Origin of the sequence: Duganella sp. S19_KUP01_CR8, from assembly GCF_036688705.1 — a bacterium.
GTDB lineage: Bacteria > Pseudomonadota > Gammaproteobacteria > Burkholderiales > Burkholderiaceae_D > Rugamonas.
On the sequence record NZ_JAQQPR010000017.1, the window covers coordinates 1 to 55,983 of the forward strand.

General features: G+C 63.6%; 54 protein-coding genes and 1 rRNA gene (1 of these 55 only partly in view). 37 read left to right on the forward strand and 18 right to left on the reverse strand.

The features are described from left to right. The first annotated feature begins 151 nt into the window (after window positions 1-151). Both rrf and V6M89_RS17695 read left to right on the forward strand, forming a co-directional pair. Window positions 152-264: ribosomal RNA gene (gene rrf / locus V6M89_RS17690) — 5S ribosomal RNA — on the forward strand. A 214-nt stretch (window positions 265-478) separates the two neighbouring features. Beyond that, a complete protein-coding gene (locus V6M89_RS17695) occupies window positions 479-4,387 on the forward strand; it encodes a sensor histidine kinase (protein WP_332854396.1) in 3,909 nt (1,302 codons plus the stop codon). A 10-nt stretch (window positions 4,388-4,397) separates the two neighbouring features. Here the strand turns inward: V6M89_RS17695 and V6M89_RS17700 are convergent, their stop codons facing one another. The 6 genes from V6M89_RS17700 to V6M89_RS17725 all read right to left on the reverse strand — a co-directional run bounded on the left by V6M89_RS17700 (window position 4,398) and on the right by V6M89_RS17725 (window position 9,685). Beyond that, a complete protein-coding gene (locus tag V6M89_RS17700) occupies window positions 4,398-4,739 on the reverse strand; it encodes a DUF1840 domain-containing protein (RefSeq protein ID WP_332854397.1) in 342 nt (113 codons plus the stop codon). Window positions 4,740-4,912: 173 nt separating this feature from the next. After that, window positions 4,913-5,419: a hypothetical protein gene (locus V6M89_RS17705; protein WP_332854398.1), complete on the reverse strand. Its 507-nt coding sequence runs from the start codon at window positions 5,417-5,419 to the stop codon at window positions 4,913-4,915. Further along, window positions 5,419-7,125: a M1 family metallopeptidase gene (locus tag V6M89_RS17710; protein WP_332854399.1), complete on the reverse strand. Its 1,707-nt coding sequence runs from the start codon at window positions 7,123-7,125 to the stop codon at window positions 5,419-5,421. The genes V6M89_RS17705 and V6M89_RS17710 overlap by 1 nt, the downstream gene beginning before the upstream one ends. A gap of 93 nt (window positions 7,126-7,218) precedes the next feature. Beyond that, window positions 7,219-7,674, reverse strand: a complete 456-nt coding sequence (locus V6M89_RS17715) for an Ohr family peroxiredoxin (protein ID WP_332854400.1) — start codon at window positions 7,672-7,674, stop codon at window positions 7,219-7,221. Window positions 7,675-7,836: 162 nt separating this feature from the next. Continuing rightward, window positions 7,837-9,348, reverse strand: a complete 1,512-nt coding sequence (locus V6M89_RS17720; RefSeq protein ID WP_332854401.1) for a YifB family Mg chelatase-like AAA ATPase — start codon at window positions 9,346-9,348, stop codon at window positions 7,837-7,839. A gap of 97 nt (window positions 9,349-9,445) precedes the next feature. Beyond that, window positions 9,446-9,685 (reverse strand): accessory factor UbiK family protein, encoded by a 240-nt coding sequence (locus V6M89_RS17725; protein WP_332854402.1) that lies wholly within the window; start codon window positions 9,683-9,685, stop codon window positions 9,446-9,448. Window positions 9,686-9,963: 278 nt separating this feature from the next. Between V6M89_RS17725 and V6M89_RS17730 the strand changes: the two genes are divergently transcribed. The 13 genes from V6M89_RS17730 (at window position 9,964) to V6M89_RS17790 (ending at window position 22,672) form a co-directional block, all read left to right on the forward strand. Beyond that, on the forward strand, window positions 9,964-10,728 hold the full coding sequence (locus V6M89_RS17730) for a TorF family putative porin (RefSeq protein ID WP_332854403.1): 765 nt from the start codon (window positions 9,964-9,966) through the stop codon (window positions 10,726-10,728). A gap of 11 nt (window positions 10,729-10,739) precedes the next feature. After that, window positions 10,740-11,078, forward strand: a complete 339-nt coding sequence (locus tag V6M89_RS17735) for a P-II family nitrogen regulator (RefSeq protein ID WP_008444920.1) — start codon at window positions 10,740-10,742, stop codon at window positions 11,076-11,078. Window positions 11,079-11,089: 11 nt separating this feature from the next. Beyond that, on the forward strand, window positions 11,090-12,646 hold the full coding sequence (locus V6M89_RS17740) for an ammonium transporter (RefSeq protein ID WP_332854404.1): 1,557 nt from the start codon (window positions 11,090-11,092) through the stop codon (window positions 12,644-12,646). A gap of 182 nt (window positions 12,647-12,828) precedes the next feature. After that, entirely contained in the window at window positions 12,829-14,130 is a 1,302-nt protein-coding gene (gene gshA / locus V6M89_RS17745) for a glutamate--cysteine ligase (RefSeq protein ID WP_332854405.1), read from the forward strand. A 150-nt stretch (window positions 14,131-14,280) separates the two neighbouring features. Next, complete coding sequence (gene gshB / locus V6M89_RS17750; protein ID WP_332854406.1) at window positions 14,281-15,228, forward strand: glutathione synthase; 948 nt, start codon at window positions 14,281-14,283, stop codon at window positions 15,226-15,228. 60 nt (window positions 15,229-15,288) lie between these two features. Beyond that, window positions 15,289-15,696 carry a PTS sugar transporter subunit IIA gene (locus V6M89_RS17755; RefSeq protein ID WP_332854407.1) on the forward strand — a complete coding sequence of 136 codons (408 nt, stop codon included), beginning with the start codon at window positions 15,289-15,291 and terminating at the stop codon, window positions 15,694-15,696. Between the two features lie 49 nt (window positions 15,697-15,745). Continuing rightward, on the forward strand, window positions 15,746-16,015 hold the full coding sequence (locus V6M89_RS17760; RefSeq protein ID WP_008444930.1) for an HPr family phosphocarrier protein: 270 nt from the start codon (window positions 15,746-15,748) through the stop codon (window positions 16,013-16,015). A 44-nt stretch (window positions 16,016-16,059) separates the two neighbouring features. After that, a complete protein-coding gene (gene ptsP, locus V6M89_RS17765) occupies window positions 16,060-17,802 on the forward strand; it encodes a phosphoenolpyruvate--protein phosphotransferase (protein WP_332854530.1) in 1,743 nt (580 codons plus the stop codon). A gap of 78 nt (window positions 17,803-17,880) precedes the next feature. Beyond that, window positions 17,881-19,035 (forward strand): homoserine O-succinyltransferase MetX, encoded by a 1,155-nt coding sequence (metX, locus tag V6M89_RS17770; RefSeq protein WP_332854408.1) that lies wholly within the window; start codon window positions 17,881-17,883, stop codon window positions 19,033-19,035. Continuing rightward, on the forward strand, window positions 19,032-19,643 hold the full coding sequence (gene metW, locus V6M89_RS17775; RefSeq protein WP_332854409.1) for a methionine biosynthesis protein MetW: 612 nt from the start codon (window positions 19,032-19,034) through the stop codon (window positions 19,641-19,643). Before metX ends, metW begins: the two co-directional genes overlap by 4 nt. Then, window positions 19,643-20,908, forward strand: coding sequence for an AmpG family muropeptide MFS transporter (locus tag V6M89_RS17780; RefSeq protein ID WP_332854410.1), 1,266 nt, complete (start codon window positions 19,643-19,645; stop codon window positions 20,906-20,908). The genes metW and V6M89_RS17780 overlap by 1 nt, the downstream gene beginning before the upstream one ends. Further along, window positions 20,895-21,785 carry a M48 family metallopeptidase gene (locus V6M89_RS17785; RefSeq protein WP_332854411.1) on the forward strand — a complete coding sequence of 297 codons (891 nt, stop codon included), beginning with the start codon at window positions 20,895-20,897 and terminating at the stop codon, window positions 21,783-21,785. The genes V6M89_RS17780 and V6M89_RS17785 overlap by 14 nt, the downstream gene beginning before the upstream one ends. Beyond that, window positions 21,785-22,672 carry a pseudouridine synthase gene (locus V6M89_RS17790; RefSeq protein WP_332854412.1) on the forward strand — a complete coding sequence of 296 codons (888 nt, stop codon included), beginning with the start codon at window positions 21,785-21,787 and terminating at the stop codon, window positions 22,670-22,672. Before V6M89_RS17785 ends, V6M89_RS17790 begins: the two co-directional genes overlap by 1 nt. Window positions 22,673-22,681: 9 nt before the next feature. On the opposite strand, the gene V6M89_RS17795 is transcribed toward V6M89_RS17790, so the two are convergent. Then, a complete protein-coding gene (locus V6M89_RS17795) occupies window positions 22,682-23,449 on the reverse strand; it encodes an exodeoxyribonuclease III (protein ID WP_116992229.1) in 768 nt (255 codons plus the stop codon). A 76-nt stretch (window positions 23,450-23,525) separates the two neighbouring features. Here V6M89_RS17795 and pyrE point away from each other — a divergent pair, with 76 nt between their 5' ends. The 3 genes from pyrE (at window position 23,526) to V6M89_RS17810 (ending at window position 25,508) form a co-directional block, all read left to right on the forward strand. Continuing rightward, a complete protein-coding gene (gene pyrE / locus V6M89_RS17800; RefSeq protein ID WP_020704822.1) occupies window positions 23,526-24,203 on the forward strand; it encodes an orotate phosphoribosyltransferase in 678 nt (225 codons plus the stop codon). A gap of 76 nt (window positions 24,204-24,279) precedes the next feature. Next, on the forward strand, window positions 24,280-24,651 hold the full coding sequence (locus V6M89_RS17805) for a hypothetical protein (RefSeq protein ID WP_332854413.1): 372 nt from the start codon (window positions 24,280-24,282) through the stop codon (window positions 24,649-24,651). After that, window positions 24,651-25,508, forward strand: coding sequence for an alpha/beta fold hydrolase (locus V6M89_RS17810; RefSeq protein ID WP_332854414.1), 858 nt, complete (start codon window positions 24,651-24,653; stop codon window positions 25,506-25,508). The genes V6M89_RS17805 and V6M89_RS17810 overlap by 1 nt, the downstream gene beginning before the upstream one ends. Window positions 25,509-25,510: 2 nt before the next feature. On the opposite strand, the gene V6M89_RS17815 is transcribed toward V6M89_RS17810, so the two are convergent. The 4 genes from V6M89_RS17815 to V6M89_RS17830 form a co-directional block, all read right to left on the reverse strand. After that, window positions 25,511-26,773 carry a M56 family metallopeptidase gene (locus V6M89_RS17815; RefSeq protein WP_332854415.1) on the reverse strand — a complete coding sequence of 421 codons (1,263 nt, stop codon included), beginning with the start codon at window positions 26,771-26,773 and terminating at the stop codon, window positions 25,511-25,513. Continuing rightward, on the reverse strand, window positions 26,770-27,141 hold the full coding sequence (locus V6M89_RS17820; RefSeq protein ID WP_332854416.1) for a BlaI/MecI/CopY family transcriptional regulator: 372 nt from the start codon (window positions 27,139-27,141) through the stop codon (window positions 26,770-26,772). The genes V6M89_RS17815 and V6M89_RS17820 overlap by 4 nt, the downstream gene beginning before the upstream one ends. Before the next feature lie 114 nt (window positions 27,142-27,255). Continuing rightward, window positions 27,256-28,554, reverse strand: coding sequence for an ATP-binding protein (locus V6M89_RS17825; RefSeq protein WP_332854417.1), 1,299 nt, complete (start codon window positions 28,552-28,554; stop codon window positions 27,256-27,258). Continuing rightward, entirely contained in the window at window positions 28,551-29,228 is a 678-nt protein-coding gene (locus V6M89_RS17830; RefSeq protein WP_332854418.1) for a response regulator transcription factor, read from the reverse strand. Before V6M89_RS17830 ends, V6M89_RS17825 begins: the two co-directional genes overlap by 4 nt. Window positions 29,229-29,422: 194 nt before the next feature. On the opposite strand from V6M89_RS17830, the gene V6M89_RS17835 reads away from it, so the two are divergent. The 10 genes from V6M89_RS17835 to V6M89_RS17880 all read left to right on the forward strand — a co-directional run bounded on the left by V6M89_RS17835 (window position 29,423) and on the right by V6M89_RS17880 (window position 39,113). Then, window positions 29,423-30,001: a porin family protein gene (locus tag V6M89_RS17835; protein WP_332854419.1), complete on the forward strand. Its 579-nt coding sequence runs from the start codon at window positions 29,423-29,425 to the stop codon at window positions 29,999-30,001. A gap of 18 nt (window positions 30,002-30,019) precedes the next feature. Continuing rightward, window positions 30,020-30,784 carry a MipA/OmpV family protein gene (locus tag V6M89_RS17840; protein WP_332854420.1) on the forward strand — a complete coding sequence of 255 codons (765 nt, stop codon included), beginning with the start codon at window positions 30,020-30,022 and terminating at the stop codon, window positions 30,782-30,784. A 5-nt stretch (window positions 30,785-30,789) separates the two neighbouring features. Next, window positions 30,790-31,470, forward strand: a complete 681-nt coding sequence (locus V6M89_RS17845; RefSeq protein WP_332854421.1) for a hypothetical protein — start codon at window positions 30,790-30,792, stop codon at window positions 31,468-31,470. Window positions 31,471-31,630: 160 nt separating this feature from the next. Continuing rightward, on the forward strand, window positions 31,631-32,182 hold the full coding sequence (locus V6M89_RS17850; RefSeq protein ID WP_332854422.1) for a PEPxxWA-CTERM sorting domain-containing protein: 552 nt from the start codon (window positions 31,631-31,633) through the stop codon (window positions 32,180-32,182). Between the two features lie 30 nt (window positions 32,183-32,212). Further along, window positions 32,213-34,366 (forward strand): alkaline phosphatase family protein, encoded by a 2,154-nt coding sequence (locus V6M89_RS17855; protein ID WP_332854423.1) that lies wholly within the window; start codon window positions 32,213-32,215, stop codon window positions 34,364-34,366. Further along, window positions 34,367-35,554 (forward strand): cytochrome-c peroxidase, encoded by a 1,188-nt coding sequence (locus V6M89_RS17860; protein ID WP_332854424.1) that lies wholly within the window; start codon window positions 34,367-34,369, stop codon window positions 35,552-35,554. Continuing rightward, window positions 35,551-36,162, forward strand: a complete 612-nt coding sequence (locus V6M89_RS17865; RefSeq protein ID WP_332854425.1) for a hypothetical protein — start codon at window positions 35,551-35,553, stop codon at window positions 36,160-36,162. The genes V6M89_RS17860 and V6M89_RS17865 overlap by 4 nt, the downstream gene beginning before the upstream one ends. A 153-nt stretch (window positions 36,163-36,315) precedes the next feature. Further along, window positions 36,316-37,227: an alpha/beta hydrolase family protein gene (locus V6M89_RS17870; RefSeq protein ID WP_332854426.1), complete on the forward strand. Its 912-nt coding sequence runs from the start codon at window positions 36,316-36,318 to the stop codon at window positions 37,225-37,227. Window positions 37,228-37,440: 213 nt separating this feature from the next. Further along, a complete protein-coding gene (locus V6M89_RS17875) occupies window positions 37,441-38,478 on the forward strand; it encodes a 5'/3'-nucleotidase SurE (protein ID WP_332854427.1) in 1,038 nt (345 codons plus the stop codon). Continuing rightward, window positions 38,475-39,113 (forward strand): hypothetical protein, encoded by a 639-nt coding sequence (locus V6M89_RS17880; protein ID WP_332854428.1) that lies wholly within the window; start codon window positions 38,475-38,477, stop codon window positions 39,111-39,113. Before V6M89_RS17875 ends, V6M89_RS17880 begins: the two co-directional genes overlap by 4 nt. A gap of 59 nt (window positions 39,114-39,172) precedes the next feature. Here V6M89_RS17880 and V6M89_RS17885 read toward each other — a convergent pair whose 3' ends face one another. The 6 genes from V6M89_RS17885 to gatC all read right to left on the reverse strand — a co-directional run bounded on the left by V6M89_RS17885 (window position 39,173) and on the right by gatC (window position 44,770). After that, on the reverse strand, window positions 39,173-39,883 hold the full coding sequence (locus tag V6M89_RS17885) for a hypothetical protein (protein WP_332854429.1): 711 nt from the start codon (window positions 39,881-39,883) through the stop codon (window positions 39,173-39,175). Between the two features lie 3 nt (window positions 39,884-39,886). Further along, window positions 39,887-40,687: a lysozyme inhibitor LprI family protein gene (locus tag V6M89_RS17890; protein WP_332854430.1), complete on the reverse strand. Its 801-nt coding sequence runs from the start codon at window positions 40,685-40,687 to the stop codon at window positions 39,887-39,889. Continuing rightward, a complete protein-coding gene (locus V6M89_RS17895) occupies window positions 40,684-41,148 on the reverse strand; it encodes a GNAT family N-acetyltransferase (RefSeq protein WP_332854431.1) in 465 nt (154 codons plus the stop codon). The genes V6M89_RS17890 and V6M89_RS17895 overlap by 4 nt, the downstream gene beginning before the upstream one ends. Before the next feature lie 181 nt (window positions 41,149-41,329). Next, complete coding sequence (gene gatB / locus V6M89_RS17900; RefSeq protein WP_332854531.1) at window positions 41,330-42,805, reverse strand: Asp-tRNA(Asn)/Glu-tRNA(Gln) amidotransferase subunit GatB; 1,476 nt, start codon at window positions 42,803-42,805, stop codon at window positions 41,330-41,332. A gap of 76 nt (window positions 42,806-42,881) precedes the next feature. After that, window positions 42,882-44,354, reverse strand: a complete 1,473-nt coding sequence (gene gatA, locus V6M89_RS17905; protein WP_332854432.1) for an Asp-tRNA(Asn)/Glu-tRNA(Gln) amidotransferase subunit GatA — start codon at window positions 44,352-44,354, stop codon at window positions 42,882-42,884. A 113-nt stretch (window positions 44,355-44,467) separates the two neighbouring features. Continuing rightward, the gene (gene gatC / locus V6M89_RS17910; protein ID WP_332854433.1) at window positions 44,468-44,770 is read right to left on the reverse strand and encodes an Asp-tRNA(Asn)/Glu-tRNA(Gln) amidotransferase subunit GatC; all 303 of its coding nucleotides are present in this window, start codon (window positions 44,768-44,770) and stop codon (window positions 44,468-44,470) included. 274 nt (window positions 44,771-45,044) lie between these two features. Between gatC and V6M89_RS17915 the strand changes: the two genes are divergently transcribed. From V6M89_RS17915 to V6M89_RS17955, 9 genes are all read left to right on the forward strand, one after another. Continuing rightward, a complete protein-coding gene (locus V6M89_RS17915) occupies window positions 45,045-46,088 on the forward strand; it encodes a rod shape-determining protein (RefSeq protein WP_008445008.1) in 1,044 nt (347 codons plus the stop codon). Window positions 46,089-46,180: 92 nt separating this feature from the next. After that, window positions 46,181-47,326, forward strand: coding sequence for a rod shape-determining protein MreC (gene mreC, locus V6M89_RS17920; protein WP_332854434.1), 1,146 nt, complete (start codon window positions 46,181-46,183; stop codon window positions 47,324-47,326). Continuing rightward, entirely contained in the window at window positions 47,323-47,835 is a 513-nt protein-coding gene (mreD, locus tag V6M89_RS17925; RefSeq protein ID WP_332854435.1) for a rod shape-determining protein MreD, read from the forward strand. The genes mreC and mreD overlap by 4 nt, the downstream gene beginning before the upstream one ends. 41 nt (window positions 47,836-47,876) lie before the next feature. Next, window positions 47,877-49,859, forward strand: coding sequence for a penicillin-binding protein 2 (gene mrdA, locus V6M89_RS17930; RefSeq protein WP_332854436.1), 1,983 nt, complete (start codon window positions 47,877-47,879; stop codon window positions 49,857-49,859). A 9-nt stretch (window positions 49,860-49,868) separates the two neighbouring features. Continuing rightward, window positions 49,869-50,981 carry a rod shape-determining protein RodA gene (rodA, locus tag V6M89_RS17935; protein WP_332854437.1) on the forward strand — a complete coding sequence of 371 codons (1,113 nt, stop codon included), beginning with the start codon at window positions 49,869-49,871 and terminating at the stop codon, window positions 50,979-50,981. Further along, a complete protein-coding gene (rodA, locus tag V6M89_RS17940) occupies window positions 50,981-52,126 on the forward strand; it encodes a rod shape-determining protein RodA (protein WP_332854438.1) in 1,146 nt (381 codons plus the stop codon). The genes rodA (V6M89_RS17935) and rodA (V6M89_RS17940) overlap by 1 nt, the downstream gene beginning before the upstream one ends. After that, on the forward strand, window positions 52,123-54,126 hold the full coding sequence (gene mrdA / locus V6M89_RS17945; protein ID WP_332854439.1) for a penicillin-binding protein 2: 2,004 nt from the start codon (window positions 52,123-52,125) through the stop codon (window positions 54,124-54,126). The genes rodA (V6M89_RS17940) and mrdA (V6M89_RS17945) overlap by 4 nt, the downstream gene beginning before the upstream one ends. 10 nt (window positions 54,127-54,136) lie before the next feature. After that, window positions 54,137-55,288: a septal ring lytic transglycosylase RlpA family protein gene (locus V6M89_RS17950; protein ID WP_332854440.1), complete on the forward strand. Its 1,152-nt coding sequence runs from the start codon at window positions 54,137-54,139 to the stop codon at window positions 55,286-55,288. A gap of 2 nt (window positions 55,289-55,290) precedes the next feature. Then, a complete protein-coding gene (locus V6M89_RS17955) occupies window positions 55,291-55,839 on the forward strand; it encodes an NUDIX hydrolase (protein ID WP_332854441.1) in 549 nt (182 codons plus the stop codon). Here the strand turns inward: V6M89_RS17955 and V6M89_RS17960 are convergent. Next, a protein-coding gene (locus V6M89_RS17960) for a LysR family transcriptional regulator (protein WP_332854442.1) crosses the window boundary here: on the reverse strand, window positions 55,836-55,983 show its end. The gene runs 776 nt beyond the window's last position; the window shows 148 of its 924 coding nt (coding positions 777-924); its start codon lies beyond the right edge, outside the window; its stop codon occupies window positions 55,836-55,838. The two genes, V6M89_RS17955 and V6M89_RS17960, sit on opposite strands and share 4 nt — an antisense overlap.

Below are 55,983 nucleotides of genomic sequence, written 5' to 3' on the forward strand. Positions count from 1 at the left end.
ATTGCCCGTACGGCTTGTCCCTATAACCTTAGCAGGTTATGGTGAATAAGAAGTACGTTGTAACGTTCGTTGATACACAACTTCATTACCCCATTTACTTACTTCTCCAGATTCGGAGCGCCGCTGAAAGCGTCGCTCGTACAAGTCAATGCCTGATGACCATAGCAAGTTGGTCCCACCCCTTCCCATCCCGAACAGGACCGTGAAACAACTCTGCGCCGATGATAGTGCTGCAACCAGTGTGAAAGTAGGTTATCGTCAGGCTAGTTATATAGAAGAACCCCACCAAGTGATCTTGGTGGGGTTTTTCGCATTTTTCGTCTCAACGACCGCATCGCTCGCTGCACGTTGACGCTACGCGACGGTCAGCATGAAGCTACCTTTACGGAGCGTGAGCATGTGCTAATCCCGCCAGTGAATTGGTGGGGTTTTTTACCTTTGTGCATTAGAATGGCTTGCATCCAGGAGACGCAGCCCTATGCCAGGTTCCGCAACACGTTCCATACTTCTATGTGGCCTGCTCTTGCTGGCGCTGACGCCTATTGCGCGCGCCGCGCCGCTCAGCCTGCGGTTCGAACACCTCGGCATTGAACAGGGACTGACCCAGGAATCCGTCACTGCGGTATTGCAGGACCGTCACGGCTACATGTGGCTGGGCACGCAGGCCGGACTGAACCGCCACGACGGCTACCGCACCACCGCCTTCAAGAACGACCCGGCCAATACCCACAGCCTGCTCGACAACTACATCCATGCGCTGTACGAAGACGGCAACGGCACCATCTGGATCGGCAGCAAAGGCGGGCTGGACCGCTACGATCCAGCCACCCAATCGTTTGTCCACCAACTCAGCAAGAGCGGCCTGACCGTCCTGAGCATCGTCGGCGATGGCGCGCAGGGACTGTGGCTGTCCACCAGCGAAGGCCTGCAGCATCTGGACATCGCCAGCGGCCAGGTGCAGACGCTGCGCCACGCGGCCGCCGATGCAGATAGCCTGGGCGATGACCGCATCGGCCCACTGGCGCGCGACTCGTTCGGCAACCTGTGGGTGGGCACGGCCAGCGGCCTGGAAATGTTGAAGGCCGGCGGCCGCAAGTTCAAGCACTGGTCTGCGCGCGATGGCGCCGCGCCGTCCAGCAATATTCTGTCGTTGTCGATCGGCGCCGATGGGGTGCTGTGGGCCGGCACCATGCAGGGCTTGCAGGCATGGCGCCTGGCCAGCGACGGCGCCGAGCGCATGCCGCTGGCGGCGGCCGATGATTTGCACGAGCTGCGCATCACCGCGCTGTTGCACGACAGCGAAGGCGTGCTGTGGGCCGGCAGTTATAGCGACGGCTTGAAACGGCGCGATCCGGTCACGCGCCATTTCTACACCTACCGCCACAACAGCCAGGACCGCCACGGCGTCGGCGACAACCAGATCAGCGCGCTGTACCAGGACCGCACCGGCACGCTGTGGGTGGGCAACTGGTACACCGGCCTGGACTGGGTGGACCTGACCAGCGGCGGCTTCGAACGCTACACCGAATACCCCGGCGTGATGCCCAGCATCAGCAACAACAAGGTGCGCGTGATCAGCGGCGCCGGACCCAACAAGATCTGGCTGGGCACCGGCAACGGCCTGACCCTGCTCGATACCGCCAAGGGCGAAACCGAGGTCTGGCACCATAGCGACCGCGATCCGGCCAGCTTGCCGGGCGATCAGATCCAGGCGCTGCAGACCGACCGCCGCGGCCGCCTGTGGGTGGGCAGCATCACCGGACTGGCCTGGCGCGATGCGGCCGGCGGCCCGTTCACGCGGGTCGCGCTGGATGCCGATCCTGCGGCGGCGACGATACAGCGCATCGTGGTCGACCGTGGCGGCGTCATCTGGGTGGCTTCGCGCGCCGGCTTGCACCGCGTTGATCCGCAAACCAGCGCGGTCACCACCTGGCGCCACGACGCCGCCGACCCGAACAGCCTGGACGGCCGCATCTATTCGCTGATGGAGGACAGCCACGGCGTGCTGTGGGTGGGCACGGAAAACGGCCTCGACCGTTTCGACCGCGCCAGCGGCACCTTCCGCCACTATCGCCACGAGCCCGGCAAGGCGGACAGTCTCAGCCACAAGCGCGTGCACTACACCTACGAAGACGACAAGGGCCGCCTGTGGATAGGCACGGCGGCCGGCTTGTGCCGCGCCGAGCAGGGCGCCGACGGCGAGCTGCATTTCCGCTTCTACCCGACCAGCAGCGGCCGCGCGCCGGACCCGGTCGGCGCCATCCTCGGCGACGACCACGGCCGCTTGTGGATCAGCAGCACGTCCGGCCTGGCGATGCTCAATCCCGACACCGGCGTGTTCAAGGAATACACCTCGCGCGACGGCCTGATCGACGGCTCCTACTTCATCGGCTCGGGCTACAAGGCGGCCGACGGCACGCTGTTCTTTGGCGGCCTGTCCGGCGTGACGGCGTTCCAGCCGTCGCGCATCCATGACAACCCGCATGCGCCGCCGGTGTCGATTACCGATTTCTCCATTTTCAACCAGTCCATCCTGACCGGCCAGGCGCGCAGCGACGTGCTGGAGAAGGGGCCGATCTACGAAGCCAAGACGCTCAGGCTGGGCTACCGCGACGCGGTATTTTCGTTCGAGTTCGCCGGCCTGCATTACGCCGATCCGCAGCGCAACCGCTTCGCCTACCAGCTGGAAGGCTTCGATCCGCAATGGGTGACGGCCGACGCCGGCAAGCGCTTCGCCACCTACACCAATCTGGACGCCGGCCGCTACGTGTTCCGCGTCAAGGCCGCCAACAAAGACGGGGTCTGGAGCAGCGAGCCGGTGGCGATGGAAGTGATCATCGCGCCGCCGCTGTGGAAGACCTGGTGGTTCCGCCTGCTGCTGCTGAGCCTGGTGTTGGGCGGCGTCTACCTGTTGTTCCGCATCCGCATCCGCATGCTGGTGAACCAGAAGCATGAGCTGGAGGCGGAAGTGGGCAACCGCACGCGCGAGCTGGTGCAGCAGAAGGAATCGATCGAGCGGCAAAAGCGCGAGGTGGAGCACCAGAAGGAAAGCGTGGAGCTGGCGCACCGGAACATCTCGTTGCTGTCCGATATCGGCCGCCGCATCACGGCCAACCTGGACAGCGAAGCCATCATGTCGATGCTGTACCAGCAGGTGCATGCGCTGATGGACGCCAGCGTGTTCGGCATCGGCATCTACCGGCCCAAGGAGGAAGTGATCGAGTATCCTTTCGCGATGGAGAAGGGCAAGCGCTACACGCCCTACACCCGCAGCATGCGCGAGCCCAACCAGCTGGCGGTGTGGTGCATCACGCACGCGCAGGAAGTGTTCATCAACGACCTGGAGCATGAGTACCAGCGCTACATCGATCACCTGCAGCTGGTCTCCGGCGCCGACGACATGGGCACGCTGGAGGACGGCTCGCTGCCGACCGAGCCGCGTTCGCTGATCTATGTGCCGATCTCGGTGGCCGGCCAGGTGCGCGGCGTGATCACGGTGCACAGCTACCACGCCGACGCCTACCAGCGCATCGATCTCGACATGCTGACCACGCTGGCCTCCTACGTGGCGGTGGCGTTCGCCAACGCCGATTCCTACCGCAAGCTGCAGGACACGCAGCAGCAATTGGTGGAGCGCGAGAAATTGGCGGCACTGGGGGCGCTGGTGGCGGGTGTCGCGCACGAGCTGAACACGCCGATCGGCAACAGCCTGGTGATCGCCAGCACGCTGGAGGACAAGACGGCGGAGATCGACCTGCGCCAGACCCAGAACATCTTGCGCCGTTCGGACCTGAGCAGCTTCATCGAGTCAGCGCGCGAAGCGTCGCTGCTGCTGATGCGCAGCCTGCGCAACGCGGCGGAATTGGTGAACAGTTTCAAGCAGGTGGCGGTGGACCAGGCCAGCGCCAAGCGGCGCCACTTCAATCTGCACCAGGCCAGCCAGGAAATCGTGACGACGATGAAGAACCAGATCCGCAAGGCCGGCCATCAGGTGGAGTTGGAAATGCCGGACGATATACAGATGGACAGCTTCCCCGGCCCTTACGGCCAGGTCATCATCAACCTGATCAACAACGCGCTGCTGCATGCGTTTGAGGGACGCAGCGGTGGCGTCATCAAGCTGTGGGCGGTGCGGCTGGGGCCGGACCAGGTGCGCATCGTGTTCCAGGATGACGGCAAGGGCATCCAGCTGGAACACCAGGCGCGCATCTTCGATCCCTTCTTCACCACCAAGCTGGGACAGGGCGGCAACGGCCTGGGGCTGAGCATCACCTACAACATCGTCACCTCGCTGCTTGACGGCACCATCCGGGTCGACAGCGCGCTCGATGTGGGCACGCGTTTTACGCTGGATCTGCCGCTCAAGGCGACGCTGTTGGGCGACTAGCCGGCGGGGCTCAGATGCCCCAGATGATGCTCTCGTTTTCCTGCTTGGCCGAGCGCAGCATTTCCAGCAGCGGGAAGGCGCGGGCGGCAAAACCGACCCGTTGCATCACCGCGTGTTCCGTCGATTCGCCGTCTTCCTGCTCATGGGTGTGGATGTCGTGTTCGACGTCCGTTTCCGGATGCAATTTGCTCGCAGCAACTTCACCTTCGAGCAGGGACAGGGCGTGGGCCGCTTCCTCCGCCGTGATCACGCCGCGCGTAGGATTCTTGTGCAGCAAGTCCAAGATGCGCTGGGCATGTTCCTGGTACATCAGAACTTCTGGACTGGACTTCGATTTGAAGGAAATTAACATAGCGTGCTTTCTTAATCTTGTAGTTGGAACGATAGCACGGTGCACCGTTTCTTGCTGTAGCAGTCACCGTATTCCAGACATCAGGCCTGACGGTCACTATACAAGAGGCAAGCCCATCTGTATGAGCGCTAGCGCACATCAGATTAAGCATTTCCTAAGCCAGCGCCTATGTTTCAGTTCAGTTTGAAGGAGCTGAGGTAGGTTTCGACCTGGTCCTGCACGATATGCTTGTCGCGGCCCATGACGATGACCTGGTAGATCCGCTTGTCCCTGGCGATGAAGTGGCCGATCAGGCGCATCGTTTCGCCATTCCGGCTGCCCTTGGCCTCGACATCGAGCGTGGCCTGTTTGCCGTCGCCCGATGATTTGGCGCTGGTGACGGTGGCGCCGATATTGTTGACCAGCGCGGTCTTCATGGCCTCGATCGCGGCCGGGCCCTGGGCCGCATCCGGCAGCTGGGCGCTGCCGACGGCGAAGATGACGCCGTCCACTTCGGCCGCCGTCATGGTCATGTTCACCGACAGGGTATCGAGCTGGATGCTGCGGGTCTGGCTGGCAGGCTTGCCGGGGAAGAGCACGGCGTAGGGCGCGTCATTGCTGCGGTAGTCGCGCCAATCGTATTGCGGGCTGCAGGCCGACAGGGCGGCCGCCAGCAGCAGCGCCAGGGAGATTTTTTTCATCAGGATTTGGCTTTCTTTTTACGTTGCTCTTCCTGCTGCTTCCAGTCGTCGATATGGACTTGCTGGCGTAGCACGCGGGAGTTCGGATCGATGGTGTACAGCGCTTGCGGCGGCAGCGTCAGCTCGCCTTTGCCGTCGGTCATGACCAGTGTTTCGATGCGGCCGTTGACGCGCACTTCGAGCGGCATCGGGAAGGCGCCGCCATCCTTCAGCTTCCAGCTCAGCTTGAGCTGATTGCCGCTGCGCTCCTCGACCAGCTCCGGCAGCGCCGCGTGGTACAGGTAGGCGTCGAAGAACCAGCCCAGGTCGCGGCCGCTGGCCTCGTTGGCGATGGCGATGAATTCCCTGGTGCTGCTGTAGCGCGGCGTGAAGTTGCCCGGCTTGGGCGTCTCGGTGCCGTAGACCATGCGGCGCGTGGCGCGGAAGAAGGCGTCGTCGCCGATCAGGTTGCGCAGCGTGTGCAGGATCAGCGAACCCTTGGTGTAGATATCGTTGCCGGGGCCGCCTCGCTTGTCTTCGTAGACATCTTCGATGCGCTTCGATTTTCCGCTGACCACGGGCACCTTGTTGAGCAGCGACTTGCGCTGGGTGAACAGCTCGGCCTGAAATTCCCTTTCGCCGCGCAGGTGCTCCAGGTACAGCGGTTGCATATAGCTGCCGAAGCCTTCGTGCAGCCACATATCGTCCCAGTCGGCGTTGGTCATCTGGTTGCCGAACCATTCGTGCGACAGCTCGTGGTGCAGCAGCCAGTCGTAGCCCAGCGGCGACTTGGTGTAGCCGTTGCCGTAGGCGTTGATGGTCTGGTGCTCCATGCCCAGGTGCGGGGTTTCAACCACGCCCATCTTCTCGTCGCCAAACGGATAGGGGCCGATGCGGGCCTCGAAGAAATCCAGCATCGGTCCGAATTCGGCGAACAGGCCCTGGGCCTGCTTGTCGTGGCCCTTCAGGTACCACATGCGCAGCGGGATCTTGTTGCCGTAGCGGCTGTCGTATTCGCCGGACAGCACCTCGTAGGGGCCGATGTTGAGGGCGACGCCGTAGGTGCTGGGATTCTTGGCGCGCCAGTGGTAGGTGCGCCAGCCATCCTTCTCGTCCATGCCGAGCGCGACGCCGTTGCCGGCCACCACCAGCGGCGACGGCACGCTGATATGCAGCTCGATCAATTTCGGCTTGCCTTGCGGATGGTCGATGCAGGGCCAGAACAGGTCGCAGCCTTCGCCTTCGACCGTTGTGGTAATCCACGGCTGGCCGTCTTCGGTCTTGCTCCACATGAAGGCGCCGTCCCACGGCGCGTGCGAGGCCACGTGCGGCACGCCGTGGTAGCGGATGCGCACGGTCGTGCGGGCGCCGGCCGCCAGCGGCGTCGGCAGGGTCAGGTAGAGGCGGCCGTCCGGATTGCTGATCGCCGACGGCGCCAGTTGCACGCCGTCCACGCTGGCGAAATCGATGGGCAGGTTGCGGTCCAGTTCGACCGCGATGCGGGTCAGTGGCGCGCTGGCCAGGAAGGTCAGCGCGGCGTCGCCGTTGATGCTGCGGGTGGCGGGATCGACGCGCAGCGCCAGGTCGGCCTGTTCGAACGTGACGGCCAGTTGCTCCGGCGCGCGCGGGCTGCCGGAGTTGGCGGTGAAGTCGGTCAGCGGCAGCTGGGTGGTGGCGCAACCGGCCAGCAGCGCGCTGGCGGCGAGGTAGAGGGGCAGGCGTGTCATCGAATTCCCGTTGAATATTCGTTGTGCAACATAGTAGCAAGAATAACGACGGTAAATGTAACGCATCCTGGGTATCCCCCTGCAATCACAGCATCAGGCGGTGACGATATTCAGCGTCACGTCGATGTTGCCTTTGGTGGCCTTGGAGTAGGGGCACATGGCATCGGCGCCGTGGGCGATTTTGATGGCCAGCTCGCGGTCGACGCCGGGCACGATCAAGGTCAGACGCGCCTGCAGGAAGTACTCGTTGCCGCCCATGCCCAGGTCGACTTCGATTTCCACCGCGGTATCCGCCGGCAGCACCACATTCAATTGTTTGGCGACGATGCCGACGGCGCCGCTATAGCAAGCCGACCAGGCGCCGGCGAACAGTTGTTCGGCGGTGGGGTGGGCTACGACGGCGTCGAACTGGTAGGTGCGAGCGGCGGGATTGCCTGGTGAAGTCAGGTGGAGGTTCAGTTTGCCTTCGTGATTGCCGGAAAAGATGGCGGAGTCGGCGCCGGTGGTGTGGGTCTTGCCGGTGACGAGAACTTGGGTGATTTTGCTCATGATTAGATCCTGGTGATTGTGTGGGTAAAGTGTAATCGCATCCGTTTAAATCGCATCCGATGTATCTAGTATAGGCGTATCTGTGGCAATGTAAAGCGCATGCGATTGAATAGTGCGATATTTCATCGATAGTGCTGCGGCGATAGATAAAAACAAATGCATTTAGCGGTCGCGCAGCGCCCGCCGGTACTGGACCGCTTCCTGGACGTGCCGTTCGAGGATGCGCTCGCTGCCGTCCAGGTCGGCGATGGTGCGGGCCACGCGCAGGATGCGGTGGTAGGCCCGGCCGGACCAGTGGAAGCATTCCATGCTCTGTTTCAGGCTTGCCTTGCCGGGGCGGTCGAGTTTGCAGTGTTGGTCGATCTCGCGCGTGCTCAGGTACTGGTTGCGCTTGCCCTGGCGCTGCAGCTGGCGATTGGTGGCCGCCTGCACGCGGGCGGCGATCACGCGCGACGGTTCGCCGTTGGCGTCCGTCGCCAGAATGTCGGGATGGACCGCCCCCACTTCCATCTGGATGTCGATGCGGTCCAGCAGCGGCCCGGAGACGCGGCCCTGGTAGCGCTGGATAAGGTCCGGCGTACAGCGGCAGATGCCGCTGATGTGGCCGTCGTAGCCGCAAGGGCAGGGGTTCATCGCGGCGATCAGCTGGAAGTGGGCGGGGAAGTCGGCCTGCCGGGCGGCGCGCGAAATGGTGATGCGGCCCGACTCCAGCGGCTCGCGCAAGACATCCAGTACGCTGCGCGCGAACTCGGGTAATTCATCAAGAAACAGCACGCCCCGGTGCGCCAGCGAAATCTCGCCCGGCCTCGGCACGCTGCCGCCGCCGACCAGCGCCACGCCGGATGAGGTGTGGTGCGGCGAGCGGAATGGACGGCGCTTCCATTGCTCGATGTGGAAGGCGCCCGTCAGCGATTGCACGGCGGCCGCTTCCAATGCTTCCTCGTCCGTCATCTCCGGCAGCAGGCCGGGGAAGCGCACCGCCAGCATGGTCTTGCCGGCGCCTGGCGGACCGACCAGCAAAACCGAGTGATTGCCTGCGGCCGCCACCTCCAGCGCCCGCTTGGCGAACACCTGTCCTTTGACGTCGGCAAAGTCGGGATACTCCAGCGGCGCCACCAGCGGCGCCGAGTCATGGCGCGACAGCATGGCCTCGACCGACTTGGCCGCGAAATGGCTGCACACCTGCAGCAGCGATTGCGCCGGGTAGATGGCGGCGTTGCCGACCAGTGCGGCCTCGTCGGCATTGGCCAGCGGCAGGATGAAGGCCAGCGTGCCGCCGTCGCGGCGCGTCGCCAGCGACATTGCCAGCGCGCCGCGTATCGGCCGCAACTCGCCGGACAGCGACAGCTCGCCGGCGAACTCGTATTGATGCAGGCGGGAGGCGGGGATCTGTTTGGACGCCGCCAGGATGCCCAGCGCGATCGGCAAATCGAATCTGCCGGACTCTTTTGGTAAATCAGCGGGCGCCAGGTTGACGGTGATGCGTTGTGCGGGAAATTCAAAGCCGCCGTTCTGGATGGCGGCGCGGACGCGGTCCTTGGCTTCCTTGACCTCGGTGTCGGCCAGGCCGACGATGGTGAAGGCCGGCAAGCCGTTGGCCAGATGCACTTCGACGCTGACCTCCTGCGCCTCCATGCCCGCCAGGGCGCGGCTTTTGAGTACGGCTAGGCTCATGGATACACGGACGACCAGTGGGATACCAGCCGCCAGCGTAGCCCAGGCCCGCTGTGGTGCTTTGCGCTAGCCCAAACGGGCGCGGCGCGGACCTGCTTTATTGGCCGGCTTTGGTTTCCAGTTCCGCCAGGCGCGCTTCCAGCGCTTCCAGCTTGGCGCGGGTCTTGGCCAGGACTTGAGCCTGGACATCAAATTCCTCGCGCGTCACCAGGTCCAGCTTGGCAAAACCCTGGGTCATCATCGACTTCACATTCTTCTCGATGTCCTTTGCTGGTGAGTTTTCGATGGCCTGATTGATCTTGCTTTGCAAGTCGTTGAAAAAAGTGTTCATATCCATAATATTCCTTGATCTCGCCAGCAATGCACTGCACCATTGCAGTGCACTCCAGCCTTAATGTGGTGCGAAAATCGGCAAAATCACCGCCGCACCCATCCCATTCTCACATTCTTTCAAATGCGGTCCCGTTGCCCTAGTTGATACGGCAGCTATCACCTCGGCAACATTAGCTGGCACGCATTCTGCTACAGAAGCTATGAACGCATACACCGCTTCGTCATAAACAGGATTTTAAACCGCAACTGCTAAATAAGTTCAACTACACAAGGAAAACAACTATGAAAAGCTTGAGCAAGAACTTCACCCTGATCGCAGCGTTGACTTTAGCATTCGCCTCCATGAGCGCCGGTATGGCGCGCGCCGAAGACGCGGCACCCGCGGCGGAAGCGAAACCGGACAATGAAGTCAGCTTCAATGCGGCCATTGTCAGCGACTACCGTTACCGCGGTGTATCGCAAACCCGTCTGAAACCTGCATTGCAGGGCGGCGCGGACTACACCAACAACCCAACCGGCTTTTATGCCGGTACCTGGCTGTCCACCATCAAGTGGACCAAGGACGCCGGCGGCGACGGCGATGTCGAATGGGATCTGTACGCAGGCAAACGCGGCGAGATCGTCAAGGATGTGACCTATGACGTCGGCGGCCTGTACTACTTCTACCCATCGAATGGCCTGCACCCTAGCGCCAACACCTTCGAATTGTACGGCCAGATCGGCTACGGCCCGGTCACGCTGAAATACTCGCAATCGACGACCAACCTGTTCGGCTTCGCAGACAGCAAGAACAGCGGCTACCTCGACGCATCCGGCAACTTCGAACTGACCGACGGCTATGTGCTGAACGTGCACGCCGGCCACCAGAACGTCAAGCACAACGGCGCCTCCAGCTACACCGACTACAAGCTGGGCGTGACCAAAGATTTCGGCGTAGTGACGGTGGCATTGGCGGCGGTCTATGCCGACACGAAAGCCTACGTCGGACCGGATGGGAAGAACCTGGCTAAAACCGGGGCTGTCCTGACCATTTCCAAAACCTTCTAAGCGAGGCCAGCATGAAAATGATTACCGCCATTATCAAGCCGTTCAAGCTCGACGAGGTCCGCGAGGCCCTGTCGGCGATCAACGTGCAAGGCATCACCGTGACCGAGGTCAAAGGCTTCGGTCGCCAGAAAGGCCACACCGAGCTGTACCGCGGTGCGGAATACGTGGTGGACTTCCTGCCCAAGACCAAGATCGAAGCGGCGGTGGACGATTCCATCGTCGAGCAAGCGATAGAAGCGATCGAAGGCGCTGCCCGCACCGGCAAAATCGGCGACGGCAAAATCTTCGTGTACAACCTGGAACAAGTCATACGCATTCGTACCGGCGAAACCGGCAACGAAGCTCTTTAAGGGGAAGCTTGATGAAGAAAACTATAACAACATTGCTGGCTGGGGTATCCATCCTGTTCGCGCTGTCCGCGCCGGTGCACGCCGAGGATGCCAAACCGGCTGCTTCGGCCCCGGTCGCCTCCGCTGTAGCACCTGCCGCGTCGGCGCCTGAAGCGGCACCTGTTGCCGCCGCGCCAGCCGCTGCCCCGGCCGCCGCCGCGCCGGCGGAAGCCGCTCCGGCCGCCCCGGCCGCCGCCCCTGTACCGAATAAAGGCGATACCGCCTGGATGATGGTCTCGACCATCCTGGTCATCATGATGTCGATTCCCGGCCTGGCGCTGTTCTACGGCGGCCTGGTCCGTTCCAAGAACATGCTGTCCATCCTGCTGCAGGTGTTCACCATCTTCGCGCTGATCATCGTGCTGTGGTGCGTGTACGGCTACTCGCTGGCCTTCACCGAAGGCAACGCCTTCGTCGGCAAATTCGACCGCCTGTTCCTGAACGGTATCTGGGATCCGGCCAAGGCCACTTTCTCCACCGCCGCCACCTTCAGCAAAGGCGTGGTCATTCCGGAGTTCGTGTACGTGGTGTTCCAGGCGACCTTCGCCGCCATCACCTGCGGCCTGATCGTCGGTTCCTTCGCCGAACGCGCCAAGTTCACCGCCGTACTGGCCTTCATCGTGCTGTGGTTCACCTTCGCTTACCTGCCGATCGCCCACATGGTCTGGTTCTGGACCGGCCCTGACGCGATCAAGGATGCCGCAACGCTGGCGACCGAAACCGCCAAGGCCGGCTTCCTGTGGCAAAAAGGCGCACTGGACTTCGCCGGCGGCACCGTGGTGCACATCAACGCCGCTGTTGCCGGCCTGGTGGGCGCTTACATGATGGGCAAACGCGTCGGCTACGGCCGCGAATCCATGGCGCCGCACTCGCTGACCATGACCATGATCGGCGCTTCGCTGCTGTGGGTCGGCTGGTTCGGTTTCAATGCCGGTTCGGCACTGGAAGCGGGCGACGTCGCCGCACTGGCCTTCGTCAACACGCTGCTGGCTACCGCCGCCGCCACCATGTCCTGGCTGCTGGGCGAGTGGATCGTCAAAGGCAAGCCTTCGATGCTGGGTGCCGCTTCGGGCGCCGTTGCCGGCCTGGTGGCCATCACCCCGGCGTGCGGCTACGTCGGTCCGATGGGCGCGCTGATCATGGGCCTGCTGGCCGGTGTCATCTGCCTGTGGGGCGTGAACGGCCTGAAACGCCTGCTGGGCGCCGACGACTCGCTGGACGTGTTCGGCGTGCACGGCGTCGGCGGTATCCTGGGCGCGCTGCTGACCGGCGTGTTCGCTTCGCCATCGCTGGGCGGCCAGGGCATCTTCGACTACGTCACCAACAAGATGTCGGCTGATCCATACTCGATCGTCAGCCAAGTGACGATTCAGGGCACCGCCATCGGCACCACCGTCCTGTGGTCGGCCGTGGTTTCGCTGATCGCTTACAAACTGGTCGACGTGGTCATCGGTCTGCGCGTGCCGGAAGAAGAAGAGCGCGAAGGCCTGGACATCACCAGCCATGGCGAGTCGGCCTACCATGCATAATCGATAATGTTGTATGGACCCGCCACGGCGGGCTCATCGAAAAGCGCCTCCAAAAGAGGCGCTTTTTTTATTTCCCGCCTTTAAAATAGGGTTTTCGCCCCGATTTGGGGTATCTGCACGGTAATATCTGATGTTCTGCGTGCCTGGAGGGTCGTCCTCCCGCATCATTTAAGGAAGTAATCATGGTTCCCCATCTTGTCACGGCCCTGACCGGACCGCTGCTCGACCTCGAAGAAAAGATCCTGGCGGCAACGCCGGCCATTGAGCGCTGGTTCCGCCTGGAGTGGCAGGAGCACACGCCGCCGTTCTATTGCTCGGTCGATATGCGCAATGCCGGCTACAAGCTGGCGCCGGTCGACACCAATCTGTTCCCCGGCGGCTTCAACCATCTGGCGACGGAAATGCTGCCGCTGTCGGTGCAGGCCGCCATGGCCGCCATCGACAAATACTGCCCGGACGCCCGCAACCTGCTGCTGATCCCGGAAGTGACCCAGCGCCATCCGACCTACTGGCAGAACGTCGCGCGGCTGATGCAGATCTTCCGCCAGACCGGCCTGCACGTGCGCCTGGGTTCGCTGTCGCCGGAAATCACCCAGCCGACCCCGCTGGCCCTGCCCGACGGCAATATGCTGGTGGTCGAGCCGCTGGTGCGTTCGGCCAACGGCCGCCGCCTGGGCCTGAAGGATTTCGACCCGTGCACGATCTTGCTGAACAACGACCTGTCGGCCGGCATTCCTGACATTTTGCAGAACATCCACGAGCAAAGCCTGCTGCCACCGCTGCATGCCGGCTGGGCCGTGCGCCGCAAGGGCAACCACATGAACGCCTACGACGAGGTGGTCAAGAAGTTCGGCAAGTTGATCGGCGTCGATCCGTGGATGCTGAATCCGTTCCACGCCAAGTGCGACGCCGTCAATTTCCGCACCGGCGAGGGCTACGACTGCCTGGCCGCCAATATCGACGCGCTCCTGTCCAAGATCAAGAAGAAGTACAAGGAATACGGCATCAAGGACCAGAAGCCGTTCGTGATCGTCAAGCCGGACGCCGGGACCTACGGCACCAGCATCCTGACGATCAAGGATTCCAGCGAAATCAAGGACTTGAGCCAGGCCCAGCGCGACAAGATGATCGTCATCAAGGATGGCAAGGAAGTGACCGACTTCATCATCCAGGAAGGCGTGCCGACCTTCGAGAGCATCAAGGACGCCGTGGCCGAGCCGGTGGTCTACATGATCGACCGCTACGTGGTGGGCGGTTTCTACCGCGTGCACGCGGAAAAGGGCATCGACCAGAACCTCAACGCGCCCGGTTCGCAGTACGTGCCGCTGGCGTTCGCCCAGCAGCACGCGGTGCCGGACCTGAAGGCCAAGCCGGGCACGGCGGCGCCCAACCGTTTCTACGTCTACGGCGTGGTGGCGCGGCTGGCCTTGCTGGCGGCGTCGCTGGAAATGGAACGCACCGATCCCAACCCGGAAGTCTATTGACGTCGTTCCCGCGCAGGCGGGAATCCATAGAACGCGACTGTGGACGCTCAGCATGGGTTCCCGCCTGCGCGGGAACGACGAGGGCGGGCTCGGCCGGTGCCTAAGGCGAATCTCGGCTAAAATCAGGCATTACCCAGAATGGATGCGCCCATGAAAATAGCTTTCCTCGCCGATCCCTTGGCCAGTTTTAAAACCTACAAGGATTCGACCTACGCCATGATGGTGGAAGCGGCCAAACGCGGCCACACCGTCTACGCCTTCGAGCAAAAAGACATGGCGCTGGACAGCGGCGTGGTCTACGCCAACGCGGCCGCGATCACCATCACCGGCGACAGCCACGACTGGTACCGCGCGGCGCCGTCACACGAAACCAAGCTGGGCGAGTTCGACGCCATCATCCAGCGCAAGGATCCTCCGTTCGACATGGAGTACATCTACGGCACCTACCTGCTGGAGCTGGCCGAGAAGCAGGGCGCCAAGGTGTTCAACAAGCCGTCCGCGATCCGCGACCACAACGAAAAACTGTCGATCGCCCAGTTCAGCCAGTTCACCTCGCCGACCCTGGTGACGGCCGACGAAGCGCGCATCCGCGCCTTCCAGAAGCACCACGGCGACATCATCCTCAAGCCGCTGGACGGCATGGGCGGCGCCGGCGTGTTCCGCGTGACGGCCGACGGCATGAACCTCGGCTCCATCATCGAAACGCTGACCGACAACGGCGCCCGCACCATCATGGTGCAGCGCTATATTCCCGAGATCGTCAAGGGCGACAAGCGGATCCTGGTGATCGCCGGCAAGCCGGTGCCGTACTCGCTGGCGCGCATTCCGCAGAACGGCGAAGTGCGCGGCAACCTGGCGGCCGGCGGCGTCGGCGTGGCCCAGCCGCTGACCGAGCGCGATTATGAAATTGCCAATACCCTGGGCCCGATACTGGCCGCCCGCGGCTTGTTGCTGGTAGGATTAGACGTTATTGGTGATTGCTTAACGGAAGTGAACGTCACCAGTCCAACCTGCTTCCAGGAAATCACCCAGCAAACGGGCTTCCAGGTGGCGGCGATGTTCGTCGACGCCGTCGAAGCGGCCGTGCAGGGCAAATAACTAACAATTAACACGCGCCGGACGTCAAAAAACGTCCGCGCTCACTGGCGGTTTAAGAATATGGTTGGCATACTGCTTATGACGCACGCACCACTGGGACAGGCCTTCATTGCCGCCTGCGCCCATGTGTTCCGTGGTCCCACCGAGCGGCTGGAGGCGATCGACGTGATCGCCGACCAGGACCTCGGCGAAGTCCAGGCACTGGCGGCGGCGGCGATCAAGCGTCTCGACGACGGCGACGGGGTGCTGGTCATCACCGACGTCAAAGGCGGCACGCCCGCCAATTGCTGTAACCGCCTGGCGGACGCCGGCCGGGTGGAGGTGATCGCGGGCATCAGTTTGCCGATGCTGCTGCGCGCCATCACCTACCGCCGCGATGCGCTGGACGTGGTGGTGGAAATGGCCCTGGCCGGCGCGCAAAGTGGGGCAGTGCGCGTCGATAACCGAATCCGGGTCGGGCAATCCTGACTCCGGAATTATTTTTGCAGTGCGCATTTCTGATTGAGACAAAAGAAAAATGATTCAACAAGAACTTGAGATTATCAACAAGCTTGGTTTGCATGCGCGTGCCTCCGCCAAATTCACCCAACTGGCAGCAAAATTTCAAAGCGACGTCTGGCTGACCCGCAACGCGCGCCGCATTAACGCCAAGTCCATCATGGGCGTGATGATGCTGGCCGCCGGCAAGGGCGCCAAGGTCACGCTGGAAGCCGACGGCGCCGATGAGGGCGATTGCATCGCCGCACTGACGGCGCTGGTCAACGACAAGTTCGGCGAAGGCGAGTAATGCCCGCGGAACGCAGCCGTCCCCGCACCCCCACCGGCCCGGCCATGGCTTCCTTCACGCTGCATGGCATCCCGGTGTCGCGCGGCATCGCCATCGGCCGCGCCCACAAGCTGGCGCCGGCGGCGCTGGACGTCAAGCACTACCTGGTGGCGGAAGAGCACCTGGAGGCCGAAGTGTCGCGCCTGCAGCAGGCGCTGGTGCAGGTGCACAAGGAACTGCAGACGCTGTGGAACGAACTGCCGAAGGATGCGCCGACCGAACTGGGCGCCTTCATCGACGTCCACGCGCTGATCCTGTCCGACCCGATGATCTCGGAAGCGCCGCTGGACATCATCCGCACCCGCCACTACAACGCCGAATGGGCGCTGCTGACCCAGATCGACGAGTTGTCGGCGCAGTTCGACGAAATCGAAGACCCCTACCTGCGCGAGCGCAAGGCCGACATCCAGCAGGTCGCCGAGCGCGTGCTGAAGGTGTTGATGGGCACCGCCCAGATCCTGCCCGCCAGCACCGGCGAGGACGGCTTCCAGGCGCAGATGATCATCGTCGCCCACGACATCTCGCCGGCCGACATGTTGCAATTCCGCGACCGTTCCTTCATCGGCTTCGTCACCGACGTCGGCGGCCAGAACTCGCACACGGCCATCGTCGCCCGCAGCCTGGACATCCCGGCGGCGGTCGGCATGTCCGGCGCCTCGACCCTGATCGAGCAGGACGACTGGTTGATCATCGACGGCGACGCCGGCGTGGTGATCGCCAACCCGAGCGCGCTGGTGCTGGAGCAGTACCGCGAACGCCAGGGCGCCGCCGCGCGCGCGCGCAAGAAGCTGCAGAAGCTGAAGAAAACCCCGGCCATCACCAAGGACGGCGTCGAGATCCAGCTGATGGCCAACATCGAACTGCCGGACGATTGCCCGGCCGCGATGGAGGCGGGCGCCAACGGCGTCGGCCTGTTCCGCTCCGAGTTCCTGTTCATGGGCCGCAACAGCAAGATCCCGTCCGAGGACGAGCAGTTCGAACAGTACAAGAAGGCCGTGGTGGCGATGAAGGGCCGGCCGGTCACCATCCGCACGCTCGACATCGGCGCCGACAAGCCGCTCGACCAGACCGAGCACACCGCGCTCAACCCGGCGCTGGGCCTGCGGGCGATCCGCTACTGCCTGGCCGAGCCGCAGATCTTCCTGACCCAGCTGCGCGCCATCCTGCGCGCGTCGGCGTTCGGCAAGGTGCGCATCCTGATCCCGATGCTGGCGCACGCCTTCGAGATCGACCAGTCGCTGGCGATGATCGCCCAGGCCAAGGCCGAGCTGCGCGAGCAGAACATCAAGTTCGACGACGAGGTCGACGTCGGCGCCATGATCGAAATCCCGGCCGCCGCGCTGGCGCTGCCGATGTTCGTCAAGCGCATGGACTTCCTGTCGATCGGCACCAACGACCTGATCCAGTACACGCTGGCGATCGACCGGGTTGATTATGAGGTCGCGCACCTTTACAATCCGCTCCATCCGGCTGTGCTGCAATTGATCTCGATGACGATTGCGGCCGGGCATAAAGCCGGGATCGACGTGGCCGTGTGCGGAGAAATGGCGGGCGACATCAAGCTGACGCGCCTGCTGTTGGGCATGGGCTTGCGCGAATTCTCGATGCACCCGGCGCAGCTGCTGTCGGTCAAGCAGGAAATCCTGAACAGCGACCTTGCGCGCATCATGCCGCAAACCCGCAAGATCATGCGCTCGATGGAACCAAGTGTAATTGCAGACGCGGTCGAACAATTGCAGTTGTTATAAGTAAGTGGCGGAGCCCATCCTCGCGGTTCCGCCTTGACAGATGGCCCGCGGGGCCGACCCCTATAAAAATTAAACCACATGCCATCCTTAGGATACGTTACTCCGCAAACCATGCATTTTGCGCAGCCGCTGCCGCTGCAAAGCGGCGCATCGCTGCACGACTACATGCTGATGTATGAAACCTACGGCACCCTGAATGCCGACAAATCGAACGCGGTGCTGGTCTGCCACGCGCTCAACGCTTCGCACCACGTGGCCGGCGAATACGAAGGCCAGCCGAAAAGCCAGGGCTGGTGGGACAATATGGTCGGTCCCGGCAAGCCGCTCGACACCGACCACTTCTTCGTCATCGGCATCAACAACCTCGGCTCCTGCTTCGGCTCGACCGGGCCTATGCACGTCAATCCCGCCACCGGCAAGCCATACGGCGCGGCCTTCCCGGTGGTCACGGTGGAGGACTGGGTCCACGCCCAGGCGCGCCTGGCCGATCAACTGGGCATCACCCAGTTCGCCGCCGTCATGGGCGGTTCGCTGGGCGGCATGCAGGCGCTGGCCTGGTCCATCATGTACCCGGACCGTCTGCGCCACTGCGTGGTGATCGCCTCGACCGCCAAGCTGTCGGCGCAGAACATCGCCTTCAACGACGTCGCCCGCCAGGCCATCCTGTCCGATCCCGACTACCGCGGCGGCGACTTCTACGAACACGGCGTGGTGCCGAAGAACGGCCTGCGCGTGGCGCGCATGGTCGGCCACATCACCTATTTGTCCGACGACGACATGGCCGAGAAGTTCGGCCGCAAGCTGCGCGATGCTGCGGAGGCGGGCGACTACAAGTTCGGCTTCGGCGTCGACTTCGAAATCGAATCCTACCTGCGCTACCAGGGCGACAAGTTCAGCGAATACTTCGACGCCAACACCTACCTGCTGATCACCAAGGCACTCGACTATTTCGACCCGGCGCGCGCGCACGGCGGCGACCTGGCCAAGACCCTGGCCGGCACCAAGGCCAAGTTCTTCCTGGCCTCGTTCACCACCGACTGGCGCTTCTCGCCGGAGCGCAGCCAGGAGATCGTCAAGGCGCTGATCTGCAACCGCCGCCAGGTCACCTACGCGGAGATCGACGCGCCGCACGGCCACGACGCCTTCCTGCTGGAAGACCCGCGCTACATGAACCTGGTGCGCGCCTACTACGATCAGGTGTGGAACGACATTAACCAGAAAGCGGCAGCATGAACTTCAACGATTTAAGCAGCGCCCGGCCGGACCTGGCCTTCATCGCCCACTGGGTGCCGGAGAATGCACACGTGCTCGATGTCGGCTGCGGCGACGGCGTGATGATGGACTACCTGCAAAGCGACAAGCAGTGCAGCGGCTACGGTATCGAGATCGCCGACGACAAGGTGCTCGACTCCACCAGGCGCGGCGTGCGCGTGATCCAGCAGGACATGGAGAAGGGCCTGGCCCTGTTCGGCGACAACAGTTTCGACACGGTGCTGTGCCTGTCGTCTCTGCAGATGATGAAGCATGTGGAGCCGCTGCTGCGCGACATCGTCCGCGTCGGCAAGGAGGCGATCGTATCGTTCCCCAACTTCGCCTACTGGCCGCACCGCGTGGCCTTGCTGAAGGGGCGCATGCCGGTGTCGGAATCGCTGCCGTACGAGTGGTACGACACGCCCAATATGCGTTGCGCCACCATCACCGATTTCCGCGACCTGGCCGAAGAGTGCGGACTGGAAGTGATTGATTGCGTGGCGCTGGCCGAAGGCCGACGCGTCTCGTTCCTGCCCAACCTGCGCGGCGACCTTGCCGTGTTCCGCTTGCGTAAAAAGGTCAGCCACTGATGACGATCCAGGAACAGCCATCGAGCGCGCCCGGCTGGCGCACCTACCTGAACGGCCGCACCGTCTCCATCCTGTTCCTGGGCTTCAGCTCCGGCCTGCCGCTGTACACGCTGATCTACCTGATGCAGGCGTGGCTGGCCAAGTCCGGGCTGGACGTGAAGGCGCTGGGCCTGTTCGCGCTGGTGACCTTCCCGTACACCTTCAAGTTCCTGTGGGCGCCGTTGATGGACCGCTACGCCATCGGCTCGCTGGGCCGGCGGCGCGGCTGGATGGCGCTGACGCAGCTGTCGCTGTTCCTGGTGATCGGTGGCCTCGGCATGCTGGATCCGAAGCTGGAGCTGACCCTGATCGCCGGCACGGTGTTCGTGATCGCCTTCCTGTCGGCCAGCCAGGACGTGGTGATCGACGCCTACCGGCGCGAGATCCTGGCCGAGAACGAGCAGGGCCTGGGCGCGGCCATCATCGTCAACGCCTACAAGGCCGCCAGCCTGATTCCAAGCGCGCTGGGACTGGTGCTGGCGGACAGCATGTCGTGGCAGGCCGTGTTCTGGATCGTCGCCGCCTTCATGCTGCCGGGCTTCGTCTGCACCTTGCTGTCCAAGGAACCCGCCGTGTATGGCGCGCCGCCGAAGAACCTGCAGGAAGCGGTGGTGCTGCCGTTCCGCGAGTTCGTGCAGCGCGACGGCTGGAACCAGGCCTTGCTGATCATCGGCTTCGTGCTGCTCTACAAAATCGGCGACAGCATGGCCACCGCGCTGTCGACCAAGTTCTTCCTCGACATCGGCTTCACCACCAAGCAGATCGGCCTGGCGGCCAACGCCACCGGCTGGTGGGCGGCGCTGGCCGGCGGCGCTGTCGGCGGCATCTGGATGATCAAGCTGGGCATCAACCGCGCCCTGTGGGTGTTCGGCGTGTTGCAGGCGATCGCCATCCTGGGCTTTGCCTGGCTGGCCCGCACCGGACCCGATCCGTTGTTGCTGAGCGCCGTCTTCGGCTTCGAAGCCTTCGCCAGCCTGGGGCTGGGGGCGGCGGCGCTGGTGGCGTTCATGTCGCGCGCCACCGATCCGCGCTACACGGCCACCCAGTACGCCTTGTTTTCCAGCCTGGCCGCCGTGCCGCGCACGTTCATCAATTCCTCGGTCGGGTATATAGTGGCGGAAACCGGATGGTTCTGGTTCTTTATTGTGTGCTTCGTCCTGGCGTTTCCTGCCATGATGATGCTGCCTAAAATCGCCCCATGGAATACCAGGAATGAAAAAGCTTAAATTGAACGCCGCCTTGCTGGCCCTGGTTTGCTGCGCCGGCGCCATCGCGCCCGTAGCGGCCGGTGGCCAGAACGACGGCATCCCCGTCAGCAGCATGTCGCGCCTGCGCGGCCTGGGCGGCGACGCCCGCCAGTTCGACCAGCAATCGAAGCTGCAATACGACCAGATGCTGGCCCAGGCCCACCAGAAAGACGCGGTCGCCACCGAGCGCAATCCGCAGCTGATACGGCTGCGCGCCATCGCCAAGCGGCTGATCCCATTCACGGCGCGCTGGAATCCCGACTCCGCCAGCTGGAAGTGGGAAGTCAACCTGCTCAACTCGCCGACGGTGAATGCCTTCTGCATGCCGGGCGGCCGCATCGCCTTCTACAACGGCATCCTGACCAAACTGAACCTGACCGACGACGAAGTGGCGATGGTCATGGGCCACGAGATCGCCCACGCGCTGCGCGAGCACGCGCGCGAGCAGGCCGGCAAGAACACCATCACCTCGGTCGGCACGCGCATCCTTGGCGCGGTGGGCTCGGCCTACTTCGGCGTCGATCCGCGCCTGGGTGATGCTGCCGCCGGCATGGTGGCGCAGGGCGCCGCGCTGAGCTTCTCGCGCGGCGACGAGAGCGAGGCCGACCTGGTCGGCCTGGACCTGGCGGCGCGCGCCGGCTACGATCCGCGCGCCGGCATCGCGCTGTGGCAGAAAATGAGCGCGGTGAACAAGAACCAGCCGCTGCCTTTCCTGTCGACCCACCCGAGCGGCAGCAAGCGCATCGAGGACATGAACAAGAATATGCACCTGGTGCTGCCGGTGTACGCGCGCGCCAAGGGGCTGGATGCCAACGCGCTGCCGCCGTATCACTCGCTGGCGCTGCCGCGTTCATAATGTCGCGCGCGCCGCTGCCGATGCGCGACGGTGTCGCGCCCAGCTATCTGTGGCTGCCGGAAGGGCAGTGGCCGGACCTGCTGACCTTCCTGGTCGCGCGCTATCCCGACGTGACGGAAGCGTCGTGGCGCGACCGCATGGCGCGCCACGAGGTGGTGGACGGCGACGGCAAGGAGCTGGCGCCGCACAGCGCCTACCGGCGCGGCATGCGCATCTTCTACTACCGCGAGCTGGATGCCGAGACGCCGATTCCGTTCGAGGAGGAGGTGCTGTTCATGGACGAGCATCTGGTGGTGGTCGACAAGCCGCACTTCCTGCCGATGATACCGACCGGCCGCTTCCTGCACGAGACGCTGCTGGTGCGGCTGAAGAAAAAGCTGGGCGAGCAGGATCTGACGCCGATCCACCGGCTGGACCGCGAGACGGCCGGCGTGGTGATCTTCTCGCGCCGGCAGGACAGCCGGGGCGCTTACCAGTCGATGTTCCAGAAGCGGGTGATCGAGAAGGAGTACGAGGCGCTGGCGCCGCGCCTGCACGGGCGCGACTTCCCCTTTACTTACCGCAGCCGCATGGTCGACGGCGACAAATTCTTCATCATGAAGGAGGAGCCGGGCGAGCCGAATTCGGAAACGCTGATCGACGTCATCGAGCACCGCGCCGACTGCACCTTGTACCGGCTGCATCCGCACACCGGCCGCAAGCACCAGTTGCGCGTGCACCTGGCGTCGCTGGGCATCCCCATCATCAACGACGCCTTCTACCCGGTGGCGCTGCCGTGCAAGCAGGACGACGTCTCCCAGCCCTTGAAGCTGCTGGCGCGCCGCATCGCCTTCACCGACCCGCTGAGCGGCGAGCGCCGCGAATTCCGCAGCCGCCGCAGCCTTTAAAACGGTGGGTTAGGCGTAGGTGATGGTCAACGGCGCGTGGTCGGAGAACTTTTCTTCCTTGTAGATCGCGACCGTGGTGGCCTTGGCGGCGATGCCCGGGGTGGCGACGTGGTAGTCGATGCGCCAGCCGACGTTCTTGGCGTAGGCCTGGCCGCGGTTGCTCCACCACGTGTATTGCTCTTCGCGCGGGTCGAGGCCGCGGTGCACGTCGACGTAGCCGACTTCGTCGAAGACGCGCGTCATCCATTCGCGCTCTTCCGGCAGGAAGCCGGAGTTCTTCTTGTTGCCCTTCCAGTTCTTCAGGTCGATTTCCTTGTGGGCGATGTTCCAGTCGCCGCAGATGACCACTTCGCGGCCTTCGGCGTGCAAGGCTTGCAGGTGCGGCAGGAACAGGTCCATGAAGCGGAACTTGGCTTCCTGGCGCTCCGGGCCGGACGAACCGGACGGGCAATACACCGAAATCACCGTCAGGTTGCCGAAATCGCAACGCACATAGCGGCCCTCGGCGTCGAACTCCGGCGAACCGAAGCCGATCACCACGCGGTCCGGCTCGATCTTGCTGTAGACGCCGGTGCCGGAATAGCCTTTTTTCTCGGCATAGTGGAAGTGGCCGTGGTAGCCGCCCGGATTGAGGAATTCCGGCGTCATGTCCGGCGCCTGCGCCTTCAATTCCTGGACACAGACGAAATCGGCGTCCTGCATGGCCATCCATTTGAAAAAGCCCTTGGTCGAGGCGGAACGGATGCCGTTCAGATTGGCAGAGATGATTTTTGGCATGGTCGATTCGATGCGTAAATTTTGGAATGCGCTAGTGTAGCGTTAAAATACAGGCACTTTACAGAAATGAGGCAGTATGACGAATCCACTGAACCCCCTGCGCCAGCAATTTATCGAATTTTCGGTCAAAACCGGTGTGTTGCGCTTCGGCGACTTCACCACCAAGGCCGGGCGCCAGTCGCCGTACTTCTTCAACGCCGGCCTGTTCCATGACGGCGCCACGCTGGCCCAGCTGGCCCAGTTCTACGCGCAAACGCTGCTCGACTCCGGCGTCGAGTTCGACATGCTGTTCGGCCCTGCCTACAAGGGCATCACGCTGGCCTCGGCCACGGCGGTGGCGCTGGCAGGCAAGGGCCGCAACACCTCGTTCGCCTTCAACCGCAAGGAAGCCAAGGACCACGGCGAAGGCGGCACCATCGTCGGTGCCAAGCTGCAGGGCAAGGTCGTCATCATCGACGACGTGATCTCGGCCGGCACCTCGGTGCGCGAATCGGTGGACATGATACGCGCCGCCGGCGCCGAACCGTGCGCCGTGCTGATCGCGCTGGACCGCATGGAACGCTCCGGCAAGGACGACCAGCTGTCGCCCAGCTCGGCGGTGCAGGAAGTGGCCAAGGCCTATAACATCCCGGTGATTTCGATCGGCAACCTGGACGACCTGTTCAGCTACCTGAACGGCGCCGGCGCTGATCCGCAGCTGTTGCAATACAAGGACGCCGTGGCCGCCTACCGTACCCGTTACGGCATTGCCTAACTAGCCATATTGCTAGACTTTGAAATTTCTTTGATGTAACCTCATTCGGTATACCGGAGACAAAAGGGGCAAACCCATGAACATCGCAACATTGAAGGTGCACGGCGACGACGACGGCCTGTACGACATCCGCGACGGATTGCCGACCGAGCCGGACAGCGACTGGGAAAAGGGCGACGTCAAGCCCGACGGCCGGGTACGCCTGGATTCCGGTTTCTACGTGGCCGTCGGCGCCGACATGAACCCGGACCAGCTGCTCAAGCAGATCCGCCACTACCTGGCCGAGTGCCAGGCGCGCGGCATCCACTTTGAGCGTTCGGATGTGGCGGCCGAGCTGCGCGTCTCCTTCACCACCGAACGCGGCGAAGCGACTCCCACCCTGGACTTCACGCTGGCCGACCTGAAGCTGCTGGTCGACATGGGCATCAACCTGAGTATCACGGCTTGATGCGGTTCTCCGAAGACCGCCTGGCCAGCTTCCGCGCCGGTCCGCTGGCCGAGCGCCGCGTCCACATCTGGGAGCCGGCCGCGCCGCGCGCGGTGATCCTGGCGATCCACGGCGGCATGGCGCACGCGGGCGACTACGTCACGCCGGCGCTGTACTTCCGCCAGCACGGCATCGCCACCGTGGCCTACGACTTGTGCGGCCACCAGGATGCGCGCCGGGTCGACATCCCCGGCTTCGGCGTTTTCCTGGACGACAGCGTGGCCTTCCTGCAGTGGGTCAAGCAGCAGTATCCGGGCTTGCCGATTTATGTGATGGGCCATTCGATGGGCGCGTTGATCGCCACCCACCTGGGCCTGGGCCACTTCGCCGGCGATGCCGCCATCAAGGGCTTCATCCTGTCGTCGCCGTATTATGTGAACGCGATCAAGGTGTCGCCAGTTCTGCTGGCGCTGGCCGGCGTGCTGGGCGCGCTGGCGCCGCGCATGAAGGTGCCGCTGGTGGCACTGACCGATATGCTGACCCACGATGCCGCCATCACCGCCCGCCATTACGACGATGAGCGGGACGGCATCCGCGCCACTGAGATCACGGTCCGCTTCGGCAACGCGCTGACCCATGCGCAGCAAGGGTTGGCGCCGCGCATGGCTGGCTGGACGCATCCGCTGTTTGCTGTAGTAGCTGGAGACGACAAGCTGGCCGATGCCGATGCGGCGGAGAAGATGCTGAAATCGGTGCCGCCGGCGTTGTTGACTTACCAGCGGCATCCGCAGAACTACCACGAGAATTTCAATGAGCTCAACCGCGAGCAGATCTTCGCCGACATCCTGGAATGGATGGCGCTAAGCCCTCCCCACTAAGCTTACTCCAACGTCCAGACGTACTGCATCTGCATCCATGACTCCACCGGCTTGCCGGCGCTGGTGCCCGGCTTGAACGAGCATTTCCGGATGCCGGTGCGAGCCGCTTCATCCAGGTCCGGATGGCCGCTGGATTTCTTGAGCTTCGATTGCTTCAATTTTCCGTCAGCGCCGATCAGGAACGCCAGCGTCACGGTGCCGGTCTCGTTACGCTGGATCGCGCCCTCGGGCCAGGCCGGTTTCGGGCAGCTATCGAAATCGGCGACGGCGTGCACTTTTTTCACGGCCACCTTGTCGGCGGCCACCGCCTCCGCGTAGATCGACATGCAGGCCAGCGCCAGTCCCAGCATCGGCAGGGCGGCTTTCCAGTTCAAGGCCTGCGGTGCAGGGCGGCACAAACGTTGAATACGGTCCATCAAATTTCCTCCATTGGCCGCTTGGGCCAGGTGGTGAGTTGAGAACTGGAGACGTTCCAGCTCCGAAAGTGCAAGGGCCAGACGCCGCGGTTCGCCCAGCTGCCTTGCTGCGAGATCGTCCGCCATCAGTTCGCGCTCGGTGCGGATGCGGTTCGAGATCCACCAGACGGCCGGGTGGTAGAACAGCAGCGTTTCGATGACGTTCTGCAGCAGGTTAATCAGGTAATCGTGACGCTTGATGTGCGCCATTTCGTGCGCCAGCAGCGCTTCCAGCAGGTCGGGCGGCATGCCCGCCACCAGTGCCGCCGGCAGCAGCACCACCGGCCGCCACCAGCCGGCGGTGATCGGGCTGGCGATGGTGTCGACGATGCGCAGCCGTACGTCGCGGTCGACGCCGAAGCGCACAGCCAGGCGTGACAGGCTGGCCTCCCAGCGCAACTGGTCCTGACGGTGGTCGCAATCGCACTGCCTGGCGGCGCGGTCTATCCATAGCAGGCCGAGGATCATGCGCAGCGACAGTACGATGGCGCACAAGGCCCACAGGCCGACGATGTCGCGCATCGAGTCGCGCAGGTCGAACGGTTGGCTGCCGACGATACTCTGCGCGGCCAGGCGCAGCACGCCGCCGCTCATGGCGGCGCCGTCGGCGTGCCCGTTCAGCCTTTGATACAGCTCGACCGCGGGCCAGCACAGGCAGGCCAGTAGCGCCGAGCAGGCCACCAGGTAGCGGTATTCGGCGCGGCTGTTGCGCAGCAGCGTGAGGGCGATGGCGGTGGCGCAGCCCAGCAGCAGGCCTTGCCACAGGAAGTGCATCAGCGTCAGGCCGAGCGCGAAAATGAAGGCGCTCATTTCGGTTCGTCCTTGAGGATTTTCTCGATCTCCGCGCGCTCCTTCTTCGAGATGCCGGAGCGCAGCGCCGCCAGCACCAGCGCCTTGGCCGAGCCGGCGAAGGCCTTCTGCATCAGGTCCTTCAGCAGATTGGTTTGCAGCGCGTCCTGCGCCTGCGCCGGCGCGTAGATGTGCGAGCGCTGGCTTTCGTCGCGGATCAGGATGCCCTTGGTGTGCATGATCTGCATCAGGCGCAGCACGGTGCCGTAGGCCAGGTCCGGTTTCTCTTCCAACATGGCCTCGTGCACCTGCTTGGCGGTGGCCGAGCCTAGCGGCCACAGGGCTTGCAGCAGATCGAGTTCGGCGGCGGTCGGTTTGGGTATGCTCATGGCGTGTCTCTTGTCGGCTTGCTAAAGTATTTGTAGATTAGTCTGTCTAGACAAAAATGTATACTTTAGTTCTTGATTCCGCCGCAGCGCGTTGTTTTACGTAGACAGGAGTGTCTATAAGGTGATCGTGATGCGGGCGCCGCCCAGTGGCGTATCGTCGATGGCGATGGCGCCGCCATGCAGCTGGACAGCTTTGGCGGTGATGGCGAGACCCAGGCCGTAGCCGCTGGCGGCGTAGTCCTGTTCGCGGGCCAGCCGGTAGAAGGGCTCGAACACGTGTTCACGCGCCTCGGGCGGGATGCCGGGGCCGTCGTCTTCCACCGTGATGTGCACGGCGGCGCCATCGCGTTCGGCCGACAGCACGATGCGCGATGCCGCGTATTTGGCGGCGTTACCCAGCAGGTTGTTGATGGCGCGCGCCAGCAGGCGGGGATCGCCTTGCAGCTCGCCCAAGTCGTCGGGAATGCTGGCGCTGAACTGCTGCGCCGACGATTGCGGCGGCGCGCAGCTTGACAGCAGCGGCGCCAACGCAAACAGCTGGCGCGGCATGGATTGCGCTTGGTCGAGCTGCGTCAGGTCAAGTAGCTCGTTGACCAGCGTTTTCAATTCGTCGACATCGGTTCCCATCGCCACGACACGCTTTTGCAGCGCCGGGTCGTCGGCCGCGTGGCGTTCGCGCAGCAGCTCCAGGCCGAACTCCAGCCGCGCGATCGGCGTGCGCAGCTCGTGCGATACGGAGCGCAGCAGGTTCTTGTGCGCTTCCATCAGCAGGCCGATACGCTCGGCCATGTCGTTGATGCGGCCGGCCAGCGGCGCGATGCTCGACGCCGGCCGCACCTCGGCGCGCGCCGTCAGGTTGCCCTGGCCGAAATCGTCGGCCACCTTCGACAGCGCCAGCAAACCGCGCCAGTGCCGGCGCGTCCACCAGCCTATCGGCACCAGCAGGAACAGCGCGATCACGCCGAAGCGGATGGCCTCCATGCCCAGCGCCTGGCCGATGTCGATCGGCAGGCGCTGGGCGTGGATCACGTCGTCGTCGCTGCCGATGTAGCGCGCGCCGGTGGTGTCGACACGGCGGTAGAACGCCTTGCCGCCGACGTCGATGACCACCGCGCCTTGCAGCAGCTGCCCGCGTTTGGAGGAGGGCAGCGCCGCCAGCACCGCCGGCAGCGGCTGCAGCTCCAGCGTGGCTTCGGATACCTCGCGCACCTTGTTCAGGCGCGGCAGCCATTCGTCGCTGGGCGCCTTGTCGATGTACTGCTCCAGCAGGAAGATCTGGCCGGCCGCCTGGCGGCGCGCGATCTCCTCCAGCGGATCGCCGAACAGGCGGCTGAAGGTGAAGTAGATCGCGCAGGTTGCCAGCGTGATGGCCAGCATCACCAGCAAAGCGAAGCGCCAGAAAAGACGGTTCATTCCCAGGCCGAGGGGCTGAACAGATAGCCTTCGCCCCAGACGGTCTTGATGCGTTCCGCGCCGCCGTCGCCGAACTTGCGGCGCAGGCGCGAGATGCAGTTGTCGATGCTGCGATCGAGGCCGTCGAATTCGATGCCGCGCATCTTGACCAGGATGTCGTTGCGCGACATGACCTTGCCCGAGGCGTCGGCCAGGATCACGAACAGCTTGAACTCCGCGCTGTTCATCGCCACTTCCTCGCCGCGCCAGTAGACGGCGCGGTTCTCGCGCGAGATGCGCAACTGGCCGATGACGATGTCGCTGTTGGCGGCGCCGTTGCCCCGCCGTTGCAGCGCGCGCAGGCGGGCCAGCAGCACGCGCGGCTGCACCGGCTTGTTGACGTAGTCGTCGGCGCCCTGTTCGAGGCCGGAGACTTCGTCGAAGCTGTCTTCGCGCGCCGTCAGTATCAGGATAGGCACGGCGCTCAGCTGGCGCAGTTGGCGGCATACCACCAGGCCGTCGACGCCGGGCAGCGTCAGGTCGAGGATCACCAGGTCCGGCTGGGTGTCGCGGAAATGGTCGAGCGCGCGGTCGCCGCGTGTCACCACGTCGACCGCGTAATCGTATTCGTCCAGGTATTCCTTGACCAGCGCGGCGAGCCGCGCATCGTCTTCCACCAGCATTACACGCTGCATTGCGCCTCCATTTCGCAGGTATTGTAGTGGAGCGCGGCGCCGAAGTGGTATTTTCGACAATCGGGTACACATCCGTACACTTTTTATACAAATGGCGCCTACAAATTGAGGACAATTCAACGACAGACCGAGGCGGATTCCGCAGCGAAGGGTGCCTAACATTGGAGGCTCTTACTTCAACCTGGAATCCGAACATGAAAAAGATTGTATGTAGTGCCCTGATCGCTCTCGCCGCAAGTTCGCTGGCGCATGCCGAAGGCTTGTATGTCGGCGCCAATATCAGTTCCCAAACCGATGGCAATGTCAGATTCACCGAGAACGGCGTGACGACGGAGCGCGGCGCGGCCAAGAAAGCGACGCCATTCGGTCTGTTTGCGGGATATGATTTGTCGCCGGTGTGGGCGCTGGAAGCCGGCTATCGCACCGACGGCGGTTCGACCGCTTTCGATCTGAGCCCCGGCTACCAGCTCAAGACCAAGGTCAGCACGGCCTACCTGGCGGCGCGGGGCACATGGCAGCTGAGCGACAACTGGTCTTTGTTCGGCAAGGCAGGCGTCGGGCAGGGCCGCATGAAGTTGGATATCAGCGGGAGAAATGCGCCGCCGGGCGAGTCGGTGCACAAGACCGGCTTGTACCTCAGCGTGGGCGCTTCCTACCTGGTCAGTAAGGACGTGGCGCTTCAACTGGAATTTGAACACACCGGCAAACTGGAACACGAGGGCTTTACCGCCAAGACGGATCGTCTCGCCCTGGGCGTGCGCTTCGGTTTCTAAGAAAAACAGAAGGAGTACATGAGTAAGCTATCCCCGTTAATTTTGCTGCTGGCCGCGTGCGGTCCGGCGCTGGCCGAAAACACCACCGAGTTGATGATGCCCGATGGGAGCAAGGACATGTACGCGGGGCTGGCGTTCACCACCAGGACAGCTGCTGCGGAGGGCGACTCGCGCCCGATGACCCTGCGGCCGCTGTTCCAGGTCCAATGGAGCAACGGCATATTTGCATCGGCCAATGGGGTGTTGGGCATGCACCTGTCTGAAACAGCGGGCGTGGAATATGGGCCGCTGATCTTTGCCAGCGATTCGCGCAACCCTGGCGAGAGCCGGCGTCTGCGCGGTACGCATCCGATAAGGGGCTCGTTGGATGTCGGCGGGTTTTATAACTACTACCTTGGCTATGAAGCGCGCGTGACATCGAACCTGATGTACGACACCAGCGCGCGTGGTTTTCGTGGCTACGTCGGCGTGCAGAAAACCTTGCCTTCGCCGGCGCCGCACCACACGGTGACCATGTCGGCCGGCGTTTCGCTGGCCAGCGATCCGGTGATGCGCGAGCTGTACGAAGTGAGCACCGCCACCGGCGGCGTGCGCGACTACCGTCCTTCCGCCGGCGTGATGACGATGAGCGCAGGCGTCAACTGGAACTGGGCCTTGAGCAGCAAGTGGCTGGTCAACAGTTCGGTGACGGGCACGCGGCTGGGCAGCGGGCCGGCCGGCGCGCCGTTCGTCGATCGCCGCAACTTCATCACCTGGTCCAGTGGACTGGCTTACCGGTTTTAATCGGCATGTTCAAACTCCTCCTGCTCTGTTTTGCCTTGCTGCCGGCGTTCGCCAGCGCGCAGGAGGATTCCGACTGGGTCGAGTATCGGGACGCCTATCGACAGATGATCTGGTTCGAGAAGTACGGCAAGCCCAAGCAGTTTTTGCAGAATCACTTCCGGATCCGGCCGCGCGACAAGAGCGTGTCCATGGACGGCCTGCGGCTGACACTCAACAGCAAGGCCACGCACCTGGCGCTGCCGCTCGATGCATTGGGGCGCGCAGTGTTCCCGTTTTCCAAAGCGGCGTATGACGACAACGCGGAACTGACGGTGAACCGCAAGGCGGGACAGCTCAAGTCCAGCGCCTGGGTATCGATCGTGACGCGGCCGGACGGCGTCTACGCGGCCGTCGATCTGCGCACCGCCTGCGACCAGCTGCTGGCCTATCTGCGCTATTCCGGCGAGGCGGCGGGAAAAAGCTGCGCCGGCGTACAGTTCTCCTATCCGAGGAATGACAGCTCGCAGGTGCAGTTCCACGCGGCCGGTGGCGCCGTCACCATGCTGACCGCGAAAGAGGGGCCGGCCTTCGCCGGCGATGTCGTCGCCACGTTCAGGGTATTCGCCTATCGCTTCGCGGCGTTGCCGGAGGCGGGACAGATCGTCACCAGCAGCACGCCGCTGGCGATCGCCGCGCTGCTTGAGTGAGCCCAGGACTGCGGGCGGCTTGATACATTGCGTGACAAATCTGACACCGAACGTTGTCCGCATGTCACGGTGGCGTCATAAAAGAAATACATCATACCGGCGATTGCTCCAAACAGAAGCGCCACGCTTCTTCCTTCGTTGTTCACACCGGGTAGCCACTATGAAAAAAATCTGCTCCGCAGCCATCCTGCTGGCGGCGTTCGCATCCGCGCACGCTGAAAACTTCACCTTCTCCTATGCCTTCGGCGACGGCTCCGCCATCACCGGTTCGCTGTCGGGTCATTTGAACGGCGACCTGGTGGAGAATGTCACGAACGTGCACGTCAACTTCCTCGGCACCGATTTCACCGGTTCCCTGGTCGGCGCATCGTGGGATGCCGCCGCCCATGACTGGAACAGCGCTGCGGGAGCGGTCGTTTCCACCAACGCCGGCAAGAACAACTTCATCTTCGCCGATGCGAATCCGCAGACCGACTTCGCCAAGGTCAACAACTACTTCTACTACGTCACCAGCAGCGATGCGCTGATCGGCAACCAGGCCTACGCGCTCAATTGCAACGGCAACTGCACCGACCTGGCGTTCGACCAGCCGACCCAGAACGCCAGCTGGTCGCTGGTCGCCGCGCCGGTACCGGAACCTGCCAGCGCCGCCATGTTGATCGCCGGCCTGGGTCTGATGGGCGCCGCCGCCCGCCGCCGTCGCCAGGCTTGATGCCGCCATCCCACTGACGAGAGAATACACATGCTAAAAACTACCCTGATTTCGAGCGCCGTTGCCGGCGCCGTGCTGGTACTGGCTATGCCAGCCCAAGCCGCCACCGCGCCTGTCACCGTGCGCGGCGTCGTTTCCGGTACCTGGTTCACGCCGCCGGTTATCTCCAACTCGCCGAGCGCCAGCGCCGCCTCCAGCACCGTCGCCTCGGTGTTCCAGTCGGTCAAAGTCTGCATTGACGCCAACGACAACGGCGTCTGCGACGCCGGCGAAGCCAGTACCTTGAGCAAGGCCGACGGCAGCTTCCTGCTGGCCACCCGTACGCCGGGCGCACTGGTGGCCGAAGTGTCGACCTCCTCGATCAACGGCGGCCACGCCGTCGCCCAACGCATGGTGCTGCGCGCCGCCGCCGACCAGGTATCGGCCGCGCTGATCAACCCACTGGTGCCGGCCAAGGTCGCGATCTCGCCGCTGACCACCGAAGCGGTGCGCATGATGGAAGAGGACCATATCAGTTTTGAATCGGCCAAGAACAACCTGGCCACGCGCCTGAACGTTTCGTCCGACACCGTGCTGGCCGACATGACCGCCGCCGGCGCCGACCTGCTGAAGGAGTCCGTCATCCTCAGCAACCGCTTCGCCTTCGCCGCCAGGATGGTGGATCGCCATGACGTATCGCCAGCCGCACTGGCTGTGGACCCTGGCGCCACCGGCCCTGCGATCACGATGAAGGAAGCGCAGCAGGCCGCGATGAATCTGGAAGGCATTCCCCGCTACGACCACGTGTTCATGATAGTCCTGGAAAACAAGGCCACGTCGTCGATCAAGAACTCGGTCTACGCGCCGCGCATCAACGCCTATCTCAACGCCGGCAACCAGTTCACCAGCTACTACGCCACCGGCAATCCCAGCGAACCGAATCGCCTGGCCTTCGCATCGGGCGACGACTTCGGCATCACCGACGACAGCGCCTTCAACTGCTACCCGAACGGCACCGCCGCCGCCAACGCGATTGAAGACCTGCCGCTGCCGCCAGGCGTGAGCGCCTGTACCAACGCCACCAACCACAATATCAAGGGCAAGCCGAATCTGTTCAACGCCTTGACCAGCAAGGGCATGAGCTGGCGCGTCTACAGCGAGTCGAAGAATCCGGGCGCCGACTGGCGCAAGGACGGCACCGCAAACGCCGCCATCGTCGCCCCCGACAATCTGTACACGGCCGGTGAGCCGGTTGGCGCCATCGGCACGCCTGGCCTGCAAGTACGCCTTGCCGGCGCGCTGTACGCGGCCAAGCACAATGGCAGCGTGTTCTTCCAGAACGTGCGCAGCTCGCCGGAGTTCCTGCAAAATAACCGCACGCTGGGCGGCGGCCAATGGGATGCGGCGCTGGCGGCGATCGCGCCGACCGGCTGGAATGCCGACCAGTTCGGAGACGACCTGCAAAGCGGCGACGTCGGCCAGATCAACATCCTGGAACCGGACCAGTGCGACGACATGCACGGCGTGACGCTGGTCGGTACCCTGCCTGGCAGCAGCACCACCAAGGCGGCCAGCGACTGCTCCGGCAATCCGCTGATCTATCGCGGCGATAAGTACACGGATTACCTGATCAAGAAGATCCAGGCTTCGCCGCTGTGGAACAATCCGCAAAAGCGCGTCGCCATCGTCATGATGTTCGACGAAGGCACGGCCACCAGCGGCTTCAATTCCTGCTGCGGCTGGAACACCAGCGGCACGCCGGCGGCACTGGGCCCGTTGGTGCGCAACGCGGACGGCAGCGTGTCGGTGGAAGCGGTCACCAACTACAAGCAGGGTAACAAGGGCCACGGCACCAGCATCTTCGGCGTATTGAACAACCAGCCGGGCGCGCCGAAGGGCGTGGTCGACAGCGACGCCTACAGCCACATCTCGCTGGTGCGCACCTTGCAGGACATGTTCCAGCTGGCCGATCCTGCGGACGACTGGTCGTACATGAACCGTTCCAAGTACAGCCAGAAGTTCATCGTATCGAACATCCTGAACCTGCCGGAATACGCAGGCAGCGCCGATGCGCACTTCGATGCGGTGCGTCCGATGAATCACTCGTATGTGATCCCGGCCGGCTACGTGCAGAAGAACGGCTACCCAACCATCAAGCAGGTCGGCCCGGACGGCGATCAGCGTAACGGCTGGGCGCTCAAATAAATGAAACTGGCACTGATATTTGTGCTCAGCGTGGCGGCGGCGCAAGCCGTCGCTGCGCCGGCGGTGGCGCCGTTGAGCGCCGCCGCCGACATCGGCAAGCAGATGTTTTTCGATCAAACCCTGTCGGGCTCCGGCAAAATGTCCTGCGCCACCTGCCACGACCCTGCGAGCGCCCACGCGCCGCCGAACAAACTGGCGGTGCAGCTGGGCGGCGCCAGGCTGACCACGGCCGGCGTGCGCGCGACGCCGTCGCTGCGCTACCAGGAATACACGCCGCCGTATGAGGATATGCTGGACAACCCGGACGGCATCAGCACGCCGGGGCCAGGCGGCGGGCACACGCAGGACGGCCGCGCCGCCACGCTGGCCGAGCAGGCGCGCATACCGCTGCTGGCGAAGCATGAAATGGCGAACAAGAGCGCGGCCGACGTGGTGCGCAAGCTGCGCGCCTCGGCATACGCGGAGCAGTTCCGCCAGGCGTATGGCCAGGACGTGTTCAGGAACGACAAGGCGGCCTTCCAGCACGCGCTGGAGGCGCTGCAGGCGTACCAGCTGGAGGACAACAGCTTCCACCCATACAGCAGCAAGTACGATCTGTACTCCAGCAACAAGATCGGCGGCGACCTGACGGCGCAGGAGATGCGCGGCTTTGCTGTCTACAGCGATCCAAACAAGGGTAACTGCTTTGCGTGCCACTACAACGGCGCGGGCTTGAACGGCAGCGTCAAGCTGTTCACCGACTTTACCTATGCGGCGATAGGCGTCCCTCGCAACAAGGACATCCCGGCCAATATGAAGGCCGCCTATTTCGACCTGGGCATCTGCGAGCGTCCCGACCATCCGCGTCCGGCCAGCGGCAAGTACTGCGGCATGTTCAAGACGCCGACGCTGCGCAACGTCGCCACGCGCTCGGCCTTCTTCCACAACGGTGCGTTGAAAAATCTGAAGGACGTGATCCGCTTCTACAACACGCGCGACACCAATCCTGAGCGCTGGTATCCGACCGTCAAAGGCGTGGTGCAAAAGTATAACGACCTGCCCAAGCGCTATCGCGCCAACCTGGATCAGCAGATGCCGCTCGATGGCCGCAAGCGCGGCAGCGAGCCGCCGATGACCGAGCAGGAAATGCAGGACCTGGAAGCTTTCCTCAACACGCTGACCGATAACGACCTGGTGGTAAAAAAATGAAGATGATTTTGATCGTCACAGCTGCTGTTTTCACGCACGCCGCGCACGCCGCGCCGCAGCCCAGCAACAAGGCGCTGGCGGCAGGCTTGGCCAAATACCTGGCGCAGCAAGGCGACGTTTGCGTCGGCAAGTTCGATTGGCCCATCGACGTGGCTGCGGGCGACGCCGAGGCGGGCAGCCGCGATGCGGTGCAGCTGCCGGTGCTGGCGCAGCTTGGGTTGGTGGAGGCGGTCGGCGGAACGGTCGTGCGCCGCAATGCCGAAGGCGTCGAGCGGGAGGTGCCGGTGCAGCGTTATAGCCTGACCGAAGCGGGAAAAAAATTCTACCTGAAGCGTGACACCAGCACCGTCGCGCCGACCGGCGAGAAGATCGCGCGCACCGGCGATTTCTGCGTCGGAAAACTGGGCTTGGCGAAAGTGGTCGCGTGGGATGCTTCGACCGGAACGGCCAGCTACACCTACAAGTTCGCCGCCGCCCCGTGGATGCGCGAACCGGCCGCGCAGCAGGTGTTCCCGATGATCGCCCACATCATGCAGGGCGAGGGCCAGATGCAGATGAAGCAGCGCCTGCGTCTGGACAACGGCCGCTGGGTTGGCGTCAAAGAGTGAGCGGAATCAGTTCCGGCAGAGCGCCATTTTCGACCTGCGGGAACTGAATCCGGCGCGAGTCCACCTCGAACTCCAGGGGCACCGAGCGGTAGGCCGCCGTGTCTGTCCATCCTCGATTAGAATGCCTGTTCAATCTAAAAGGACGGCCACCCCATGAACCTATTTCGACGACTCCCTGCTTTGGGCGCTTTGCTGCTGGTGGTGGTCTGCACGCACGCCGTGGGCGCAACGCTATCACGAGCGGTCATCGCAGATCCCATCCGGGATGAAAAATATCCGGCGTTTAACCGGCAGTTGTTGATACCGAGCGGTGGCGTTGGAATGAATGCTTTGCTGATGCGGGCGGCCGGTAAAGGTCCCAAACCCACGTTGGTGCTGCTGCATGGTTTGCCGGGCAACGAGCAGAATCTCGATCTGGCGCAGGCGGTCCGCCGCGCAGGTTGGAACGTGCTGACGATGCACTATCGAGGAAGCTGGGGATCTCCCGGTAACTTCAGCATCGAAGGCGCCATTCAAGACGCGGAAGCGGCCATGGTCTTCCTGCGGCTGCCTGAGAACGCGACCAGGTTCAACATCAATACCGGTCGCGTGTTCGTCGGCGGTCACAGTATGGGAGGACTCGCGGCGGCGCTCTACGCCGCTGCTCACCCGGACGTCGCGGGTCTATTGTTGATCGATGCATGGAACGCAGGCAGTGATGGAAAAGATCTGCTGGCCCATCCCGACACGCTCGCCGCCCTGCTTGAGGGGCTGGGCGACGACATGGGTAACAGTCTGACAGGCACCGATCCGGCGCGTCTGGCCGAAGAGATGAAACGCCATGCCAATGACTGGGACTTGATGATGTTCGCCCCTGCGCTGGCGATACCACCGACTCTGGTGATTGGCGCCACTCGGGGAGGTGGTGCTGAAAATAAGGCACTGGCGGATGTGATACGGGCGCAGCACAAGCGCAGGATCAGCAGCCTCACTATCGACAGCGATCACTCTTTCGCCGACCACCGCATCGCCTTGTCGGCTGCGGTGGTCAACTGGCTGCAGCGTCAGACACCGACGAAGCCATAGACCGCACGTGCCCAGGCAGGCGTTGATGTCGGCGGTGGCGCAAGTGGCGTGGCGTTCTTTGAGCCGCGCCGTGGATGCGTGAGCCGGCCGATCGGTGTGCGCGAATAACCTTCGCCGCTATAGCCGGTATAAGCGCGGAGGGTGGTCATGTCACGCTGTCGTAACACGGCATCAATACACTTCCGCGTTCTTATTCATTCGACAGGAAGTGCCATGCCATCCTCCCGCTTCAACAGCGCCGCGCGCGCCATCGCCTTGTGCGGCGTCTTTGCCTTGCCTGCCGCACCGGCTTCCGCGCTGAACATCCTGCTGTGCAATGACGACGGTATCACCGCCGCCAACCTGCGCGCGCTGAAAACGAAGCTGGTCGCCGCCGGGCATAGCGTGGCGGTGGCCGCGCCCATCGACAATCAATCGGGCCGCGGCGGCTACATCGCCTTCCTGACCCCGATCGGCGCGCTGACCGGCAAGGAGCGCGGCGCAGTGGCGCTGGGCCTGGCCGCCGGGACTCCCGGCGTTGGCGTCGATGCCGGCGATGCCGATGTCTCCTACGTCAACGGCACGCCGGTTGCTGCTTGCCTGTACGGCGTCGACGTACTGGCCAAGAAGAAGTGGGGCGGCGCCCCCGACCTGGTGATCTCCGGCCCCAATGAAGGAAACAACACCGGCGCGATCAACGCCAGCAGCGGCACTTTCAATAACCTGGTCTACATGATCAATCGCGGTCTGCCGGCAATGGCCGTCAGCGACGCCACCACCACCCAGGTCACCTGGAGCGGCGCGCTGCCTGCATCGCATCGCGTGTATGAAGTGGCGGGCATCGTCGTCAAGCTGGTTGATACGCTGATCGCCAACAAGGCCAAGGCCGGCGGACTGCTGATGCCTGATGGCGTGGGGCTGAATGTCAACGTGCCGGACTTCAGCGCCGGCGCCGGCGCGGCGCTGCCGTACCGTTTCACCCGCATCGGTAAAGCCAGCAGCTACCTGCCGGCGTTCTATGAGAAGCTGTCGGACAGCCCGCTGGCAGTGGCTTCCGGCGTCAACTTCCCGGTGCCGGGCATCAGCCTGGCCACTGGCGGCACGGTGCTGCCGAGCGGTGTGACGCTGCCCAAGGACACCGCCGCGACGTCGGAAGACAATGTGATCGCCACGAAAACTGCGGTGACGATTTCTCCGGTCGAAGGCGTGCCGCAAGCGCGCCGCGCCTTTGAGGACGCGATGAAGATCAAATTGAACGGGATCGCGCAATGAACAACTCGATGAAGGTGGCCTTGCTGGCCGTGGTTGCCGGGCTGGCGGGATGCAATGGCTCGACCAATAACGAACCGCCGCCGACCAGCAGCGTGCCGGCGCTGGGCGAGGGCGCGCTGCAAGGTTATGCCAATGGCGACACGGTGTCCGGCGCCAGCATCTACACCAATAAGGATGGCAAGGGCTATGTGCTGCTGTCGGCCGACGGCGATGGTGCGGCCACGGTGATACATGTGGTGGATGGCAGCAAAGGCCGCCGTGTACCGGTGGCCGGCAGCGGCATGGTGACGCTGGCCTACGACCGCACCCAGGTGGTGGCGCTGAATGCGCTGTCGCCGTCCAACGCGGCCGGCAGCTATCAGGTCCTCATCGGCGGCAAGCCTGCGCTGTTCACGGTGGCCGCAGACGGCGCCATCAGCGCTGGCAGCAGCGATTGCAAACTGTCGGGCAAGGTGGACTTCACCGCCACCTACGGCGGCGCAGCGGCGCTGACGTTGACCGCCAGCGGCTGCGGCAGCTCCGCCGAAGGAAGCTACAAAGGCCTGGCACTGGCATCGGCAGACACGGCGCCCGCCGCGCTACAACTGGTTGGCGAAAACGGCAGCACGGTGCTGGACTTGCTGGCCTATCGCTGATGCTACAAAGGATGATGGGGTCAAGTCTGACATTCGGACACGAGCTCAGGCATTCAGGGCTACTCGGAAAAGTAATGATACTTGGAGACGACCCGGTGTTCCGCCGAGTAGCCTACGCCCCAGGCGCTGAGGAAGTGTTCGTAGCGCTCTTCAGTCACGCAACGGCCGTCGTTCTTGCCTCGGTACGATGAGTCGTCTCCCCACCAAAGGTTATCGCCGCAGGGACGCGATACGTCGGCCTTGCCCATCATCGCGATGACGTCTGCGCGTGTCGCGCCCAACTCGATGCGATCGAATATCTTGCCATCGCGGCCATCGCGCCAGGAGTTGAGTGCAAACGCACATATCAATACGACCGGGATACACAGTATCGCCAGTCCGGCGACGATTACCGCTCTCTGAAACCAGGCGTGCGGTTCAGCTCCACCTCGCAGATGTGATGCTGTCCATGCCCCGGCAATGATCGTCAGCCAGCATAAGCCGCCGTTCAATACGATATCGGAAGTGACGATGGGCGCCGCCATAATGCTGCCGAACAGCGGCATCCAGCCGATGGCAGCTGCCGCCATTGCTGGTCGCTTTGGGTACAAGGTCTGGATCGGGAATGCCGGTGCGGCGAACATGAGGGCCAGCGCGATCAGCTTTGCGCTGACGGGATGCGTCGGCAGTTCGCCAGGTAAGACGACGGAGCCGTAGAACCACAGCAGCACCATGCAGACGCCTATCGTGAGCAAGCCCGCTGCGTGCGCGGTGATGGCCAGGAAGCGCATCGCCTAACGTGCCGGTATCCAGTTCATCAGCCGGTCGTTCTGGGTTTGATACTGCTTGACCAGGCAGGCATTGATGTCGGCGGCGGTGGCGCAGGTGGCGTCGCGTTCCTTGAGCCATTTGCGCTGGAAGTCGCGCAGCTGGTTGCGGGCATCGATGGTGTCGTAGCCTTGGCGCAGTTCCTTGACCAGCTTGGCCAGCGCCAGATCCTGTTTGGCCAATGCCGCATCGGCGCAGATGGTTTTTTCAACCTTGGTGGCGGCAGCCTTGCAATCATAGGACGGACCGTCGGCTGCCGGTTCGAAGCGTGCCGCAGGCTTGAATTGCGCGGCGTCCATGCTGGTACTGGCGCCGGCACGGTCGATGAAAACAACGCTGACGGGTGCAACGTCGTTTGCGCTCATCCAGTCGATCAGTGCGCGGCGTGCCGGCGCTGGAATCTGTTGTGCGGACAGGCTGTTGGACCCGAGGCGCAGTTCGCCGTCGATGATATCCGCGCCCAGGCCTTGGCCGGTCTGGGTGTCGATCCAGAAGAAGCCCTTGAACGGACAGGCGTGCGCCTCGCAGGCCGATACGCTGACGTAGCGTTTATCCACCACAAACACCGGGTCCGGCGGGCCGCCCAGTCCCGACAGTACTTCCCTGGAAAATTTTCCGGGAAGGCGAGTCTCGATCAGCGACTTGGCGCGCTTGTCCCAGATGAAGGCATTGCTCGACTTGCCCTCGTAGCTTAACGGCCAGTCGATCGTGGTGGCGTGGGCCAGCGTGGACAGCGTCAGCGCCAGCAGGGCAATCAGTTTTTTCATTGGGCTTCCGTGAAGAGGCGCTTGAGTTTGCGGCCGCCTGTGATCTCGAAGCCGTGACGCTCATAGAACGCCAGGCTGCGGTCGAATTCCGGCAGCGGCGGGGTGCAGACTTCCAGCCGGTTCCAGCGCCGCTTGCGCGCCAGTTCCGCGGCGGCGTTCAGCAGCAGGCCGCCGACGCCGTTGGCGCGGAACGGCGGGGCGACAAAGAATTCCTGCATGGTCGCCAAGGCGCCCTCCGCGTACAGCGCGCGGCCTTCGGAGATGCCGACGAAACCAATCGCCTCGCCTTCCGCAATCGCGATCAGCGCGAGGTATTTTTCCTCGCGCAGCAGGGCGTGGCACAGGCTGGCGGTTTTCTGCGGGTCCAGGTTGAAGGTTTTCACGCCCAGGCGCTGGGAAATCTCTTCGGTCAGCGCAACGGCCATCGCGGCGATCGCCGCTGCATCTTCAGGAACGGCCAAGCGTATTCTCGTATCGGTCATTGCGTTGATTCTTTAGTCGTAAGGTTAAACAGCATAGCAGTTTGCGATCCGCGAATACTCGCGCATTCTCACGGACGGGGAAAGAGGCAAAAAAAAACCGCCTGCACCGAACGCGATCTTGAGCGCGCTCAGGCAGGCGGACTTTCCTGACATACCGCTGTTAGCCGGCCAGCTTGGCCTTCAGCAGCTCGGTCAGCTGCGCCGGGTTGGCTTTGCCGCGCGAGGCTTTCATCGCCTGGCCGATCAACGAGTTGAGCGCCGCTTCCTTGCCCGCGCGGTACTGCTCCACCGATTTCTCGTTGGCGGCGATGACGTCGTTGACGATCGCTTCCAGCGCGCCGGTGTCGGAGATCTGCTTCAGGCCCTTGGCTTCGATGATGGCGTCAACCAGGTTCTCGTCCGTGGATTTGGCTTCCCACATGCCGGCGAAAACTTCTTTCGCGGCCTTGTTGGAGATGGTGCCGTCGGCGATGCGCTTCAGCATGGCGGCCAGCTGCACCGCCGATACCGGCGATTGATCCAGGTCCACGCCTTCGCGGTTCAAGGTCGACGAGACGTCGCCCATCAGCCAGTTGGCGGCGGCCTTGGCGTTTTCCTTGCCGGCCTTGTCCACCACGGCGACGAAGTAGGTCGCCATCGCCTTCGATGCGGTCAGCACCAGCGAGTCATATTCCGGCAGCGCGTATTCGCTGACGAAGCGCGCGCGCATGGCGGCCGGCAGCTCCGGCATCGAAGCCTTCACCTTGGCGATCCACTCGTCGGAGATGACCAGCGGCGGCAGGTCCGGGTCCGGGAAGTAGCGGTAGTCCTGCGCGTCTTCCTTGCTGCGCATTTCGCGGGTTTCCTTGCGGTCCGGATCGTACAGGCGGGTGGCTTGAACCACCTTGCCGCCGTCTTCGATCAACTCGATCTGGCGGCGCACTTCAACGTGCACGGCTTCTTCGATGAAGCGGAACGAGTTCAGGTTCTTGATCTCGCAGCGGGTGCCGAGTTTCTCATCGCCTTTGCGACGCACCGAAACGTTGACGTCGCAGCGGAACGAACCTTCCTGCATGTTGCCATCGCAGACGCCCAGCCACATCACCAGCGAGTGCAGCGCCTTGGCGTAGGCCACGGCTTCAGCGGCGCTGCGGATTTCCGGCTCGGAGACGATTTCCAGCAGCGGCGTGCCGGCGCGGTTCAAGTCGATGCCGCTCATGCCGGCGTAGTCTTCGTGCAGCGATTTGCCGGCGTCTTCTTCCAGGTGGGCGCGCGTCAGGTTGACGGTCTTGGTGACGAATTCGCCATCCTTCTCGAAACCGAAGGTCAGCGAGCCGCCGATGACGACAGGGTCTTCGAACTGGCTGATCTGGTAGCCCTTGGGCAGGTCGGGATAGAAGTAGTTCTTGCGGGCGAAGATGGACGCCGGAGCGATCTTCGCGCCGACCGCCAGGCCGAAGCGAATCGCGCGGTCCACCGCCTGCTTGTTCATCACCGGCAGTACGCCAGGCAGCGCCAGGTCCACAGGGCTGGCTTGCGTGTTGGCGTCGGCGCCGAACTTGATCGGCGATCCGCTGAAAATTTTAGATTCGGTCGTGAGCTGCACGTGGTTCTCAAGACCGATGACGACTTCCCATTCCATATTGTTCTCGCTTATGTTTGCTTGTCGTTCCCGCGAAAGCGGGAATCCATACTCAGCATGGATTCCCGCTTTCGCGGGAATGACGTTGATCTTAGATGCCGGCAGGTGCGCGGGTGTGCCAGTCGGTCGCCAGCTGGTACTGGTGGGCGACGTTCAGCAGTTTCGCCTCGCCGAAATGCTTGCCGATGATCTGCAATCCCACCGGGCGGTTCTTGGCGCCGAAGCCGACCGGAATCGACATGCCAGGCAAGCCGGCCAGGCTGGTGGACAGCGTGTAGATGTCGGCCAGGTAAGCGGCGACCGGGTCGTCGGACTTGTCGCCCAGGTCCCAGGCCACGGTCGGCGCGACCGGTCCCATGATGACGTCGCAGACGGCGTTAGGGCCGTTCAGCACCGCTTCGAAATCCTGCGCGATCAGGCGGCGGATCTTTTGCGCCTTCAGGTAGTAGGCGTCGTAGTAACCGTGGCACAGCACATAGGTGCCGACCATGATGCGGCGTTTGACTTCGGCGCCAAAGCCTTCGGCGCGGGTCTTGCGGTACATGTCCGAAAGGTCCTTGTACTCCGACGCGCGGTGGCCGTAGCGTACGCCGTCGAAGCGCGACAGGTTGGACGAGGCTTCGGCCGGCGCGATCATGTAGTAGGCCGGGATCGACAGCGCGGTGTTCGGCAGCGAGATGTCGACCAGGGTCGCGCCCATTTCGACGTACTTGGCCAGCGCTGCGCGCACGGCGTCTTCCACGTCCTTGGCCAGGCCTACACCGAAGTATTCCTTCGGCACGCCGATGCGCAGGCCTGCCAGCGGCTGGCCCAGTTCGCGTGTGTAGTCTTCGTCGATGCCGCCCATTTCAGGCGTCAGCGAGGTCGAGTCGCGTTCGTCGAAGCCGGCCATGGCGTTGAGCAGCAGCGCGCAGTCTTCGGCGGTTTGCGCCATCGGGCCGCCCTGGTCCAGCGACGAGGCGAAGGCGATCATGCCGAAGCGCGATACGCGGCCGTAGGTCGGCTTGATGCCGGTGATGCCGCAGAACGCGGCCGGCTGGCGGATCGAGCCGCCGGTGTCGGTGCCGGTGACGGCCGGCGCCAGGCGCGCGGCCACGGCGGCGGCGGAACCGCCGGAGGAGCCGCCAGGCACGGCGTTCTTGTCCCACGGGTTTTTCACCGGACCGAAGGCCGAGTTTTCATTGGCCGAGCCCATGGCGAATTCGTCGCAGTTCAATTTGCCCAGCGTGACCATGCCGGCCGCGCGGAATTTTTCCACCACGGTGGCGTCGAAAGGGCTGACGTAGTTGGCCAGCATTTTCGAGCCGGCGGTCGAGCGCCAGTCGCGGGTGACGAAGATGTCCTTGTGGGCGATCGGCACGCCGGTCAGCGCGGTGGCGGTGCCGGCGGCGATGCGGGCGTCCGCTTCGGCCGCTTGCGCCAGGGTCAGCGCACGGTCCACGTGCAGGAAGGCGTTCAGGTCGCTCTTTTCGATACGGTCGAGGAAGTGCGTCGCCAGTTCGGTGGCGGTGATGGCTTTGCTTTGCAGCAGCGCGGACAGCTCTTTAATGGTTTTGGTGTGCATGGCGTTTCAATTCAGATTCGTTGCGGCGTCGTCCCCGCGTAGGCGGGGATCCATGGAACGCTGGCCAAATTGGCTCAGCATGGGTTCCCGCCTGCGCGGGAACGACGGCGGTGTTACTCGATCACTTTCGGCACCAGGTACAGCCCGTCCTGGGTCTTGGGCGCGACGGCCTGGTAGTCGTCGCGGCGATTGGCTTCGGTGGCGACGTCTTCGCGCAGGCGCAGGGCGATGTTATTCATGTGCGCCGCCAGCGGGTGGCTCAGCGGGGCGACGCCGTCGGTGTCGACCGCCTGCATCTGTTCGGCCAGCGCAAAAATGCCGTTCAACTGGTCCAGCGCGGTGGCGCTCTGCTGCTCGCTCATCTCAAGTTGTGCCAGTTTGGCAATGCGTGTTACGTCGGATAGGGTCAGGGACATGGCGAATGGCGCGGACGGGCCGCGCAAGGTTTAATTGTTATATTGATAAAAAACTGGAAATTCTGCCTTTTCGCTGGCAAAAGAGAACGAATGCCGCTTAACTCGCGGACTCAACCGATACACTTTTGGCGGGATTTTCGGCAAATCGCATTCAAATTATAAGGTAGAATGGCGGGTTGATGCGTTGACGGCGCTGAATCATTGCTGCCGCCGCGTCACCACAGGATTTCTTTCTAACGGCTTACGCGCACACCAGTAGCGCCACAGGACACACATGTTTGGTTTTTTACGCAGGTATATTTCCACCGATCTGGCCATCGACTTGGGCACGGCCAACACTCTGATCTACGTTCGCGGCCAGGGCATCGTCCTGGACGAACCGTCGGTCGTCGCGATCCGCCAAGAGGGCGGCCCTAACGGCAAGAAGACGATCCAGGCAGTTGGTAAAGAAGCAAAGCAGATGCTGGGCAAGGTCCCAGGCAACATCGAGGCGATCCGCCCGATGAAAGACGGCGTGATCGCCGACTTCACCGTCACCGAACAGATGCTGAAACAGTTCATCCGCATGGTGCACGACTCCAAATTCTTCCGTCCTTCGCCGCGCATCATCATTTGCGTGCCGTGCGGTTCGACCCAGGTTGAACGCCGCGCGATCCGCGAATCGGCGCTGGGCGCCGGCGCTTCGCAGGTCTACCTGATCGAAGAGCCGATGGCTGCGGCGATCGGCGCCGGCCTGCCGGTGTCGGATGCCACCGGCTCGATGGTGGTCGACATCGGCGGCGGCACCACCGAGGTGGGCATCATCTCGCTGGGCGGCATGGTCTACAAAGGTTCGGTGCGCGTGGGCGGCGACAAGTTCGACGAAGCCATCGTCAACTACATCCGCCGCAACTACGGCATGCTGATCGGCGAGCAGACCGCTGAGGCGATCAAGAAGGCCATCGGTTCGGCCTTCCCGGGTTCGGAAGTGAAGGAAATGGAAGTCAAGGGCCGCAACCTGTCCGAAGGCATCCCGCGCTCGTTCACGATTTCGTCCAACGAGATCCTGGAAGCGCTGACCGACCCGCTGAACAACATCGTTTCGGCCGTGAAGAACGCGCTGGAACAGACGCCGCCGGAACTGGGCGCCGACATCGCGGAAAAAGGCATGATGCTGACCGGCGGCGGCGCGCTGCTGCGCGACCTGGATCGCCTGCTGATGGAAGAAACCGGCCTGCCGGTGCTGGTGGCGGAAGATCCGCTGACCTGCGTGGTGCGCGGCTCGGGCATGGCGCTGGAGCGGATGGACCAGCTGGGCTCGATCTTCTCCTACGAATGATCTGACAAGACGGGGCCGCGAAACAGCGGCCCCGATGCATTGGGATGAGTTGACAGTCTCGTTGGCGCGCGAGCGCCGGATTATTGGAAGTCATGGAATACAGTCCTCCGCCACTTTTCAAGCAAGGCGCCTCCGCCCGCGTCAAGATGACGGTATTCGCGTGCATATCGATTGCGCTGCTGCTGGTCGATTCACGCATGCACACCTTGACCACGGTGCGCAAAGCGGCAGCTACCGTGCTGTATCCGCTGCAAATGGCAGCCTTGCTGCCGCGCGACGCCATCTACGGCGTCGGCGACTATTTCTCTACCTTGTCGTCGCTGGAAAAGCAGGTGCGCGAGCTCAAACGCCAGCAGATCGCCGGCGCGCTGGTGCTGCAGCAAGCCCAGCTCCAAACCGCTGAAAACGGCCAGCTGCGCCGCCTGATGGACGCGCGCGAGCATCTGCCGGTGAAATCGATGCTGGCCGAGATCCTGTACGACGCGCGCGACGTCAACAGTCGCAAGGTGATCCTCGACCGCGGCACCCAGCAAGGCGTGGCGCTCGGCCTGCCGGTGATCGACAACCAGGGCGTGGTCGGCCAGGTCACGCGCGTGTTCCCCTTTACTTCCGAAGTGACGCTGCTGACTGATAAGGAGCAGGCCATACCGGTGCAGCTGCTGCGCAACGGCTTGCGCAGCGTGGCCTATGGACGCGGCAAGTCCGGCGCGCTGGAGCTGCGCTTCACGGCGCCCAACGCGGACATCCAGGTGGGCGACATCGTCGTCACTTCCGGCCTGGACGGGGTCTACCCGGCCGGCCTGGCGGTGGCGCGGGTGAGCCAGGTGGAAAACAGCGCGGCCGGTTCCTTCGGCGGCGTGGTGTGCCAGCCGCTGGCCGGCATCTCCAACAATACGCAGCTGCTGATCCTGATGTCGGCGCCGGAGATGCCTCCGCGTCCGCCGGATGAAGAGCTGCGCGCGCTCAAGAAGCACAACAACAAGATGGCGCCGATCAAGGAGGCGCCGAAAGAGGGCGTCGACCCGGCGCCCGCCGGCGCCGCACCTGCGCCTGCGCCGGCCGGTCCGCCCGGCCTGATGCCGGTCATGCCGCCGCCAGCTCCCAAGCAGGCGCCGGCCGCCGCTGCGACCACGCCTGCCGTTACGCAGCCCGCTGCACCAGCGGCCGCGCCAGCTGCCGCACCGGCGGCGACCCAGCCTGCGCCAGCCACCACTACACCGAAGGAGCCGGCACGATGAACCGTCCCCACTATATCCTGCTGCCAGTCAGCCCGCTGTTCATCGCCTTCAGCCTGTTCTGCGCTTTTCTACTGAACCTCCTCCCCTGGGGGAACTTCATCGGCGTGCCGGACTTCGTGGCGCTGGTGCTGGTGTTCTGGGGCGTGCACCAGCCGCGCAAGGTCGGCATCGGCACCGCCTTCTTCCTCGGCCTGCTGATGGACGTGCATGACTCGACGCTGCTGGGCGAGAACGCGCTGGCCTACACGCTGCTGTCCTACTTCGCGATCATGCTGCATCGGCGGGTGCTGTGGTTCCCGCTGCTGACGCAGGCCATGCACGTGTTCCCGCTGCTGCTGATGGCGCAGTCGGTGCAACTGATCGTGCGCTTCTTCGTGTCCGGCAAATCCCCCGGCTGGTTCTACTTCGTCGAAAGTATCATCGCCGTGGCCCTGTGGCCGCTGGCGACCTGGCTGCTGTTGGCGCCGCAGCGCCGCGCGGTCGACCGCGACCACACCCGTCCGATCTGACGCCCCGGTCGAGAAGTGACTGAGCACCATGACTGAGTACCATGACTGAACTCAAGGACAACCAACGCGAGCTGCACCAGTTCCGCCTGCGCCTGACGGTGCTGGGCGCGCTGGTGTTCTTCTGCTTCGCCTCTTTGCTGGCGCGCTTCATCTGGCTGCAGGTCTACAAGCATAGCGACTACGTCGCCCAGGCCGAAGAGAACCGCATCGCCATCGTTCCGATCGAACCGAATCGCGGCCTGATTTTGGACCGCAACGGCGTGGTCCTGGCGCGCAACTACTCGGCCTTCACGCTGGAGATCACGCCCTCCAAGCTGAGCGCCACGCTGGACGAAACCATCGACGAGCTGTCCAAGCTGATCACGGTGGAGACCAAGGACCGCAAGCGCTTCAAGAAGCTGCTGGAGGAATCCAAGGGCTTCGAGAGCGTGCCGCTGCGCACCCGCCTGACCGACGAGGAAGTGGCGCGCTTTTCGGCGCAGCGCTTCCGCTTCCCCGGCGTGGAGGTGCAGGCGCGCCTGTTCCGCCAGTATCCGCTGGGCGAGATCGCCTCGCACGTGATCGGCTACATCGGCCGCATCAACACCACCGAGGCCAAGGCCATCGCCGACACCGAGGATGCCGCCAACTACAACGGTACCGACCATATCGGCAAGGAAGGCCTGGAGAAAAGCTACGAGAAGCAGCTGCACGGCATCACCGGCTACGAGGAAGTGGAGAAGTCGGCCGGCGGCCGCGCCATCCGCACCTTGTCGCGCACGCCCGCCACGCCTGGCAGCAATTTGATCCTGTCGATCGACATCGAGCTGCAAAAGGTGATCGAGGAAGCCTTCGGCGAATGGCGCGGCGCGCTGGTCGCCATCGAGCCGGAGACCGGCGACATCCTGGCCTATGTGTCGCGGCCCGGCTACGATCCCAACCTGTTCGTCGACGGGATCGACTCGCAAAGCTGGAACGAACTCAATACCTCGCTGGACAAGCCGATGGTGAACCGTCCGCTGTCGGGCACCTATCCTCCGGGTTCCACCTTCAAGCCTTTCATGGCGCTGGCCGCGCTGGAACTGGGCAAGCGCACGCCGGGCCAGACCATCTTCGATCCGGGCTCGTTCACGCTGGGCGGCCACAAGTTCCGCGACGATAAGCCGGGCGGCCACGGCACGGTCGACATGTACAAGTCCATCGTCGAATCCTGCGACACCTACTACTACATCCTCGGCAACGAGTTGGGCATCGACGCCATCAGCGATTTCATGAAGCCGTTCGGCTTCGGCCAGCTGACCGGCATCGACCTGGAACACGAGAAGCAGGGCGTGCTGCCTTCCAAGGAATGGAAGCGCAACCGCTTCAAGAAGAATGTGGCGGCGCAGAAGTGGGTCGGCGGCGACACCATTTCCATCGCCATCGGCAACGGCTTCAACACCTACACGCCCTTGCAGATGGCGCACGCGGTATCCAACCTGGCCAACAACGGCATCGTCATGAAGCCGCACCTGGTGAAGATCATCGAGGACAGCGTCACGCGCGCGCGCAAGCTGACGGTGCCCAAGGAAAGCTACCGCATCCCGCTCAAGCAGGAGCATATCGACATCATCAAGAACGCCATGGTGGGCGTGACCACCGGCGGCACGGCGGCGCGCGCCTTCGCCGGCGCCGGCTACACCTCGGGCGGCAAGACCGGCACCGCGCAGCTGGTGGCGATCAAGAAGAACGAGAAGTACAACGCCAACCTGATCGCCGAACGCCTGCGCGACAACGCGCTCTACACCGCCTTCGCCCCGGCCGACAAGCCGCGCATCGCCATCGCGGTGGTGGTGGAAAACGGCGGCTTCGGCGCCGGCGTGGCCGCGCCCATCGTGCGCAAGGCGCTGGACTACTACCTGCTGGGCAAACGCCCGAACGAAAAAGAAACCACCCGCGTGCCGAAGGAAGACGCCGAGCTGCGCTCCGTGCAGGACGTCCAGGCCGAGCAGGGCGTCAGCGACGAGAAGAAGCCGGGCGCTGAAACTCCCGGCAACAAGGAATAAAGGACCCGCATGCGCATCAACGAAAGGCGTTCCCTGTGGCGCCGCCTTCGCCCGTATTTCACCGTTTTCGACATCCCGCTGATGCTGATCATCTGCGCGCTGCTGTCGGTCGGCCTGGTCACGCTGTATTCGGCCGGCATCGGCATACCCGGCAAGGTTGAAGACCAGCTGCGCAACATCTGCCTGGCCTTCATCGTGATGTGGTTCGTGGCCAACGTGTCGCCGCAGATGATGATGCGGATCGCCGTGCCGGCGTATGTGGTGGCGGTGGCGCTGCTGATAGGCGTGGCGCTGTTCGGCACCATCAAGCTGGGCGCGCGGCGCTGGCTGCACGTGGGCATCGACATCCAGCCGTCCGAGTTCATGAAGATCGCCATGCCGCTGATGCTGGCGTGGTTCTTCCAGCAGCGCGCCGGCCATCTGCGCTGGCAGGATTACGCCATCGCCGCCGTGCTGCTGGCGATCCCGGTGGGCCTGATCGTCAAGCAGCCGGACCTGGGCACCGCCTTGCTGGTGGTGGCCGCCGGCTTCTGCGTGATCTTCCTGGCCGGCCTGGCGTGGAAGGCGCTGATCGCATTGTTCGTGGCCGGCGCCGCCAGCCTGCCGGTGATCTGGTCGGTGCTGCACGACTACCAGCGCGAGCGCGTGATGACGCTGATCGATCCGACCTCCGACCCGCTGGGCAAGGGCTTCCACATCATCCAGTCCACCATCGCGGTGGGTTCGGGCGGCATGACCGGCAAGGGTTGGACCCACGGCACCCAGGCCCACCTGGAGTTCATCCCCGAACGCACCACCGACTTTATCTTCGCCGTGTTCTCCGAGGAGTTCGGCCTGACCGGCAACCTGGTGCTGATGTTCCTGTACCTGCTGCTGATCGGCCGCGGCCTGATGATCGCCGGGAACGCGCCCAACTTCTTCACGCGCCTGCTGGCCGGCGCGGTCACGATGATTTACTTCACCTACGCCTTCGTCAACATGGGCATGGTCAGCGGCATCCTGCCGGTGGTCGGCGTGCCGTTGCCGTTCATGAGCTACGGCGGCACAGCGCTACTGACGCTGGGCCTGGGCGCCGGCATCCTGATGAGCATACAGCGGCACCGCAAACTGGTGCAGACCTGATGCGCGTGCATGACGGCCGGCCGCTGTGGCAGCGCATACGCCCTTATTTCACGGTGTTCGACGCGCAGCTGGCCATCATCATGCTAATGCTGTTGTCGGTGGGGCTGGTCACGCTGTATTCGGCCGGCATCGCGATTCCCGGCAAGGTGACGGACCAGCTGCGCAATATCTGCATGGCCTTCCTGGTGATGTGGGTGGCGGCGAACACGCCGCCGCAGATGATGATGCGGGTCGCCGTGCCGGCCTACGCGCTGGGCGTGGCGCTGCTGGTGGCGGTGGCGCTGGTCGGCACCATCAAGGGCGGCTCGCGCCGCTGGCTGACCATCGGCGTGCAGGTGCAGCCGTCCGAATTCATGAAGATCGCCATGCCGCTGATGATGGCCTGGTTCTTTCAGCGGCAGCAGGGGCAGCTGCGCTGGCACTCCTATTTGATCGCGGCGCTGCTGCTGGCGATACCCGTCGGCCTGATCGCGCGCCAGCCCGACCTGGGCACGGCGATGCTGGTGGTGGCGGCCGGCGCCTGCGTGATCTTCCTCGGCGGCCTGTCGTGGAAGGCTATGGCGGCGCTGGGCGCGACCGCGTGCGCCGGCCTGCCGGTGCTGTGGTCCGTGATGCACGACTACCAGCGCGACCGCGTGCTGACGCTGATCGATCCCTATCATGACCCGCTGGGCAAGGGCTTCCACATCATCCAGTCGATGATCGCCATCGGCTCGGGCGGCGTGGGCGGCAAGGGCTGGACCCACGGCACCCAGGCCCACCTGGAATTCATCCCCGAGCGCACCACCGACTTTATCTTCGCCGTGTTCTCCGAGGAGTTCGGCCTGGCCGGCAACCTGGTGCTGCTGGCACTGTACCTGCTGCTGATCGTGCGCGGCCTGAATATCGCCGTCAACGCTTCCACCTTCTTTACGCGCCTGCTGGCAGGCTCCATCACCATGATTTACTTCACCTACGCTTTCGTCAACATGGGCATGGTCAGCGGCATCGTGCCGGTGGTCGGCGTGCCGCTGCCGTTCATGAGCTACGGCGGCACCGCCTTGATGACGCTGGGCCTGGGCGCCGGCATTCTGATGAGCATCCAGCACCACAGCCGCGGCGTGCGCGGCGGCGCCTCCACGCGGGCCTGGGGAGCTGCCGCATGATGGAGATTAAGGACACGGAGCGCGAGCTCCAGCAGTTCCGCGCCCGCGTCACGGTGCTGGGCGCGATGGTGTTCATCTGTTTCGGCCTGCTGCTGGCGCGCTTCATCTGGCTGCAAGTGGTCAAGTACAACGACTTCGCCGTCAAGGCGGAGGAGAACCGCATCGCCATCGTGCCCATCGTGCCCAATCGCGGCCTGATTTTGGACCGCAACGGCGTGGTCCTGGCGCGCAACTACTCGGCCTTCACGCTGGAGATCACGCCGTCCAAGCTGGTCATGACGCTGGATGAAACCATCGATGAGCTGTCCAAATTGATCGAGATCGAGATCAAGGACCGCAAGCGCTTCAAGAAGCTGCTGGAGGAATCGCGCGGCTTCGAGAGCGTGCCGCTGCGCACCCGTTTGAGCGACGAGGAAGTGGCGCGCTTTTCGGCGCAGCGCTTCCGCTTCCCCGGCGTGGAAGTGCAGGCGCGTTTGTTCCGCCAGTATCCGCTGGGCGAGACGGCGTCGCACGTGATCGGCTTCATTGGGCGCGTCAGCCGCGCCGAGGCCAAGGCCATCGAAGACACCGACGATGCCGCCAACTACAAGGGCACCGACCATCTCGGCAAGGAAGGCCTGGAGAAAAGCTACGAGAAGCAGCTGCACGGCGCCACCGGCTACGAGGAAGTGGAAGTGTCGGCTGGTGGCCGCGCCATCCGCACCTTGTCGCGCACGCCTGCGGTGGCGGGCAGTAACCTGATCCTGTCGATCGACATCGAGCTGCAAAAAGTGGTGGAGGAAGCGTTCGGCGAGCGGCGCGGCGCGCTGGTGGCGATCGAGCCGTCGACCGGCGACATCCTGGCCTATGTGTCGCGGCCCGGCTACGATCCCAACCTGTTCGTCGACGGCATCGACGCGCAAAGCTGGAACGAGCTCAATACCTCGCTGGACCGGCCGATGGTGAACCGTCCGCTGTCCGGCACCTACGCGCCGGGTTCCACCTTCAAGCCCTTCATGGCGTTGGCCGCGCTGGAGCTGGGCAAGCGCACGCCCAGCCAGACGACTTACGATCCGGGTTTCTACTACCTGGGCGGCCATAAATTCAACGACGACGTGGTCGGCGGCCACGGTTCGGTGGACATGCACAAGTCCATCGTCGTCTCCTGCAATACCTACTACTACGCGCTGGGCCACGACATGGGCATCGACGCCATCAGCGGTTTCATGAAGCCGTTCGGCTTCGGCCAGCAGACCGGCATCGACCTGGAAAACGAAAAGACCGGCGTGCTGCCGTCGCAGGAATGGAAGCGCAAGCGTTTCAAGGGTGCGGCGGGCAAGTGGGTGGGTGGTGATACCATCTCGGTCAGCAATGGTTCGGGCTACAACGCCTACACCCCTTTGCAGATCGCGCACGCGGTGGCCAACCTGGCCAACAACGGCGTGGTGATGAAGCCGCACCTGGTCAAGATAGTCGAAGACGGCAAGACGCGCGCCCGCACGCTGACGGTGCCGAAGGAGAGCTATCGGATTCCGCTCAAGCAGGAGAATATCGACATTATCAAGGCTGCGATGGTCGGCGTGACCACCGAGGCGGGCGGCACCGGGGCACGCGCCTTCGCCGGCGCCGGCTACACGGTGGGCGGCAAGACCGGCACCGCGCAGGTGATCACCATCCGCTCCGGCGAGAAGTACAACGCCGCGCGCCTGGCCGAACGCCTGCGCGACAATGCGCTGTTCACGGCCTTTGCGCCGGCCGACAAGCCGCGCATCGTGCTGGCGCTGGTGGTGGAAAACGCCGGCAAGGGCGGCGCCGAAGCGGCGCCTATCGCCCGCAAGGCGCTGGATTACTACCTGCTGGGCAAACGTCCGGCCGGGAAGGACACCACCAAGGTGCCGAAGGAAGATGCGGAAACGGTGCTGCCGGTCGAAGGGCAGACGCTGGAAGAACAAGCCGCGGCGGCCGAATTCGAACGGCGCGCGCCGACGCAGCCAGTGCCCCCGGTGCAGAAAAAACCGTAAGGAAGATGTGATGGACATGAACCGTAGCCGTATTTTGAATGCCTGCACCGGGCTGGCCTTGCTGGCGCTGGTCGGCTGCGGCACTGCGCCGACAGTGACCGATACCGCCACGCCCAAGGCGCCCCGTACTTCCGGCCCGGTCATCAAGGCGCCGTCCAGCGGCAAGCCGGAAACCAGCCTGCCGGTGCTGCCGCCGGCGAATTCGGGACGCGGCGGCTATTACCAGGACGACGGCCCCGGCGACGCTCCGCCATCCAACCTGGCCGACGTGCCGGACGCCGACGTGCGCAACGATCCGCTGCTGCCGTACTCCAACCGTCCCTATGTCGTCTTCGGCAAGACCTACACGCCGATCACCGGCAACCAGCCGTTCACGCAGATCGGCGTCGGCAGCTGGTACGGCAAGAAGTTCCATGGGCAGCGCACCTCGTCCGGCGAGATCTACGACATGTACAAGATGACGGCCGCGCATCCGACGCTGCCGATTCCATCGTATGCGCGCCTGACCAATCTGGTGAGCGGCGCGGTGGTCATCGTGCGCATCAACGACCGTGGGCCGTTCCATGCCAACCGCGCCATCGACGTGTCGTACACGGCGGCGCTGAAACTGGGCTTGCTGGGCAAGGGCAGCCACGAACTCCAGATCGAACGCATCCTGCCGGATGAAGTGGACCGCATGCTGGCCACGCGCGCTGGCGTTTCGGGCACGGTGTCGCCGCGCTTGCAGTCGCAGTCTTCGCAGCGGAAGGGATCCACTGGCGGCCTGGGTGGCAACAACGGCGGCGGCCCGCTGCTGCTGACGCCATCGACGACGTTGAGCGAGCCGCTGGTGCTGGCGCCGAAAGCCATGCCAGGTGCGTCATCGTCCGACGCGGAAGCGCTGATGCTGACCGACCGCGCGCCGGCCAACAACGAAGCGCTGGCGGCCAGCACCGCCAAGGGGAGCTTCTACCTGCAACTGGGCGCCTACTCGCGCGCCGAGAACGCCGAGGTGGTGCGCAACAAGCTGTCCGGCAAAGGCTTGAATGGGTTGGAAGTGGTGCAGGGCGGTTCCGTGCACCGCTTGTTCACCGGCCCATTCGCCACCCGCCAGGAAGCGCTCCAGGCGGCGCAAGGCTTGCCTTCATCGTTGAACCTCAAACCTATCGTCATCCAGCGCTGATCATGCGTCAGAACATTCGAGACGAAATTTCATCCATTTCCCCTTTCGACGATTTGGAGCGTCATGATGTTTCCAGCTGCCTTGCATGGGTGGATTCGGGAGTGGAGTTGTGCCGTGTAGCGAAGCCGGCAACGCCGCCGATGCACCTGGTGTCCTATTTCGCCGTCGTCGATGACGGACATGTGCTGCTGGTCGACCACCGAAATGCCAGGTTATGGCTGCCACCTGGCGGCCATGTCGAACCGGGTGAGCATCCGCGCGTGACAGTCGCCCGTGAGCTGGAAGAGGAACTGGGCTTCGCCGCGCCGCATCCAATCGGGACGCCTCTGTTTGTGACCGTGACCACGACCGTTGGGCTGACCGCCGGGCACACCGATGTCTCGCTGTGGTACGTGGTCCGTGCCAGCCGCAATCAAAGCATCAAGTTCGACCAGCGCGAATTTGAGGGCGTGCGCTGGTTCCCGTTCGACGAGGTTCCGCTTGAGCGCGCAGACCCGCATATGAAACGCTTTCTGTCAAAATTGGCGAATAGCGATAGACCCAGCTGCTAATCCGCCGACAGCAATTGCGCCAGCCGCTCCGCGCGGAAGCGCTCGACGACAAATTCCACGAAGGCCCGCGTCTTGGCCGGCAGCAGCTTCTGCGCCGAGTAGTAGATCGACACCGCGCCGCCATCCACATGCCAGCCAGGCAGC

What these genes read in the sequence shown, in the direction of transcription:
- V6M89_RS17695 (WP_332854396.1), top strand. Translation starts at nt 479, where the DNA reads ATGCCAGGTTCCGCAACACGTTCCATACTTCTATGTGGCCTGCTCTTG.
- V6M89_RS17700 (WP_332854397.1), bottom strand. Translation starts at nt 4,739, where the DNA reads ATGTTAATTTCCTTCAAATCGAAGTCCAGTCCAGAAGTTCTGATGTAC.
- V6M89_RS17705 (WP_332854398.1), bottom strand. Translation starts at nt 5,419, where the DNA reads ATGAAAAAAATCTCCCTGGCGCTGCTGCTGGCGGCCGCCCTGTCGGCC.
- V6M89_RS17710 (WP_332854399.1), bottom strand. Translation starts at nt 7,125, where the DNA reads ATGACACGCCTGCCCCTCTACCTCGCCGCCAGCGCGCTGCTGGCCGGT.
- V6M89_RS17715 (WP_332854400.1), bottom strand. Translation starts at nt 7,674, where the DNA reads ATGAGCAAAATCACCCAAGTTCTCGTCACCGGCAAGACCCACACCACC.
- V6M89_RS17720 (WP_332854401.1), bottom strand. Translation starts at nt 9,348, where the DNA reads ATGAGCCTAGCCGTACTCAAAAGCCGCGCCCTGGCGGGCATGGAGGCG.
- V6M89_RS17725 (WP_332854402.1), bottom strand. Translation starts at nt 9,685, where the DNA reads ATGGATATGAACACTTTTTTCAACGACTTGCAAAGCAAGATCAATCAG.
- V6M89_RS17730 (WP_332854403.1), top strand. Translation starts at nt 9,964, where the DNA reads ATGAAAAGCTTGAGCAAGAACTTCACCCTGATCGCAGCGTTGACTTTA.
- V6M89_RS17735 (WP_008444920.1), top strand. Translation starts at nt 10,740, where the DNA reads ATGAAAATGATTACCGCCATTATCAAGCCGTTCAAGCTCGACGAGGTC.
- V6M89_RS17740 (WP_332854404.1), top strand. Translation starts at nt 11,090, where the DNA reads ATGAAGAAAACTATAACAACATTGCTGGCTGGGGTATCCATCCTGTTC.
- gshA (WP_332854405.1), top strand. Translation starts at nt 12,829, where the DNA reads ATGGTTCCCCATCTTGTCACGGCCCTGACCGGACCGCTGCTCGACCTC.
- gshB (WP_332854406.1), top strand. Translation starts at nt 14,281, where the DNA reads ATGAAAATAGCTTTCCTCGCCGATCCCTTGGCCAGTTTTAAAACCTAC.
- V6M89_RS17755 (WP_332854407.1), top strand. Translation starts at nt 15,289, where the DNA reads ATGGTTGGCATACTGCTTATGACGCACGCACCACTGGGACAGGCCTTC.
- V6M89_RS17760 (WP_008444930.1), top strand. Translation starts at nt 15,746, where the DNA reads ATGATTCAACAAGAACTTGAGATTATCAACAAGCTTGGTTTGCATGCG.
- ptsP (WP_332854530.1), top strand. Translation starts at nt 16,060, where the DNA reads ATGGCTTCCTTCACGCTGCATGGCATCCCGGTGTCGCGCGGCATCGCC.
- metX (WP_332854408.1), top strand. Translation starts at nt 17,881, where the DNA reads ATGCCATCCTTAGGATACGTTACTCCGCAAACCATGCATTTTGCGCAG.
- metW (WP_332854409.1), top strand. Translation starts at nt 19,032, where the DNA reads ATGAACTTCAACGATTTAAGCAGCGCCCGGCCGGACCTGGCCTTCATC.
- V6M89_RS17780 (WP_332854410.1), top strand. Translation starts at nt 19,643, where the DNA reads ATGACGATCCAGGAACAGCCATCGAGCGCGCCCGGCTGGCGCACCTAC.
- V6M89_RS17785 (WP_332854411.1), top strand. Translation starts at nt 20,895, where the DNA reads ATGAAAAAGCTTAAATTGAACGCCGCCTTGCTGGCCCTGGTTTGCTGC.
- V6M89_RS17790 (WP_332854412.1), top strand. Translation starts at nt 21,785, where the DNA reads ATGTCGCGCGCGCCGCTGCCGATGCGCGACGGTGTCGCGCCCAGCTAT.
- V6M89_RS17795 (WP_116992229.1), bottom strand. Translation starts at nt 23,449, where the DNA reads ATGCCAAAAATCATCTCTGCCAATCTGAACGGCATCCGTTCCGCCTCG.
- pyrE (WP_020704822.1), top strand. Translation starts at nt 23,526, where the DNA reads ATGACGAATCCACTGAACCCCCTGCGCCAGCAATTTATCGAATTTTCG.
- V6M89_RS17805 (WP_332854413.1), top strand. Translation starts at nt 24,280, where the DNA reads ATGAACATCGCAACATTGAAGGTGCACGGCGACGACGACGGCCTGTAC.
- V6M89_RS17810 (WP_332854414.1), top strand. Translation starts at nt 24,651, where the DNA reads ATGCGGTTCTCCGAAGACCGCCTGGCCAGCTTCCGCGCCGGTCCGCTG.
- V6M89_RS17815 (WP_332854415.1), bottom strand. Translation starts at nt 26,773, where the DNA reads ATGAGCGCCTTCATTTTCGCGCTCGGCCTGACGCTGATGCACTTCCTG.
- V6M89_RS17820 (WP_332854416.1), bottom strand. Translation starts at nt 27,141, where the DNA reads ATGAGCATACCCAAACCGACCGCCGCCGAACTCGATCTGCTGCAAGCC.
- V6M89_RS17825 (WP_332854417.1), bottom strand. Translation starts at nt 28,554, where the DNA reads ATGAACCGTCTTTTCTGGCGCTTCGCTTTGCTGGTGATGCTGGCCATC.
- V6M89_RS17830 (WP_332854418.1), bottom strand. Translation starts at nt 29,228, where the DNA reads ATGCAGCGTGTAATGCTGGTGGAAGACGATGCGCGGCTCGCCGCGCTG.
- V6M89_RS17835 (WP_332854419.1), top strand. Translation starts at nt 29,423, where the DNA reads ATGAAAAAGATTGTATGTAGTGCCCTGATCGCTCTCGCCGCAAGTTCG.
- V6M89_RS17840 (WP_332854420.1), top strand. Translation starts at nt 30,020, where the DNA reads ATGAGTAAGCTATCCCCGTTAATTTTGCTGCTGGCCGCGTGCGGTCCG.
- V6M89_RS17845 (WP_332854421.1), top strand. Translation starts at nt 30,790, where the DNA reads ATGTTCAAACTCCTCCTGCTCTGTTTTGCCTTGCTGCCGGCGTTCGCC.
- V6M89_RS17850 (WP_332854422.1), top strand. Translation starts at nt 31,631, where the DNA reads ATGAAAAAAATCTGCTCCGCAGCCATCCTGCTGGCGGCGTTCGCATCC.
- V6M89_RS17855 (WP_332854423.1), top strand. Translation starts at nt 32,213, where the DNA reads ATGCTAAAAACTACCCTGATTTCGAGCGCCGTTGCCGGCGCCGTGCTG.
- V6M89_RS17860 (WP_332854424.1), top strand. Translation starts at nt 34,367, where the DNA reads ATGAAACTGGCACTGATATTTGTGCTCAGCGTGGCGGCGGCGCAAGCC.
- V6M89_RS17865 (WP_332854425.1), top strand. Translation starts at nt 35,551, where the DNA reads ATGAAGATGATTTTGATCGTCACAGCTGCTGTTTTCACGCACGCCGCG.
- V6M89_RS17870 (WP_332854426.1), top strand. Translation starts at nt 36,316, where the DNA reads ATGAACCTATTTCGACGACTCCCTGCTTTGGGCGCTTTGCTGCTGGTG.
- V6M89_RS17875 (WP_332854427.1), top strand. Translation starts at nt 37,441, where the DNA reads ATGCCATCCTCCCGCTTCAACAGCGCCGCGCGCGCCATCGCCTTGTGC.
- V6M89_RS17880 (WP_332854428.1), top strand. Translation starts at nt 38,475, where the DNA reads ATGAACAACTCGATGAAGGTGGCCTTGCTGGCCGTGGTTGCCGGGCTG.
- V6M89_RS17885 (WP_332854429.1), bottom strand. Translation starts at nt 39,883, where the DNA reads ATGCGCTTCCTGGCCATCACCGCGCACGCAGCGGGCTTGCTCACGATA.
- V6M89_RS17890 (WP_332854430.1), bottom strand. Translation starts at nt 40,687, where the DNA reads ATGAAAAAACTGATTGCCCTGCTGGCGCTGACGCTGTCCACGCTGGCC.
- gatA (WP_332854432.1), bottom strand. Translation starts at nt 44,354, where the DNA reads ATGCACACCAAAACCATTAAAGAGCTGTCCGCGCTGCTGCAAAGCAAA.
- gatC (WP_332854433.1), bottom strand. Translation starts at nt 44,770, where the DNA reads ATGTCCCTGACCCTATCCGACGTAACACGCATTGCCAAACTGGCACAA.
- V6M89_RS17915 (WP_008445008.1), top strand. Translation starts at nt 45,045, where the DNA reads ATGTTTGGTTTTTTACGCAGGTATATTTCCACCGATCTGGCCATCGAC.
- mreC (WP_332854434.1), top strand. Translation starts at nt 46,181, where the DNA reads ATGGAATACAGTCCTCCGCCACTTTTCAAGCAAGGCGCCTCCGCCCGC.
- mreD (WP_332854435.1), top strand. Translation starts at nt 47,323, where the DNA reads ATGAACCGTCCCCACTATATCCTGCTGCCAGTCAGCCCGCTGTTCATC.
- mrdA (WP_332854436.1), top strand. Translation starts at nt 47,877, where the DNA reads ATGACTGAACTCAAGGACAACCAACGCGAGCTGCACCAGTTCCGCCTG.
- rodA (WP_332854437.1), top strand. Translation starts at nt 49,869, where the DNA reads ATGCGCATCAACGAAAGGCGTTCCCTGTGGCGCCGCCTTCGCCCGTAT.
- rodA (WP_332854438.1), top strand. Translation starts at nt 50,981, where the DNA reads ATGCGCGTGCATGACGGCCGGCCGCTGTGGCAGCGCATACGCCCTTAT.
- mrdA (WP_332854439.1), top strand. Translation starts at nt 52,123, where the DNA reads ATGATGGAGATTAAGGACACGGAGCGCGAGCTCCAGCAGTTCCGCGCC.
- V6M89_RS17950 (WP_332854440.1), top strand. Translation starts at nt 54,137, where the DNA reads ATGGACATGAACCGTAGCCGTATTTTGAATGCCTGCACCGGGCTGGCC.
- V6M89_RS17955 (WP_332854441.1), top strand. Translation starts at nt 55,291, where the DNA reads ATGCGTCAGAACATTCGAGACGAAATTTCATCCATTTCCCCTTTCGAC.